This is a genomic window from Brevundimonas sp. (genome assembly GCF_016463295.1).
Classification (GTDB): domain Bacteria; phylum Pseudomonadota; class Alphaproteobacteria; order Caulobacterales; family Caulobacteraceae; genus Brevundimonas.
In genome coordinates this window covers 1-55200 of sequence record NZ_JAEMRO010000009.1, presented here as the reverse complement: position 1 = coordinate 55200, position 55200 = coordinate 1, and the positions used below count along the sequence as shown (strand labels likewise).

Here is a 55200-nt window from a genome sequence, read left to right as displayed (position 1 = left end):
GTGCACAGGTCGTTCAGAAACGCCTGAACCTCCTCACGGGTCTTGAGCGCCAGCAGGGCGTCATAGAGCGCGACCCGGCTCAGGGTCGTGTCGGCGGCGGGGCGGGTCGCGGCGTCGGTCATGGCGTTCCACTATGGTGTAACACTGGAACGGTCAAGGGGCGAAGTTCGGGATGGAAAGGTGTCGCAGGCCTCTCTATCTGAGCCTCATGGACAAGGTTGTGATCATCGGCGCGGGGCATGCGGGCGGTACGGCGGCGGCGCTGCTGCGGCAGTATGGGTTCGAGGGCCAGATCGTGTTGGCCGGGTCTGAGACCGTGCCGCCCTATCAGCGGCCGCCCCTGTCCAAGGCCTGGCTGAAGGGGCATGCGGAGCGGGACGATCTGCTGCTGAGGCCCGACAGCTTCTATGTCGAACAGGACATCGATCTGCGGCTGGGGGTGACGGCGACTGCCATCGAACAGGCGGGGCGAAGCGTGGCCTTTTCGGACGGCACGACCGAGACCTATAACGCCCTGATCCTGGCGACCGGTTCGGTGGCGCGAAAGCTGGCCATTCCCGGCGCGGATCGGCCCGAACTGATCGAATTGCGAACGCTGGAGGATGCCGAACGGCTGAAGGCGGCGCTGGGACCCGGCCGGCGGCTGGCCGTGGTCGGGGGCGGCTATGTCGGGCTGGAGGCCGCGGCGTCGGCCCGTGCCCTGGGGGCCGAGGTCGCGGTGATCGAGCGGATGGACCGGGTGCTGGCGCGCGTGGCGTCGGAGACCCTGTCGACCTTCTTCACCGCCTGGCACCGCGCCCAGGGCGTCGACATTCTGACGGGGGCGGAGGTCACGGCGTTCGAGGCGGACGGCGTGCGGCTGGCGGATGGACGGCTGATCGCGGCGGACGCCATCCTGGTCGGGGTCGGGGCCCTGGCCAATGAGGCGTTGGCGCATCAGGCGGGGCTGGACTGTCTGAACGGCATCGTCGTGGACGAGGCGGCGCGGACCAGCGATCCGGCCATCTGGGCCATCGGCGATGCGACCCACCGCCCGATCCCCGTGCACGGTGCCCTGCGCCACCGGCTGGAAAGCGTGCCCAATGCGCTGGAACAGGCCAAACAGGCCGCCGCCGCCATCACCGGACGCCCTGCGCCCGCGCCTGAGGTGCCGTGGTTCTGGTCCGACCAGTATGAGCTGAAGCTGCAGATCGCGGGCCTGCCCGATGGGGCCGACCGCCAGATCGTGCGGGGCGTGCCGGACATCGATACAGGCCCGGTCGGCTTTGCGGTCTTCCATCTGGCGGGCGCCCGGATCGTGTCGGTCGAGGCCGTCAATGCGCCGGCCGAGTTCATGGCGGGCCGCCAGATGATCGCGCGTGGTACGCCGGTGGATGCGGAGAAGCTGGCGGACACCTCGGTGTCGATGAAGCTGGTGGCCAACTAACCGATCGTCAGGTCCAGCTGGCGCGAGATCAGCAGTCGTCCCGCACCCAGATCCAGCGCGGCGCGACGACCCTCGAAGGCCTCCATGCCGACCAGGCCGTCTGGGAAGTTGGGCAGGGCGGGCTGTTCGAAGACGCCGACCCGGACCCGGCGGTACAGCTGCTCGGCAAAGGTGACGGTGCGGGCCTCGACCGTATCGGCGCGCATCGAGCCGCCCAGGACCAGGCTGACGCCGCTCTCGCTGGGACGCCCGTCCAGCAGGCCGACGCCTGCGGCGGAGCCGCGCGACACCGCCAGCAGGGAGGATGAGCCGGTGTCGACGACGGCGTTCAGTACATTCCCCTCAACAGTGACCTCGGCGACCAGGGCATTGCCGTCGCGCACCACCTCGGCCTCGATCATGTCCTCGGGCGGGACGAAGGCACCCGGCACGATCAGGCGCACATGACGGCGGTCGGCATCCAGCGCCAGGACGACCTGTTCCAGCACATCGCGGCCCAGAATCAGTGGCGTGGCCAGCCCCTCCACGGCCGCCAGCGGACCCAGGTCCAGAATGGCGGCGCGGAGCCCCCCGATGCGAAGCCCCGGCAGGTCGAGGTCCAGCGTCGTGCCGCGCCCGACCTGCGATCCGCCGCCGACGCCATAGGCCAGCAGGGGCATGTCGAACAGCGAGCGTTCGCGCGGGGCCAGGGTCGCGACGAAGCCGCGATCCACCACCGAATACTGGGCCCCGGTATCGATCAGGGCGATGACGTCCCGGCCCTCGATCGTCGCTTGGATCGTCGGGACGTTGGCGCGCCTAGCATAGGGCGACCAGGGCGTGGCATGGCCGTCGGCAAAGATGAGGTCGGGTTTCGGCCAGATCAGATTGTCGCGCGCCCACCAGGCCGCGCCGGCGACGGCGGCCAGTCCTGCGGCGCGGATCAGGAGGTTGCGACGGTTCATGCCGCTTCAACATGGCGGCTGGGGCGGGGCGATGCCAGAGCGCGTTTGTCGCGGGCAACGGCGACCTGATGGATGCCCCCCGACATCCACCAGGCCCCTTGGCCGAACCGGTGTCTCCGACGCCCGGTCGACCGTCCGTGTGCAACCGGACGCGAGCGGGACTGGACCATGCCTCAGGGTCGCCGTCGAACGGCTTCACCCCTCAGGCGAACGGCGTGACTAACGTAGGCCGAAGGGCACGATCCGGTTGGCGGTGTCGTGACCGATGTCGGCGGCCCCGAGATACGGAATCCCCGAGCGCGCGCACCAGTAGCGGACGATCTCTTCCGCCGTCAGGCCGAACGCCGGGTCGTTCTCGACGATGTCCGAGACGCGGCCCAGCCGGATTCCCGCGACACGCCGGATGGAGGCCTGGCCGGTCAGATGAAACATCATCCGGTCGATGCGGTACAGGGGCTCGGCCACATCCTCCAGCATCAGGACGTGGCCCGTCAGATCGGGCTCCAGCGCCGTGCCGACTAGGGCATCCAGAATGCTGAGATTGAAGGCCACGGCGGGTCGCGGATCTGTGTGCAAGGACGGCTCCCACCCCTCGCGGTCGCCCTTGGTCAGCCAGCGCAAAGCGCGATAGGCGGCTGCGTCGTCGCGCACGGCATCCGAGGCCATCGGGCCGTGGGCCAGGTGCGGAAACCCGGCCTTGTAGAGCAGGGCCAGCAGGCTGCCCGCATCCGAATAGCCCAGATAGCGCTTGGTCCGCGCCACATCAGTCAGGCGCGGCAGGACGGCCTCCGCGATCCGGCAGGAGCCATAGCCGCCGCGCGCGAACCAGATCGCATCCAGGCGTGGGTCGTTGGCGAACTCCACAAAGGCATTGGCCCGTGTCGCGTCATCACCGCCGAAATGGCCGTGCTTGAGGAAGCAGGCGGGGTGGAAGACCACCGACACGCTGCCGTCGGGATAGTGGGCCGCCATCCAGGCGTGGACGGCCTCGGCGCGGCTGCGGTCGAAGCGCGAGCTGGCGTTGACGATACCGATCTTCATGAGGCTGTGGTCTCGCGCTTCGCCCGCAAACAAAAATGATCTAGTCAGGCGACCCGACCTTCCCCGGTTTCGCCCCCCGAGATCAAGCGTGCATCAAGACGACTATTTCTTCTGCGGTATCGGTGGCTCGGGCATGCTGCCCCTGGCCCTGATCGTCCAGTCGCGCGGCGGCCATGTCGAGGGCTCGGACCGGTCCAACGATCAGGGGCGGACGCCGGTGAAGTTCGACTGGCTGCGCGGTCGAGGCATCGCCCTGCATCCCCAGGACGGATCGGGTGTCACCCGGGTAGACCAGGTCGTCGTCGCCACCGGCGCGGTAGAGGATACGGTGCCCGATATCGGTGCGGCGCGGCGGGTTGGCGCTCGGATCGTGACCCGGCCGCAGATGCTGTCCCAGCTGTTCAATGCGGCCCCGACCTCCATCGGTATCGCGGGAACCAGCGGCAAGTCCACCATCACCGGCATGGTCGCCTGGATCCTGCATCAGGCCAGGCGTGCGCCGACCGTCATGAACGGTGCGGTGATGAGGAATTTCGTCGATGGCGACCACCCCTTCGCCAGCGCCCTGATCGGCGGTCAGGATCTGTTCGTGTCCGAGGTCGATGAGTCGGACGGTTCCATCGCCGCCTATAACGCGACGGTGGCGGTGGTCTCGAACATCTCGCTTGACCACAAGTCGATGGAGGAGTTGCGCGATCTGTTCGGTGGCTTTGTCGCGCGGGCGGATCGGGCGGTGCTGAACCTGGACAACCCCGAGACGGCGGCTCTCGCGCAGGAGTTGGTCGAGGCGGGTCGGGCCGATGCGGTTCTGACTTTCGCCCTCGGCAACGACGAAGCCGATCTGTCGGCGCACGATCTGGTGCCGCAACCGACAGGGATGACCTTCAAGCTGAGAGATCGCAAAAGCGGCGCGAACCTGCCCGTGACCCTGAACGTGCCCGGGGCCCATAATGTCGCCAATGCCCTGGCGGCCCTGGGCGCGACGACGGCGCTGGGTGTGCCTCTGGCCGAGGCGGTTGCGGCGCTGGAAACCTTTGCCGGCATTCGGCGCCGGATGGAGGTCGTCGGGACGGCCAATGGCGTCACCGTCATCGACGATTTCGCCCACAACCCCGACAAGATTGCCGCCACCCTGAAGACCCTGCACGCCTTCGACGGGCGGCTGCTGATCCTGTTCCAGCCGCACGGCTTTGGGCCGCTGAAGCTGATGAAAGCCGAGTTCATCGCAGGGTTCGCCGGTCTGATGCGACCCGACGACGTCCTGCTGATGCCCGAGCCGGTCTACTATGGCGGGACCACGGATCGCAGTGTCGGAAGCGAGGACATTGCGGCCGGCGTGCGAACCCATGATCGTCGTGCCGAGGCCCTGTCGACGCGCGAGGCCTGTGGCGATCGCCTGATCGAGATGGCGCAGCCCGGCGACCGGATCGTGGTCATGGGGGCGCGGGACGATACGCTTTCGACCTTTGCGGACGGTCTCGTCGAGCGGTTGAAATCGTCCGCTTAAGGACTGTATTTAAACAGAATATCGCGAAAGGTTCACGAACGGCAAAGCTGCCGTTAAAGGTCCCGCGTCTATGGCTCGCTGCCCACAGGAGTAGCGTATGGCCCGGATCGGAGACTTTGCCAGCGTCGCGCCGCCCGTGGGCCCCGACACGCCCGGTGCCGAAGTCTTCGACCGCTTCCAGCGCGAGGCGGATACCCTGGTCATCGCCGTGGTCGATGCGGATCAGCGTCCGCTGGGCCTGATCGAGCGCAATGCCTTCACCCTGAAGATGGCCGCCGAATTCGGTCGCGCCCTCTATGCCCGCCGCCCGGCCTCGACCTTCATGGATGCGAACCCCCGCGTGCTGGACGCCGATGCGGACGCCGAGATCCTGTTCGAGAGCATCGATGCGGCCAATCTGGGCGGGTTGCTGAACGGCTTCGTGGTGACGCGGTCGGGCCGGTATCTGGGCGTGGGGGCCGGTGTCCACGTGCTTCAGGCCGGCAGCGCCATCCACAAACGCCGGGCAGAGGCGATGAGCGAGCTGGCGCAGGATCTGGTCCGCGCCGAGGCCGAGGCCCGCGCCTCCAGCCGCGCCAAGTCCGAGTTTCTGGCGGTGATGAGCCATGAGATTCGTACGCCCCTGAACGGCGTGCTGGGCGTGGCTGCCCTGATGGAGCGGGAGCTGACGCAGGAAGCCATGCGGCCCTATGCACGGACGATCCTGGATTCGGGCCACAGCCTGCTGCGGCTGCTGACCGATGCGCTGGACATGTCGCGGGCCGAGGCGGGGCTGATGAGCTTCGAGACGGCCCCGGTTCATATCGATGCCATCGCCGCCGATCTGATGGCTCTGTGGACGCCGAGGGCGCAGGAGAAGGGGCTGACCCTGACGGTCCGCTGCGACACGACGGGCCATGACTGGGTGGTCGGCGACGAGATGCGGCTGAAGCAGCTGCTCAACAATCTGATCGGCAATGCGCTGAAGTTCACGCCCTCGGGCGAGGTCGCGGTGCATCTGACCAGCGCGTGGGATCAAGGGGCCGTGCGTCTGATCGGGACCGTCGACGACAGCGGTCCGGGCATCGACGAGGCGACGGCGCGCACGATCTTTCAGCCCTTCAATACCGGCAAGGCCGGGCGTGAGGGGGCAGGCGCGGGCCTGGGTCTGGCCATCTGTCGCCAGATCGTGGAGCGGATGCAGGGTGTGCTGGCGGTCGAGCGATCCCCGCAGGGCGGCGCGCGGTTCCGATTCGACCTGGCGCTGCCTTGCGCGGGCCCCGAGATGCGCGGCGCGGTCGAAGGCCTGCCCGAACCGACGCCGCACGAGACCCTGCATGTGCTGGTCGTTGACGACAACGCCACCAATCGCTTCGTCGCCGGCAAGCTGCTGGAAATGTTTGGCTGCACCCACGAGACCGCCGATGATGGCGCGCAGGCGGTGGAGCGCGTCGGTCAGCGGCCCTTCGATCTGATCCTGATGGACGTGAAGATGCCGGTGATGGACGGGGTGGAGGCGACACGCGCCATCCGGGCTTCGGGCCAGCCGCAGGCCTCCATCCCCATCGTGGCCCTGACGGCCAATGCCGATCCGCGCGACGAGATCGAATATCTGGCGGCGGGGATGAACGGCGTGGTGCAGAAGCCGATCCAGCCCGAACTGCTTCTGGCGGCCATCCGGCGGGCCCTGACGCCGTCGGAGCTAGAGGTTTCGCGCGCCGCTTGAGGATCATCACGCCTATGCGGTCGTCAGACGCTCAGGCCGCGCGAATATCCCCGTCCCGGTCCGAAGGATTCTCGATGGCGCGAAGCGTGGATACGAAGTCGTCGCGCCAGACGCTGACATCGGTGTCGCGTACCACCTGCATCAGGGCCTGATACTTCCGCTTGCGCTCCTCCAGCGGCATGGTGAGGGCGCGCTTGATGGCGTCGGCGACCTCCTCGCGGCTGAACGGATTGACCAGCAAAGCCTCGCCCATCTGTTCGGCCGCCCCGGCGAAGCGCGACAGGACCAGAACGCCCGGATCGTCAGGGTTCTGGGCCGCGACATATTCCTTGGCGACCAGGTTCATGCCGTCGCGCAGGGGCGTCACCAAGCCGACGCGCGCCGCACGATAGATGCCCGCCAGCTGGTCCCGGCGATAGGTTCGGTTGATGTAGCGGATCGGCTGCCAGTCCATGTCGGCATATTCGCCGTTGACCCGCCCGGCCAGGGAATCCAGGCGGCCGCGAATGTCCTGATAGGTGTCGACATCGTCCCGGCTGATCGGGGTGACCTGCAAAAGGAAGACCTGCCCGCGCATGTCGGCGTTGTCGTGCAGGAACTGCTCATAGCCCAACAGCCGTTCCTCCAGACCCTTGGAATAGTCCAGACGGTCCACGCCGACCATCATTGAGCGGAAGGCCGAGGACGCCGCCATCCGGTCGTAGGTGCGGCGTCCGAAGGCGGAGTTCCGGGCCTCCAGAAATCCCTCGACGTCGATACCGATGGGAAAGACGCCGGTCTGGACGGTCTTGCCGAAGGCTTCCAGAGCGTCGTTGGGCAACAGCTTGCCGTCCACACTGGGTTCGGAGGCGACGTAGTCGCGGAACAGGTCCAGCCATTCGCGGGTGTGAAAGCCGATCAGGTCGTAGTCGAACATCGACTCCACCAGCCGACGGTGGTGGGGCAGGGTGACCAGAAGCTGGCGCGCGGGCCAGGGCGTGTGCAGGAAGAAGCCGATCCGGTTTCTGATGCCCAGGCGGCGCAGGTCCCGCGCCATCGGGATCATGTGATAGTCATGGACCCAGATGATGTCGTCCGGCTGGATCAGCGGGGCCAGAACCTCGGCGAAGCGGGCATTGGTGCGCTCATAGCCCTCGCCATAGGTGCGCTCATAGGCGGTCAGATCGACCCGGTGGTGAAACAGCGGCCAAAGGGTCTTGTTGGCATAGCCGTTGTAATATTCGTCGACGTCCTGCGCTTCCAGATCGACCAGGGCGACGGTGACGCCGGCGCGATCCTCGATCTTGGCCTCGCCCGTGAACGTCTCGACGGTTTCGCCGGACCAGCCGAACCACAGGCCGTCGTAGGTCTTCAGCGCCGCCGACAGGGCCATGGCCAGACCGCCCGCGGACCCGGCGGACGGGTCCTTGGGGGCCGAGACGCGGTTGGAAACGACGATCAGGCGGCTCATGGGCAAACGCTCATCGCGCGTCCGTCCAGGATCGGCTGAGCAGGACCGCGCAGTTGATGATGCCAACCAGCGAATAGGTCTGCGGATAGTTCCCCCACAGTTCGTTGTCCCCGAGTGAGATATCTTCGCTGAGCAGGCCCGCATGAGTCCGGCGGCTCAGCATCTGTTCGAAGATTTCGCGCGCCTCCTCGGTGCGGCCGTTCTGGTGCAGGGCCTCGATGAACCAGAAGGTGCAGAAGTTGAAGGCCGTCTCCGGTTCGCCGAAATCGTCCGGCTCGACATAGCGGAACAGATAGGGACCTTTCTTCAGGTCGCGCTCGATGGCGTCGAACGTGGCGACCTGGCGGGGGTCCATCGGATCGATGAAGCCGAGGTCGGTCATCTGGAGCAGGGAGGCGTCCAACTCGCGATTGCCGAAACTGGCGGCGAACCGGCCCTCGTCGGGCAGGAAGGTCTCGGCCTCGACCCGCTTGTGGATGACGTCCGCCCGCTCGCGCCAGAAGGTCGCCCGGTCCTCAAGGCCCAGATGCGCCGCCGCCTTGGCCAGACGGTCGCAGGCGGCCCAGCACATGACCGAGGAATAGGTGTGCACCCGCGCGATGGTGCGGAACTCCCACAGGCCGGCATCGACCTGGTCATGCATGGCGAAGGCGCGGTCCCCGACCCTTTCCAGGGCGTGGAAGTCCTCGACCGTGCCGGGACGAAGCAGCCGCTGATCGTAGAAGCTCTGCACCAGCGGAAGGACGATCTGACCATAGACGTCGTGCTGCAGGTGTTCGCGCGCCTGATTGCCGACACGCACCGGCTTCATGCCGCGATAGCCCGCGACGGTCTCGGTGATCCGCTCGTCGATGTCTTCTTCCAGACCGACACCATAGACGGGCTGGACGTGGCCACCCGCGGACTGGTCGACGAGGTTCCTGAGGTAGCCGAGGTAGTTCTCCAGGATGTCCACGGCACCCAGCCGGTTCAGCGCCCGCACGGTATAATAGGCGTCGCGGATCCAGCAGTAGCGATAGTCCCAGTTGCGCCCGCTCTCGGGAAACTCGGGCACCGAGGTGGTCATGGCCGCGACAATGGCCCCCGTCTCCTCATAAGCGCAGAGCTTCAGGGTGATGGCCGCGCGGATCACTGCCTCCTGCCAGTCCAGCGGCAGATAGAGGGTCCGGACCCAGTCCTGCCAGTAGGCCACGGTGCGATCCAGAGCGGCTTCCACGCCCGCGCCGACCTCCTGATCGTAGCCCTCGTCGGGTCCCAGGAAAAAGGCGTGGGGTTTCTCGAGACGGAACGTCCGCTCGTCGAGGATATGCGACACCGGGCAGTCGGTGGTCAGACGGAAGGTGACGTCGGTGCAGACATAGCGGATGTGGTTCGATCCACTGGTACACTCCGCCCGACGCGCGCCCCAGTCGGCCGAGGGGCGTAGGCGCACAGTGATGCGGGGCGATCCGTTCAGAGGGCGCACGATCCGCCCGAAGGCCAGCGGGCGATAGGTCCGGCTGTGCTTCATGTGGCGAGGGGCGAAGTCGACGATTTCGACGGCGGCACCGTCCGAGGCCGTCAGCACGGTGCGCAGCACGGGCGTGTTGCGGATGTAGGCCTGTTCGACCGAGGCCTGCTCCTCCAGCCGGATGTCCCAGAAGCCGTGTTCAGGATCGTTGCCGTCCATCAGGGCCGAGAACACGGGATCGCCGTCGACGCGCGGGGCGCAGGCCCAGACGAACCGTCCCTCGCGGTCGATCAGGGCGCTGATCGAACAGTTGCCAATGGGGGCGAGGTCGAGGTTGGGGGTCATGCGATCTCCTCGATCCGGTCCAGCCAGTCCAGCACAGCGTCCACGTCGGGAAGGCCGAAGCGGGCCGCCGTTCCGCGCGGCGGTCCGACCAGAACGCCGAATCCGCCCAGTGCCTCGGCGGCTTGGAAGCCGTATTCGTCCGTCAGATCGTCGCCCAGCATGACCGGTATGGCACCCCTGAACGGGGCCTCGTTCATGAAGGCCGTCAGCGCGGTCCCCTTGTCCGATCCCGGCGTCTTCAGTTCGATCACCAGATTGCCGGGTTGAAGGCTCAGGCCCGTCTCCTCGGCCAGGCGCTCGGCCAGGGCCTCGGCGGCGGCGGCATGGGTGGGTGCGCCCCGGAAGTGCAGGCCTGCGGCGACCGTCTTGTCCTCGACGATCATGCCGGGTCGAGTGCGGGCAAAGTCGTCGAAGGCCTCGACCGCCTCACGCACGGCCGCGTCGGGCTCGGATCGCAACAGCTGGCCATCGGCCCGGCGGCGTTCGAGCCCATGCACACCCGAGGCCGACGCTACGGCCTCGTCCGCGATCCGGTCGATCTCCTTGATGGTGCGTCCGCTCAGGATCGCGACACGCCCGGCGAGGCGTTGGCCCAGAGATTTCAGGCTGGCCGTTCGGCGAGGGTCAGCAACCACATCGTCCGGGGTTGAGGCCAGAGGGGCCAGGACGCCATCCATGTCCAGAAACAGGGCGGGACGTTGAAGCCGTAGGGGTGGAGGCGGCAATTGCGCGGGGGTATCGGCGCGCGCTGTCGCGGCACCCTGGGTCGTCTCTAGCGTCACCATGGGCCTCCTAACGCATCAACCGCTCTGGGTTTCCCGCAAGCGTCACCTTTTCTTCGCAGGCGCAGCATGCACGGGCCAGGACTCAACATTGTGAAACCGGCGGGGATGGGTCAAATCCCTGTTCATGAGCACGCTCGAGCCCCTATCCGCCGATCCCGCCGCCATGGTCGCCAGGGCGCGGGAGGTGATCGCCCTGAACATCTCTGCGCTCCAGCAGCTGGAGGCGGCGATCGATGACAGCCTGGCCCGGGCGGTCGAGGTCATCCTGTCGCGTCCCGGCTATCTGGTGGTCACCGGCATGGGCAAGTCGGGCCATATCGGGGGCAAGATCGCCGCGACCCTGGCGTCGACCGGCACCAACGCCTTCTTCGTTCACCCGGCGGAGATGAGCCACGGCGACCTGGGCATGCTGCGCAAGGATGTGACCCTGCTGGCCATCTCCAACTCGGGCGAAAGCCGAGAGTTGCGCGATCCGCTGATCTACTGCCAACGCGAAGGCATTCCGGTCATCGGCATCACCCAACGGCCGAACAGCTTCCTGGGCCGGATGTCCGCGATCTGCCTGACCTTGCCGAATGCGCCGGAGGCACATCCCGACGGCCTGGCCCCCACCACCTCGACCCTGATGACCCTGGCCATGGGGGATGCACTGGCTATGGTCCTGACCGAGCGGCGCGGTTTCACCGCCGAGGATTTCGGCCTGCACCATCCCGGCGGCAAGCTGGGCATGAGCCTGCAGAGCGTGCGCGACTGGATGGGCGACCGGCCGCCGGCCCCGGCCACGGTTCCGCTGGATGCCAGCTTCGCCGAGGTCGTCTCGGCCATTACCGAAGGTCGCAAGGGGGCGGCCGCCGTGGTCAATGAGGACGGCACCCTGGCGGGCATCGTCACCGACGGCGACGTGCGCCGGGCCTTTGCGCGGGGCGACCTCAGCGGCCTGACCGCCGCAGACGTCATGAGCCCCCGCCCCAAGGTCATCGACCCCAGCGCCCGCATGAGCGACGCCATTGACCTGATGACCCAGAACAAGATCGCCACCCTGCTGATCGTCGAGGACGACCGCCCGGCCGCCATCGTCCACATTGCCGAGCTGATGCAGGCGGGATATGTCGGCTAGCCGAACTCGGCTGCGCCCCGTTTGACCATGTCCTGGACGATCGGATCCATCAGACAGCCGACCACCTCCAGATCATAGGCGTCTTCCGCCGCCGCCCGATCCGTCAGCCGGGGCAGCTTGGTGGGGCGAAGAGAGCGCAGGCGATATTCCGACTTCAACACCGCGCCGTGCGCGTTTATGCGCTCCAGCAGCTCCAGCCGGACACCGGCCTCGCTTTTCAGAAGAGTGTTCCTGACGGCCATGGTCGCCTCCCCGATGTGGCGAGGATGACACGGCCTTCTGCAAATGTGGAGTCACGGCGTGGTGAGTGGCGATCGCCTCAGCCGTACATGTCGCCCAGATAGACGCGGCGGACCTCGGGGTCGCGGATCACGTCCTCGGCCTTGCCCTCGAACAGGACCGAGCCGCCAGAGATGATCGAGGCGTGGTCGATGATTTCCAAGGTCTCGCGCACATTGTGGTCGGTGATCAGCACGCCGATCCCCCGCCCCGCCAGATAGCGGATAACTTGGCGGATGTCGGCGATGGCCAGGGGGTCGATGCCGGCAAAGGGTTCGTCCAGCAGCATGAAGCTGGGTCGACCCGCCAGGGCCCGCGCGATCTCGCAGCGACGGCGTTCTCCGCCCGACAGGCCGGAGGCCGGGGCATGGCGCAGGTGGTCGATGCGCAGCTCTTCCAGCAGACGGCTGGTCTCGTCGGCGATAGCCTTGGCACCCGTATGATGCAGTTCGACAACCGCTCGCACGTTCTGCTCGACCGTCATGCCGCGAAAGATGGAGGCCTCCTGCGCCAGATAGCCCAGGCCCATGCGCGCCCGCTGGTACATCGGCTGGGCCGTCACATCCTCGCCGTCCAGCCAGATGCTGCCGCTGTCCGGCGGGATCAGGCCGGTGATCATGTAGAAGCAGGTGGTCTTGCCGGCACCGTTGGGTCCCAGCAGGCCGACGACCTCGCCGCGCTGAACGTTCAGGGAGACGTCCTGCACGACCTTCCGCTGACCGAAGGAGCGGGCGATGTTCCGCACGCGCAAGCCCTTGGTCGCTTCGGGCGCAGGCGTGGCGTCCGCCGCAAGCGGCGTCTCCAGCACATTGAGGGCCGACAGTTCCTTGCGCGCCATGCGTCAGGCCGAGCCGCTAGGCTCAGTTCCCCGCGCTGTTGGGATAGAAGACGCCCTGGACCCGACCGTTGGAGCCGCCTTCCAGCCGCGCAGATTCCGTGCGGGTGTTGTAGGTCAGACGCGAGCCCGTCGCGACGTTCTCGCCCTGGGTCAGGATGACGTCGCCGGTGACGACGATGGTGTCATTGGCGGTGGTGTAGGTGGCGCGGTCGCCGCGGATGGTCTCTTTAGGGGTGACGAAAAAGACGTTCCCAGTCGCTTCAATCTCGCTTTCGCCAGCCTGATTTAGACCAGAGATTTGATCTGCACGAAACCGATTCTCGCCTTGTATCAGTTCAGCGCGGCCTCTCAGCGTCACGGTGCCTTTGTCCGCTTCGAACGAGTCACCGCTGTAGGCTATGGGCGCATCGGCGCTGCTGCCCCGCGCGGTCTGGGCATCGCCCAGGCTGGGCAGGGCCAGTGCGACCAGCAGGACGGCGGCGGCGGTGAGGGTCTTGGTCATGCTCATGGATCCGAACGCGACGGGTTGAATGTCCCGCGCACCTTGTTATCGCCCGTGCCGCTGAACACGACCCGGTCACCCTGTTCATAAATGGCATAGGACGAAGCGTTGATGGTTCCAAGAGGGCCCGTGCCCTGAACACCCTTGTTGCCGGTCACAATGCCGGTGGAGGTATCGACCACGGCCTCTGGCGTGACCAGGGTGAAGCCGGAGCCGCCGTCGGCGATCCGCACGTTCGGCCCGATGGTGACGGTCTTGGCGACCTGGTCATAGGTGCCACCGTCGGCGGTCAGTTCGGTGACCTTTCGACCGCCCAGGTTCAGCCTCAGCGCGGGGCCGACCAGGCGGAAACGCCCGGTTTCCGGATCGCGGATCGCGCCCTTGGCCCCGATGACGAAGCTGCGGCCCTCCGCGTCCTGGCCATGGAACATGGGGTTGTCCAGGCGGACCTCGCTGCTGGCCCCGGCCTGGCGTTCGACATCCGACATGACGGTGCGCAGGACGATCCAGCTGATGGTCCCGCCCGCCAGCACCAGGATGACGACCGGCAGCACCCGGCGCAGCAGCCGGACCCGCCGCGAGCGCGCGCGAAAGGCCGCGGCCGTCGCGGCGACGCGGGCCTCGTCATCATGGTCGCGGATGTCGTCGGGCGTGGTCATCAGCTGTGCGCGAAGATGTCCATCTCGTCCCAGCCGGCCAAGTCCAGCGCGGACCGCGTCGGCAGGAAGTCGAAGCATTTGCGGGCCAGATCGGTGCGGCCCTCGCGCGCCAGCATCATGTCCAGCCGCGCCTTGGCGGCGTGCAGATACAGAACGTCAGAGGCGGCGTAGTCGAGCTGGGCCTGCGTCAGCTCCGCATTGCCCCAGTCGCTGGACTGCTGGGCCTTGGACAGGTCGACCCCGACCAGTTCGCGCACGACGTCCTTCAGGCCGTGCCGATCGGTGTAGGTGCGCGCCAGTTTGGAGGCGATCTTGGTGCAATAGACGGGTCGGGTCTCGACCCCCAGGTGCAGCTGGAACATGCCGATGTCGAACCGGCCGAAATGGAAGATCTTGGTCACCGCCGGATCGGCCAGCAGCCGCTTCAGGTTCGGACAGTCATAGGCGGGGCGGTTCAGGCGCACGACATGGGCGTCGCCGTCGCCGGACGACAGCTGGACCACGCACAGGGGGTCGCGGCGAAAACGAAGCCCCATGGTCTCGGAATCGATCGCGACCTCGGGGCCCAGATCCAGGTCGTCGGGCAGGTCGCCCTGATGCAGATAGACGGTCATACCCTCCCGTAAACCAGCCGGGGCCGTGAGGCGATAGGGGCGATGCTGTCGGCGCAGGCCAGAAACGAAAACGGCGCCGCATCTTGTCGATGCGACGCCGTTCGAATGATTGGTGCCCAGGAGAGGACTCGAACCTCCACGACCTTTCGATCACTGGCACCTGAAGCCAGCGCGTCTACCAATTCCGCCACCTGGGCCCGGATGTCACCGCGCCGGGGCGCGTTTCCATCTGGAAGGCGCGGACCCTTAAGGCAGGGTCCAAGTCGGGTCAACAGGGTTTTATCGCCATTGCGTTGCGAGCGGCGGGCGCATCGTCTAATCCCCAGCGCAGCAAGGGTTCGGCCAGCCATGTCCGCCCCGGTTTCGCGTCGTCTTCGGAGCAGTTCGCCATGAACGAAGTCACCCCCGGCCTGGTCACCGTCTTCGGCGGCTCCGGCTTCGTCGGCAGCCAGGTGGTCCGCGCTCTGGCCCGCCGCGGCTGGCGGGTGCGGGTGGCCGTGCGCCGCCCGGACCGCGCCTATGACCTGAAGCCCCAGGGGGACGTGGGCCAGATCGTCGCCGTCCGCTGCGACGCGACCCGCCCGGAGGATGTCGCCGCCGCGCTTAAAGGGGCTGACGCCGTCGTCAATCTGATCGGCATTCTGTACGAAAGCGGCAAGCGGACCTTCGAGGTCATGCACGTCGAGACCTCGCGCGTGATCGCCGAGGCCTGTGCCGCCGCCGGTGTCGATCGCCTGGTGCAGATGTCGGCCATCGGAGCCAATCCGGAAGGCGCGTCCGATTATGCCCGGACCAAGGCCGAGGCCGAGATGGCGGTGCGGGCCGTCAAGCCGGACGCGGTCATCGTGCGTCCGTCCATCGTCTTCGGGGCAGGCGACAACTTCCTGAACCAGTTCGCCCGCATGGCGCAGTTCGCTCCGGCCCTGCCGCTGATCGGTGGCGGCCAGACGAAGTTCCAGCCGGTCTATGTCGGCGACGTAGCCGAGGCCGTGGCGCGTGCCATCTCATTGCGCGAAGCGGCGGGCCGCACATTCGAACTGGGCGGACCGGCGGTCATGACGTTCGAGGATCTGCTGAAACTGGTCCTGCGCGAGACCTATCGTCCGTCGCGGGGCTTGATCCCGCTGCCGTTCTTCGCCGCCAAGATGATCGGCGGCATGGCCCAGCTCAGCACCATGGTCGGCATCCCGCCGGTCCTGACGCGCGATCAGGTCGTTCTGCTGGAAACCGACAATGTCGTCGCCGAGGGGGCCGAGGGTCTGGCCGCACTGGGCATCGAGCCGACGGGCGTGGAGGCGATCGCCGCCTCCTATCTGTGGCGCTATCGCAAGGGCGGCCAGTTCGCCTCTGCGCCGGTGAAGACGACGCCGGTCTGAGGATCAGGCTTCAGGCGATCCCGGCCCACACGAGGCCCAGGCCGATCACGCCGACCACGATCCGCCACCAGGCGAAGGGTGCAAAGCCGTGGCGGGCGACGAAGTCCACCATGGCCTTCACCACGACCCATCCGACCGCGAACGAGACGACGAAGCCGAGCGCAATGATCCAGGCGAAGTCGGCGTCGATGGATGCGCCAGACTGGACGATGTCCCAGCCGGAAGCCGCGACCATGGTCGGGATGGCGAGGAAGAATGAGAATTCCGCCGCCGCCCGCTTGTCCAGGCCCAGCACCAGGGCACCCGAGATGGTTGCTCCGGAGCGCGAGACGCCGGGAATGACGGACAGGCACTGAAACAGGCCGATGCCCAGCGACCGCTTCCATGACACGGTCATGGCATTGTCCTCGGTCGGAGCCGGCGCAAACCGCTCCAGCGCCAGAAGGCCGAAACCGCCGAGGATCAGCGTGGTGCAGATCACGGTGACCGCCAGACTGCCCTCCACGTCGAACAGAACCTCGGTGATGAAGTCGTACAGAAAGACACCGGCGAACACCGAGGGGATGAAGGCGACGGCGATGCTGATGGCGAAGTGACGGGATTGCGGATCGGTTGGCAGGGTGACCAGCACCTTCCACAGGCGCGCGAAATACAGGGCCACCACGGCCAGGATCGCCCCCAGCTGGATCAGCACGACGAAGGAGGCCCAGCGCGGATCGGTCAGGCCGAGCAGCTTCTGCGTCAGAAGCAGGTGGCCGGTAGACGACACAGGAATGAATTCGGTCAGGCCCTCGACGATGCCCAGGATGATCGCTGCGATCCAGTCCGCCATGATGTCCGCTCAAAGCGCGGCACCATCGCCGCGACCCAGCCTTTAGCCAGAGAGCGGACGATAGGCGAGCCTCGGATGCGACGTATCGGCGCGACATCGTTCGCCTTGGCATCGTCTCCGCTTTCCGCGACAAGGCCGTGAATGACATCCGTACCTTCGTCCGACGCCCGCGCGGCCACCCGCGACATCACCCGCCTGGCGGTGGCTGTGGCCGTGGTGCTGATCGTGTTGAAGGCCTTTGCGCTCGGTGCGTCGGGGTCGGTGTCCATCCTGGCGTCTCTGGCGGATTCGGCGCTGGATCTGGTGGCGTCGCTGGCGACCTTCTTTGCCGTGCGCTGGGCCGCCGCGCCGGCCGATGAGGATCATCGGTATGGCCACGGCAAGGGCGAGGCCCTGGCGGCGCTGGTCCAGTCGGGTCTGGTGTTCGCCTCGGCGGTTTTCATCGGCTTTGAGGCCATACAGCGGATGTTCGACCCTCAACCCGTCAGTTCGGGCATGACGGCGGTCGTCGTCGTGGTGTTGTCGATCGGTCTGACCGGCTGGCTGATCTGGATGCAGTCGCGGGCGATGCAGCGCAGTGGCTCGTTGGCCGTGGCGGCCGACCGCGCCCACTACGCCAGCGATCTGGCGGCCAATGGCGTGGTGTTGATTGGCGTCATCTCCGGCACCTTCTTGTCGGCTCCCGGACTGGATGCAGCGGCGGGATTGCTGGTTTCGGTCTGGCTGTTCTGGGGTGCGATTGGCATTTTGAAGAACGCCTCTGATCACCTGCTGGACCGCGCTGCGCCCGAAGAGCAGCGCAAGGCGATCGTCGCAGCCGTCCTGGCCGACCCGCGCATTTCGGGCCTGCATCAGTTGCGGACACGGATGGCGGGGACGGTCCTGATGATCCAGATGCATGTTGATCTGGATCCGGGCCTGACCCTGGTCGCGGCCCATGACATCGTGGTCGAGGCCGAAGATCGTCTGCGCCTCGCCTTTCCGGGCTCCGATATCCTGATCCATGCTGATCCGCGCGGTCGCACCCGCCCGGATGAGGTGGCCGAGGCGGCATCTGCCGATGCGGGGCCGTGGGACTGAAATCGCTGCCCCGTTCAGCCGCATAGCTAACGCGGGCTTAACATCCCCGGTCGCATAAGGGCCGGATGTCGGACCCCGTCCTGTATCATTTCGCCTTCGATCCCGCCTCGCGCAGCGTGCGCCTGGCCCTGGGCGAGGCGAAGCTGACGGTGGTCGAGACGCCCGTTCGTCCGTGGGAGGACGATTGCCCGGTCGGCCCGCTGAATCCGTCGGGCATGCCGCCGGTGCTTCAGGTTACGGAACACGGGCGCCTGCTGACGCTGTGCGAACCGGCGGCCATCCTGGGCTGGCTGGAGGATCGGGCCAAGGGCGACTTCCTCCTGTCCACCGACCCTGCCGAGCGGGCCGAGACGCGCCGCCTGATCGGATGGTTCGACCGCCGCTTCACCGATGACGTCAATGCGGTGCTGCTGCACGAGCGGATGGAGAAGCCGCTGCTGCGGCTCGGCCCGCCCGAGGCCCGGGCCCTGCGCGCCGGGCGCGAATCCTTGCGCACCCATCTGACGATGTTCGAGGACTTGTTGACCCTGCGCGATGCCCTGGCCGGCCGCCGCATGGGCCAGGCCGATCTGGTCGCCGCCGCCCATATCTCGGTCCTCGACTATTTCGGTGAGATCGCCTGGGGCAGCTATCCAGGTTTGAAGACCTGGTACATGAAGCTGAAGTCGCGGCCCTCTTTCAGGTCCCTGCTTGCAGACCGGTTTCCGGGTGTGCATCCATCGATCTGGTATGACGATCTCGATTTCTGACACCGGGGGAAAACCAGATGCTTCATCGGATGGGAACCGCGACGGCGGTAGGACTGGCGCTTGTCTCCGCCGCGGTAGGGGCTTCGCCTGCCATGGCAGCGAACGCTCCGCCTGCGGCTCGCGCTCAAGAGGCTACGCCGGCTGACTTCGACGCCTGGCTGTCGCGCCTGATGGCCTGGAATTCGCAATATATGGTCCTGGTCACACGACGAGGCGACCAGATGCTGGCTTTGCTAGACGTGAGTGAGACGCTGCAAGCTCATCTGCAGCGCGGCGACACACGTGAGGCCAAACGATGGGCGGACGCCTGGGCGACCGAGACTAGAACAGCCTACGCTGAGCTGAACGCCATCTATCCGACGTTGCCCGTCGATCCACCCGCTCCGCCCAGGGTACGGGGATCGGAAGAACAAGGGCGGGCAGCACTAAGGCAACAGGTCGAACTGCGTGACCGGATCGGCACCCTGCTGAGACAAACCACGGACAGCGCCGATCAGTTCATCGACAGCGTCGTGACCGCGTCATCGGGTCGTGAAACGGATCTGCAGGCGTTGGGCAGGGCGCATTTTGCGCTGGGTATGGCGCAACTCAATATCGAGATCCTGATGATCGCCAGCAGTCGCCCGGCCCAAGGCGAACCTGCCTACCATTTCTCGGTCGCTTTGGAGGAGGCCAACCATGCCGCGTTGGCCTGGATGCGCTTCATTCAGGCCGATGCAGAAGGGCAACCGAGTGATCCTGCGGGATCGGCTGCGGCGATCAGGACCCGTGCCGCAGCTGCTGCTGGCGCGGCACAAAATCTGAAGCGCGACATTACGCGGCTTCGCACGGAGATCGAGGCGGAACGGCAGCTGGTCGGCACGCCATTGAAAGACACATTGCTGTTCATCTGCACGAGTATGATGAGTAGTGCCGATATCGAGCTGCGGATCGCGGCGCAGCTTGAGATCGTCGCTTCCGCTGTCGCAGCAGACGATGCCGAGGCGTCCATGGAGGCCTATGATGCGATCGACAAGTTGGTGGTTGAACGTTTGGAAACCGACCGTTTGCGCCGTGCGCGCATCTCTGGCGGCTAGTGACTGACCCTCGCGACCCCATCCGCACCGCCGCCACGTCCATGGGCTTCGACGTCTGCCGGTTCGCCTCGGCGTCTGAGCCGTGGAGTGCTGGTGAGCGGCTGGCGCATTTCGTCGAGGCGGGGCGGCATGGCGACATGGGCTGGATGGAGACGACGCTGGCGCGGCGATCCCATCCGACCGCCATGTGGGATGGGGCGCGCACGGCCATCGTCCTGGGCCTCAACTATGGGCCGGGGCACGACCCCCTGCCCGAGATGGCGGACCCCGGAGCAGGGTACATATCGGTCTATGCGCGCGGCGACGACTATCACGAGGTCATCAAGGGGCGGCTGAAGACCCTGGCCGGTCAGGTCGCCGCGCGGACGGGCCAAGACGTGAAGGTGTTCGTGGACACCGCGCCCCTGATGGAGAAGCCGCTGGCCCAGCGGGCAGGTCTGGGCTGGCAGGGTAAACATACCAATCTGTTGAGCCGGGACCAAGGCAACTGGCTGTTTCTGGGCGTTATCCTGAGCGCGGCCGAGATCGCGCCGGATGAGGCGGAGACAGAACATTGCGGGTCCTGCACCGCTTGTCTGGATGTGTGCCCGACACAGGCTTTCCCCGCCCCGTTCCAGCTGGATGCACGGCGGTGCCTGTCCTATCTGACCATCGAGTTCGCGGGGCCCTGGCCGGTCGAGTTTCGCACGGCGACCGGCAACCGCATCTATGGCTGCGACGACTGCCTGGCCGTCTGTCCGTGGAACAAGTTCGCATCGCAAGCGCATGAGGTGCGGGTGAAGGCGCGGGAGGCGCTGGTGTCGCCGCGGCTGGCCGATCTGGCGGCGCTGGATGACAAGGCGTTCCGGGCGCTGTTCTCCAAGAGCCCGGTCAAGCGCATCGGGCGGGATCGGTTCGTCCGCAATGTTCTTTACGCCATCGGCAACAGTGGTGACGCGGATCTGATCCCATCGGTCGAGCGATTGCTGGGCGACCAAGCACCGGTTGTCCGCGGTGCGGCCGTCTGGGCCTTGTCACGGCTGGCGCAAGTCGAAGACTTCGCCCGATGGCGTGAGCGAGCCTTGCGTGGCGAACAGGATCCGACTGTCGCGGAGGAGTGGGCCCGCCTGGATTGGCAGACCCCCTAATGCTGGCCTGCCGCCCTACAGCGGCCGGCCCACCACGGCATCGACGGAGTTGGTCGTCACCGGGTGATAGCCGGGACGTGCCTCGGCATAGAGACGGGTCGCGATCGGGCGGCCCCAGTCGCCCTGACCCCACAGACTGGTGAACAGGGGCAGAACGAATTTGCGGCGCCCCTGGGTGGTCAGGAACCGCTCCAGCGTCGGCACGGCGGGCTGATAGCGATGCTGGACCGCGATCTGGAGCCAGGCGAAGACCAGTTCGGCATTGCCCTCCTGACGCAGGTTCAGGGTCGTCTCCAGATCGGCCAGCTGGGCGTCGGAGAACCAGCGGCCCGAGGCGGGCGGCACCGGCGGACGCCAGGCCAGGAAGCGCTGACGCTCCTGGGTCGACCAGTTGGCCCAGGGAATGGCCGAGGCCGGACCGCCGTCCGCAAAGGCCAGGGCCGCCGCATCGACGGGGGCAAAGGCGTCCGACACCGGCGGCTGCCAGTTCGACGGCATGCCGGGCTGATAGATCCAGGCATCCATCATCAGCTGCGCCTCCAGTTCCGGCGTCGTGACCAGATGGGTGCGGATGTCCTCCAGGAACAGTTCGGTCGTCATGGGTCGGAAGGCGTTGCGCTCGAAATAGCCCGTCAGCCACGCGTCGAACTTCTCGCGGCCGACGATGCGCTCGATGGTGCGCAGGAAGGCGGCCCCCTTCTCATAGGCGACGTCGGTCAGGCCCTCGTCCGGGTCGCGCCCGGCCAGGTCCAGCTTCAACCGGGTGTCAGCGGGCGGCAGGCTGGCCAGGGTGTCCTGAAGATCCCCCCAGCCCAGGGACTGCAGCATCAGGGCCCTGTCGCGACCCTCGGTCGCCTCCATGATGCGGTTCTCGAAATAGACGGTGAAGCCCTCGTTCAGCCAGAAGTCCGCCCAGGTCGCATTGGTGACCAGATTGCCGGACCAGCTGTGCGCCAGCTCATGCGCCACCAGACTGACCAGCGACCGGTCGCCGGCAATGATGGTGGGCGTGGCAAAGGTCATGCGCGGGTTTTCCATCCCGCCGAACGGGAAGGAGGGCGGCAGGACCAGCAGGTCGTACCGGCCCCAGCGGTAGGGGCCGTACAGCGCCTCGGCCGCATCGACCATTTCGGCGGTCGGGATCAGCTCATCGTGGGCGGCGCGCAGGCGCGACGGCTCGGTCCAGACGCCGGTGCGCTCGTCGATGGCCTGGAAATCGATGTCGCCGACGCCGATGGCGATCAGATAGGGCGGCACCGGATTGGTCATGGCGAAGCGCCAGCGCTTCTGGTTGCTCGGGCCAGGCTCGCCATCGGGCGTCAGGCTTTCGGCGGACATGACCACGGCCAGGTCGGCTGGGACGGTGATGGTCGCGTCCCAGGTCTGGCGAATGCCGGGGCTGTCCTGGGTCGGCACCCATGTCCGGGTCAGGATCGCCTGGCCCTGGCTGAACATATAGGGCTGACGACCGCCCGCGGTCTGGGCCGGGGTCAGCCATTGCAGGGCCGCGGCATCGGGGCGGGTCGCATAGGTGATGACGATCTTGCGCGCTTCACCAATCTGCACCGTCAGAGCGTGACCCAGGATGGGATCGTCGCGACCTTCGGTGAAACGCAGGGCCTGGCCAGTGGTGTCGGTGATCGACCGGATATCCAGATTTCGGGCGTCCAGCACGATCTCGGTCGCACCCGGCTGGGCGGCGATGTCGAGGGTGGCTGTGCCAAACAGGCTTTTGCCCGCAAAGTCGGCGGTCAGGTCGAGGGCGACGTGCGTGACCCGCGCGATATTGGGCTGGGCGTAGGTGTGTATGTCCTGCGGGATGGGGCTCATCGCCTCCGACGCCGCGATGGCCGTGACGGCACCCGGGTCGGTCTTCATCGCGTCAGTCGTCTGGCAGGCGCATAGTGCCGTCGACAGGGCCATCATTGAAACCATCATCAGGGGGCGGACCATCACGCGTCTCCTCGCATCAACTGTGCCGGGACAACGCCTCGCCCGGACGAAAAGATCAAGGGGCGGGCGCGGTCGCAGTTGCGTTTCGTCCCGTGAACAGCCGCCCCTTCTCGGCCACGAGGACCAGCACCAGAGACGCCAGCCCCAGGCCGACGAAACCCAGCGTCATGGGCGTGGCGCTGCCGTTGAACTGCTGGCCGATCAGAAAGCCCAGACTGGCCCCGAAGGTGGTGGAGATAAACCCCTGGGCCGAGGAGGCGGTGCCCGCGATATGGCCCATCTTCTCCATCGCCATCGAACCGAAATTGCCCGCGATGAAGCCGAAGCAGAACATGGTCAGGCCTTGCAGGACGGCGAAGGTCCAGATCGTCTCCAGGCCCATCAGGTTCACCACCGAATGGATCGTGGCCATGACGATGAAGCCGATCAGGGCGGTGTGCGAGATCAGCCGTGACCCCAGCTTCTCCACCAGTCGCGCATTCAGCAGGGACGCTACAGCGATGCCGCCCGCCACCGCGCCGAAGACTGTGGTGAACAGATGCGGGGCCTCGAATACGTCGAAGAAAATCTGCTGGCTGGAGTTGATGAAGCCGAACAGCGCGCCCGTGATGCAGGTCATGGCCAGGGTGTAGCCGATGGACTGGCGCTCGGTCAGAGCCTGGCGAAAGGCCCCGGCGATACGGCTGAACTGGATCGGCATCCGATCGTCGGGGGCCAGGGTTTCCGGCAGGCGGATCGCGGTCCAGATCATATAGGCGCTACCGGCCAGGGCCAGCACGCCGAAGATCCACGGCCAGGGCGCGACCGTCAGGATCAACTGGCCCAGGGTGGGGGCCAGGATCGGAATGCCCAGAAAGACCAGAAAGCTGAGCGACATGACCCGCGCCATCGTTCGTCCGGAGTAGCGGTCGCGCACGATGGACACGGCCAACACCCGCAGGGCGGCCGCCCCGATGCCTGTGCCCACGCGGGCCGCGATCAGCAGTTCGAACGTCGGGGCAAACGCAGCCAGCGCGCTGAAAATCACATAGACGCCGAGCCCGAACATGAGCACTGGTTTCCGGCCGTAGCGGTCGGCCAATGGGCCATAGATGATCTGGGTGATGCCGAAGCCCAGCAGATAAGCCGTGACCACCCACTGCCGACTATTTTCGTTGGCGACGCCCAGCGCCTCGCCGATGGCAGGCAGTGCGGGCAACATGGAGTCGATCGCCAACGCATTCAGCGCCATCATCATGGCGATCAGGGCGACGAACTCGGGAAAGCCGGGGCCTTTGACAGAGGTTTCAGTGCCGGCTTGTGTCATGCCGGGTCAGATGCGCCCCCGGGGCGTGCACCGCAACCTTGCTGCCATGACATTTCGCAACAGCGAAGACTCTCGGCCACTCTAAGGGGTGAACTGGATCGTGCGGGCGAACCGGACATCGCCCTGACCCGGCTCGACGCGGCTATCCTGAACCAGCGCCACAGCAGCTTCTCCAAAACCCAGGCCCGGATGGGTCTCGCCCAGAACGACACAGGCATCGACCTTTCCGCTGGCCCGCGCTGTGCACTCGACCGTCACGGCCACAGCCGCCAGCGCAGGAGCCTCCGCCTTCGTCTCCGTAGTCGCCATCGCGGGACGAAGTTCGACTGACGACTCCTCGCGCCACGTCGAAGGATCGGTCGGACCAGGGGTCAGGGCGATGGCGAACAAAAGGGCGATCATGGGGCTAGCCTCCTGACCCATTAATGTTCGCGAAAGGACTGCGTTCCGTAGGAGACATGACGGCATGAGAATGCGCCAGCTTCGCCATATGAACGATTGCTGACGGCCAAGCTGTCGAGGCGTTCAGCAATGACCTGCCAAACCGTGTCCCGTCGAACCGGGTATGACCCGCACCCTCGAAAGGATACCACGATGGCCAGCGCAGCATTGCAAACCGCTCCAGTCAGCGCCGAAATCCGTGCGCTGATGACCGCGCCCGAAACGCGCACCGATCGCATCGCCCGCCTGCAACGCGAGGCCCGTGCCCTGGCGCTGGACGATGTCGAGGCCCTGGTCCGTCAGATGGCCGAGGTCGTGCGGGCCGCTGATGACATCGCCGACGGTCGAGACGCCTATCCGGTCGGGGTGCGCGAGGCCGCGCAGCGTCTGGCGGTCGATCTGCAGGCGCGTGCCGACACGCTGAAAGCGATATTGGGCCGCGTCCTGATCTGAAGAGATGGTGCCCCGGGTCGGACTCGAACCGACACTCCTTTCGGAACCGGATTTTGAGTCCGGCGCGTCTACCAGTTCCACCACCGGGGCCCGCGTCGCGTCCTTTAGCCGGACTGGACCGTTTGTGCCAATAGGCGGCGACCAGCCGTCCACCCGCAGCACGCAATTCTGCAACCGCCCCTCTTGCGTTTCACTGTGGTGTAACGCATCTGGCGTGCATGAGCGCTGCCGAACTGCCCGACCTTGCCGTCGTCTATGAACATCCGGAGTGGTTCGAGCCGCTGTTCGCGGCGCTGGATCGGCACGGCGTCTCCTATGTGAAGGTGCCGCTGGCGGGGCATGGGTTCGATCCGGCGGCGTCGCCTGCACCGGCGCGGGTGGTGTTCAGCCGCGTGGCCATGTCGTCCTTCCTGCGCGAGCCGGAACATCCGATCTTCTATGCCCAGAGCCTGTTCGATCACTGGCAGGGACAGGGGACGCGGGTGGTCAATGCCTCGGCGTTGAACATCGACACCTCCAAGGCCCGGCAGATGAGCCTGATCACGCGTCTGGGGCTGAAGGGTCCGGCGACGCGGGTCGCACACCGGCAGGCCGACATTCCGGCGGCGGCCGAGGGGCTGCGCTTTCCGGTGCTGGTCAAGGCCGATATCGGCGGGGCCGGCGCCGGCATCACCCGCTATGAGACGCCCGAAAGCCTGGCCGAGGCGGCGGGAGAAAAGTGGTGTCCGGTCGGGGTGAATGGCATCTCCCTGATCCAGGAATATGCGCCGCGTCGGGGCGGCAAGATCACACGGGTCGAGACCTTGGGCGGCAAATACCTGTACGCCATCGACATCGAGAGCCCGGGCGATGCTTTCGACCTGTGCCCCGCCGACGCCTGTCTGGTGCGGCCCGGTGCGCCGACCCTGACCATGACCAAGGCCACGCCGCCGGACGAGATCATCGCGGCGGTCGAACGTCTGGCCGACGCAGGCGAGATCGAGGTCGGGGGCGTCGAATATCTGATCGACGACCGCGACGGGTCGGTCCTGTTCTACGACATCAATGGCCTGTCGAACTTTGTGGCCAATCCGGTCGAGGTCCTGGGCTTCGACCCGCATGACAATCTGGTCGCCTGGCTGGCCGGCATCATCAACGACGAAAAGAGAAAGGCCGCGGCATGAGGTACGGTTACTGGGCCCCGGTCTTCGGTGGCTGGCTGAGGAATGTCGACGACGAGCGCGAGGCGTCATGGGAAAACCTGTCACGGCTGATCCGGCGGTCCGAAGAGATCGGCTGGGACCTGACCCTGATCGCCGAGCTGAACCTGAACGACATCAAGGGGATCGAGGCCCCGGCCCTTGATGCCTGGTCCAGTGCGGCGGCCTTGGCGGCGGTGACCAAGACCATCGAGCTGATGGTGGCGGTGCGGCCTAACTTTCATCAGCCCGCCCTTTTCGCCAAGGCGGCGGCCAATATCGACCGGATATCCGGCGGGCGGCTGGCGCTGAACGTCGTCTCGTCCTGGTGGGCCAAGGAGGCGGAAAGCTATGGTCTGCAGTTCGACCAGCATGACGACCGCTATGCCCGCACCACCGAATGGCTACAGGTCGTGGATCGGCTTTGGACTCAGAAGGGCACGGATTTTGAGGGGCAGTTTTACACGCTGAAGGACGCCATCGTGGAGCCCAAGCCGACGTCAACGCCTGCGCGGCCTCGCCCGGTCATCTATGCGGGCGGCGAGAGCGAGGCGGCCAAGACGCTGATCGCGCGCCACTGCGACGCCTATGTCATGCACGGCGACGCGCCGGAGCATATCGCGGCCAAGATCGCGGACATGAAGGCCCGGCGAGAAAGCTTTGGCCTGCCGCCGATGTCCTTCGGTATGGCGGGCTATGCTGTTGTGCGTGACAGCCAGGCCGAGGCGGATCGGGAGCTGGAGCGGATCACCACCATCCCCGGCCTGGCCGAAGGCAACCCGCCCGCCGGCTTCGCCAATTTCGATCAGTGGCTGAGTGGCACCGAACTGGAGCGCGAGCTGAAGATCCGCGAATACAGCGTCTCCAACCGCGGCCTGCGCCCCGGCTTCGTCGGGACGCCCGAAACCGTACGCGAGCGGATCGCCGAGTATGAAGCTGCCGGGTTGGACCTGCTCCTGCTGCAGATGTCGCCGCAGGAAGAAGAGATGGAGCGGTTCGCGGCCCAGGTGATCAACGGGTACGACGGATCCGGCGGGGCTCCTCCAGTCTGAACTGAGTGCGAAAGGAGACCCGACCGATCGGAACGGCATCGTCCGGAGCGTCGCTGTTCACGATGCGAGCATCTTCAATGGCGCGAAGTGCGGCCCGACCGAACCGTCCGTCGTGCGGATGTTCCATCTCGATTTCGCAATCGGACAATGACCCGTCACTCTGGCTGACACAGGTGGTCACGACGAAACCTGAGCCGTAGCGTCCGTCTGGAAACTCAGGCCTCGGGGCTCTACGCCAGGTCAGGCCTTCCGGAAGTCCGTTGTATCCCAAGGCCTTGAGCATCGCGTCACGCGGGTCCACGAGCGGTTTGCCGCATCGCGTCAGAACCTCGTCAATCGCCGTCGAAGATTGCGGGAGTTCTGCGACGAAGGTGACGTTACGACCGCCTTGGCCAGCACTGGGAAGGGTCAGACGCAGTTCTCCGCCAGCCCTGAACTCGCGCGCGAACGGCGCAGGGAAGTCGCCCACGACTACGGTGGAATCCGTTGTCGTTGTCCAGCCAGATTCATAGGCGGGCCTGCCCCTGAAGGAGACCCGCATCGTGCGTCGACCACCTTCCGCGGGCGGGAGACCTGCGATCACACTGTTGAGCGATCCGTCGATACAGCGGAAGGCGATGCTGACTCCGTTGTCGAACGCTGTGAATGCAAGTGTCGTCCGCGTGCTTTCATCGCGAACGATGTCCCAGTCATCGGCGGGTTGGGCGGCTGGCACAATGTCTTGGGCGGACGCCGGGATGGTCATGCACGCCGAGATGAGACAGACCGATCCCCCGGCGACCAAGGCGAGACCTCTCATGATGCGAACTCCAGATGAGCGTCCCGTTCGCCGTGCTGAATTTTTCGCGTACGAATGAACATCTCGACGCGCTGCATGATGACCAGACCAACCACGAACACCATGAACGCATCGGCCAGTGCCAGGGGGTTGATGTGCCAGGCAGCGGCGTTTGCCTCCAGCCAGCCGCGCAGCAGACTGCGTCCGGCCAGCAGGCCCAAGATCAGGATCAAACCCAGCGGCGAGGCGCGAGATTTCAGCGTGCCGTCGGCTTCGCGGAAGATGGTGGTCATCCTGCCGCGCCACCACCCGACTGCGCCCCCGAGCACGAGCCCGACTGCCAGCATCGCCCATTCAGCCGCTCCGAACGGCGATTGATCGGCCGTAGGCGAATAGGTCATGCCCCACAGACCCAAACCGATCATGACGGTGATGAGCAGCGGCACGACCCACATCCATTGCGGTCGCAGAGTGCGCGGCTTGCGGCCCTTGAGAAGTATGACCAGCAGGGCGATCCCGACGCCGATCAGTGGGCCGTACTGTTCGGGTGACATGGTCATCGCGAGGTACGTCTTGTCGGGACATATCGACGATCATCGCTTGTGGCGCGACGCTCTTCATCCGTCTGATAGCCGTCGACAGTGAAAATCGCCCGGAATACAAAACGCGAGGGCCGGAGCGGCGCACCGGGCTGGGCCAGATTGGTGAGGCGGGCGTTGTTCATGCCATCCAGTGTCGCGCGTCCGAACCGTCCATCATGGGGATGTTCGCTCTCCACGACGCAATCTCTGGCTCTTCCGCTCTGGTCTGCGATGCAACTGACGACCGCAAAGCCGCGGGCATAGTCAGTGCGTGGGAAATCCAGGCGAGGCCGAGTTTCCCAGTTCAGGTTCATGGGCAAACCACCGTCAGCGAGCGCGTTCAGTTCGACATCCCTAGGGTCGGTCAGTGGCTTGCCACAACGCGTCAGGGTTTCGTCGATGGCCACAGACGACTGAGGTAGATCGACGGCATAGGTAACGTCCTGGCCAGCAGAGTTGGCGCGCGGAACCGTAAGCCTCAACGACCCCCCACGCCGGAACATCCTGGCCAGCGGGGCGGGCATGTCCGCGACAGCGACCGAAGGCTCGGTCGTCGTGGTCCAGAACGTGTCATCCGTGTCGTCGTCGCCGAACTTGACCCTCAGCGTCCGACGCTCGGTCTGGCTAGCCGGCAAGCCACTGACCACAGCGGAGAAGTCGCCGTCCATGCAGCGAAAACCCAGCGCCAAGCCATTGGAGAACTCGGTGTAGGCCAAGGTTGTGCGCGCTCGCGCGTCCCTATGAAGATCCCAGTCTTGAGACGCGTCTTGGGCGGACGCAACAGATGCGATAGCCAAGGTGGTCACGGTCAGGATAGGTCCAAACGCGCGTGTGCCCCAAGGCTTGGACTTCGACGTGTTCATGACTCGAGTCTACCTCTTCTTGACAGTCTAATGGCGTGACACAGACGATCACACCGCCTCTACCGTCTGCTCGATCGCGCCGAACAGGGTGTGGTGGTGGTCGTCCAGCATTTCGATACGGACGGTGTCGCCGGGTTTCAGGAAGGGCGTTTCGGGCTTGCCGCGCAGCAGCGTCTCGACCGTGCGGACCTCGGCTATGCAGGAATAGCCCAGGCCGCCTTCGCTGACGGGCTTGCCGGGGCCGCCGTCAGCGTCGCGGTTCGACACGGTGCCCGAGCCGATGATCGTGCCGGCCCCCAGGCTGCGGGTCTTGGCCAGGTGCGCGATCAGGGTGCCGAAGTCGAAGGTCATGTCGGTGCCGGCGTCCGCCTGACCGAAGTCCTGACCATTCAGCTGGACCGACAGGGTGCCGTGCAGCTTGCCATCCTTCCAGCGATCGCCCAGCGCGTCGGGCGTGACGAAGACGGGCGACAAAGCACTGGCGGGCTTGGACTGGACGAAGCCGAAGCCCTTGCCCAGTTCGGCGGGGATCAGGTTGCGCAGGGATACGTCATTGACCAGGCCGACCAGCCGGATAGCCTCCAGCGCCTGCTCACGCGTCGCGCCCTGCGGCACGTCGCCGGTGACGACCACGACCTCAGCCTCCAGGTCGCAGCCCCAGGCCTCGTCGGCCAGCGGGATGGGATCGCGCGGGGCCAGGAAGCCGTCGGATCCGCCCTGATACATCAGCGGATCGGTCCAGAAGCTGTCAGGCATTTCGGCACCCCGCGCCTTACGCACCAGTTCGACGTGGTTCACATAGGCCGAGCCGTCGGCCCACTGATAGGCGCGGGGCAGGGGGGCGGCGGCATCGCGTTCATGGAAGCGCCCGCGCGGTACGCCGCCATGCTCCAGGCTTTCGGCCAGGGCGCGTAGATCGGGCTCCAGCCGGTCCCAGTCGTCCAGCGCCGCCTGCAGGGTCGGCGCGATCAGGAAGGCGTCGGTGAACCAGTTCAGATCACTGGAGACGAGGACGAGGCGACCGTCGCGGCCGTGCTTGAGCGAGGCGAGTTTCATGCCTCAAGGCCTAAACGGTTTTTCCGCAAAGGGAAGCCGGTGGTTATGCGGGTGGGGTGATCAGGGCCTTGGCCTCGGCCCCCGTGCGGGCCCCCATGTCGCGCACCTCGACCTCTACGGCGACGGCCCCCTCGAGCTGATGCGCCCACAGATAGCGCCGCTCGACCTCGACCTCACGGCCCGAGGGGGCAAAGCCGGTGAAGATGTCGCCCCACGGGGTCACTGCCTTCAGATCCGACCAGGGCATGGCGCAGGCGGCGTCCAGCTCCTCGATCGCCATGGCGGAGAGTTCGTCGTCGCTCATCGCGGCGGCTCATTGGCATAGATGCCGACCCTGGCCGGTTCGGTCGACGACACCGCGCCGCGATACATGCCCGAGGTGTTCATGTGCAGCCAGGCATCACCGCTGCGGGTCATCACGATCACCCCGCCGCTCCCGCCCAGAGCCTCCACCTGGGCTAGCTCTCGGTCGATGACGACGAAGTCCGGATTGCGAGGGTGTGACAGGCAGATTTCATCCGCCGCGCAGGCCGAGGCGCGTCGCTGACTTGCACGGACATCGGGAGACATCGCGGCTTCGGCCGCGATTCCGGCACAGATATCCCGCGCCACTGTCGCCCGGATGAAATACTCGCCGTCGCCCGTGGCCGAGACGGCGCAGCCGTCGGCGTTGGAGGCATAGGTGCCCGCGCCGATCACCGGCACATCGCCGACGCGGCCCCACTGTTTCGCGGTCATGCCGCCGGTCGAGGTGCCGGCGGCCAGGTTGCCGGACTGGTCCAGCGCGACCGCGCCGACCGTACCGAACTTGCGCTCGTTCAGGGGCGGGGCCTGGCTCTCGTCGATGGCGGCTTGCGGGCCGGGCGCGCCGGCAGGCCGGGCAGGGATGGGCAGGTTGCGCGCCCGCAGCGCCGTCTCAAGCCCCTGCCAGCGGCGCTCGGTGAAGAAGAAGCTGGGCTCGACCTGCTCCAGACCGACCGAGGCGGCGAAGGCGTCTGCGCCTGAGCCGATCAGCATGACGTGCGGGCTCTGCTCCATCACGGCGCGGGCGGCGGCTATGGGGTGACGGGTGGTGGTCAGGCCGGCGACCGATCCGGCGGCCAGGTTCGAGCCGTCCATGACGGCGGCGTCCAGCTCATTGCGGCCCTCTGCGGTGAAGACCGCGCCGCGACCGGCGTTGAACAGCGGGTTGTCCTCCATGATCTGGATGGCCGCCTGGACCGCGTCCATGGCCGTACCGCCGCGTGACAGGATGGCCTGACCCGCCTCCAGCGCGCGGGTCAGGGCGGCGCGGTAGGCCGCGTCCTGCTCGGGCGAAAGGCTGTCGCGCTCGATCACGCCTGCGCCGCCGTGGATGGCGAAGGACCAGCGCGGGGCCTCGGGCTGGGCGGACTGGGCGACGGCTGACGTGGCCATCAGGGCCAGGGCGACAGCGGCGGGGATCAGGCGGGTGAGGGTCATGGCGAGCAGCGTCGGTGATCGCGTCGCCGAACTCAAGCCTCAGGTCGTGATCGCCTGACCGCAACAGGGGCAGGTGGCGTGGGCGATGCCGAACAGGGCGGTCAGGGCGGCGGGTGCCAGCATCCGTTCTGGTGTCCCGGTCTCGACCCAGTCCGGACCCAGGGCCATCACCTGATCGGCGCGTGCGGCAAAGGGCAGGTGGTGGGTCGAGGCGATGACGGTGCGGCCCTCGGCGGCCAGGCTGCGGATCGCCGCCTCGACAGCCTGGGCATGGGCGAGGTCCAGCATGGCCAGGGGTTCGTCCAGGATACAGACGGCGGCGTCCTGGACGAACAGGCGGGCGATCAGGACCAGCTGTTGCTGGCCGCTGGACAGGCGGTCGAAGGCGCGGCCGGCCAGATCGGCGATGTCCAGCCGCTCCATCGCCGCCTCCGCCGCCTTCAGATCGGCCGGGCCCAGACCCGTCGCCCAGCGGCGTTTGCCGGCCCGGCCCAGGGCGACCAGATGCAGAGACGAGAAACCCGCGCTGACTTCGCCCGGAGGCGGCAGCCAGGCGGCGGCACCGTCGCGCGAGACGATCCCTTCCAGCGGTGGCAACAGGCCCGCCAAAGTCTTCAGTAGCGTCGTCTTGCCCGCGCCGTTTGGCCCGATCAGAGCGATGACCTGACCGGCGTCAAAGGTCTGGTCCAGCACAGGCAGGCGAAAGCCCGCGCGGCCGGCGACCATACGATGCAGGGTCAGGCCGCTCATGACCGCCGCGCCGTGACGATGAACAGGGCCAGAAAGGCGGGCGCTCCGACCAGCGCGGCCAGCAGGCCGACGGGCAGTTCCGCCGGGCCAAAGGCGGTCGCCAGCCGGTCGATGGCCAGGGCCGCAAGGGCACCTATAGCCATGGAGGCGGGGATCAGACGACCGGCCTGCTCACCCACCAGACGTCGCGCGGCATGAGGGGCCAGCAGGCCGATCCAGCCAACCACGCCTGCGACGGCGACGGCGGCAGAGGTCATCAGGGCCGCCGCCGCGAGGGCGATCACGCGCAGGGCACCGGCGGGCAGCCCCAGCGATCGCGCCTGCTCCTGCCCCAGCGACAGGACATCCAGCCGAAAGCCGAGCCAGATCAGCGCAACCGCACCGACGATCATCGGCGCGAGACTGGACAGCACTTCAGCCATGTCGGCTCGGGTGAATGATCCCAGCAGCCAGTAGGTGATCGACGGCAGTTGCGAATAGGGCTCGGCCGCGATGACGACCAGGCCCAGCCCGGCTGTGGCCAGCGCCCCCGCGACGATGCCGCACAGGATCAGGGCCAGTCGCCCGTCGGCGTTGTGCGCCCTGCTGCCTGCCAGGCCAGCGCAGATCAGCGCTAGCGCGCCGGTTGCCAGCCCGCCCGCAAAGGCCGCGCTCTGCACCATCCAGGCCCCCGCTCCCAGCAGCAGGGCCGTAGCCGCGCCCAACCCCGCGCCCGAGGTCACGCCCAGCAGATCGGGCGACGCCAGTGGATTGCGGAACAGGATCTGAAACGCCGCCCCCGCACCCGCCAGTGCCGCCCCGCACGACAGGGCCGCGAGCAGGCGGGGAAGCCTCAACGACAGAGCCAGTTCGGCCTGCACCGACCCCGCGCCAGCCATCGCCCGCAAAAGGTCGGCAGGCCCCACGCCCAGCGGTCCTGTCGCCATGACCAAAAACCCGAGCGCGAGGATCAGCGCGGCCAGAAGCGCGGTGGTCAGGGATGCGGGTGCTGGCCTCACCGGATCCAGCGCGGGCGGGCGATCTCGACCGGTGCCATGCCGTAGAGACGGCGCGTCAGCGAGCCGATGGCCAGGGCGCTGCCTTCCGGGTCGGCCAGCCAGAGGCATCCCAGAAGCCGGTTCACCGAGGGCGGTCGGTCGACCCAGCCGAACGGCACGTCTGGCATAAGCAGAAGGCGGCGGCGCGTATTGTCTCGCCGCCAGGCCCAGACCGGGTCGCTGCGCATGGTCTCGGCGAAACCGGGGCTGAGGGTCACGATCGCCTCCGGGTCCCAGGCGGCGACCTGTTCGCGCGTGACCCGCCCGATGTCCTGGCTGCCGACCGCCACATTGGCCCAGCCGGCCCCTTCCAGCACCTCGGTGGCGAGCGCGCCCTTGAACCCTGTCTCCAGCCCGTCACTGCCACGGGCATAGTAGAAGCTGGGGCCCGCCGGGGCCTTGGCCCATGCCGCGAGCGTTTCAGCGGCCTGGACAGCGAGCGGTTCAACCGCCGACGCCGTCCCCAGCAGGCGCGCCGCCTGCCGCAGGGCCTCCGGAATGTTGCGCAGCGCCCCGTCGATCAGGGTCCAGTCGACGCCCAGTCGCGATCTCATCCGTTCGGCCAGAGCCTGAAAGTTCGGATCCATGTCGCCGTAGTCGATCACCCGGCTGGGTGACAGGGCGGCGATGGCTTCCAGATTGGCGGCGGGTCCTGTTCCGGAAAGGCTGCCCAGCTGGGGTAAGGCCGCGGCGGTCGCCGGCAGGGTCGCCAGGCAGTCGTCCGCCGGGCGACGCGGCCATCCCGCCAGCCGCTCGCGCGCCACAGCCCAGATCAGCAGGGCGGCAGGCTGCCCTGCGGCGACCACGTCGCCCCGCACTGTCGCCGCCTGGCGGGGCGAACACCCTGCAAGGGCCGCCAGGCCACCCAGTCCAGCCAGAGCCGATCGCCGTGTCGTCTTCATGCCGTCCGCTCGTCCGTTCCGGGGTCGTCGATATTGTGCCGTCTGAACCCAGCGGATGCCAGCGAGGAGCGAATTTACCCTTAACCCTTGTCCGGACATGGTCCGTGTGCTGGTTATGCCCCCTTCGCGCGTCAGGTGGGGCGCAGCATCATAGGGAGTGAGCCGTTGATCACGACGGACTTGAGGGGCGCGCTTAGAAGGCCCCGTTACGCCGGGTTTCGATTTGGCGGAGGGGCAACAATATGAACATCGTCATCGCCCTTGGGCTGATCATCACCTTCGCCACCGGCGTGCCGGTGTTGATGCAGATCCTCAAGAACCATCCGCGCGGCCTGATCATCCTGTTCTTCGCCGAGATGTGGGAGCGGTTCTCCTACTACGGGATGCGCGGCATCCTGATCTTCTTCCTGACGCAGCATTTCCTGTTCGATGATGCCGAGGCGGGCTCGATCTACGGCTCCTACACGTCGCTGGTCTATCTGCTGCCCCTGCTGGGTGGCATCCTGGCCGACCGGTTCCTGGGGACACGCAAGGCGGTCGCCTTCGGAGCCCTGCTTCTGGTGGCCGGTCACGGCATGATGGCCTTCGAGGGCCGTCCGGCGACAGAGACCTTGACCTATGCAGGTACGACCTACGAAATCTCTTCGGAGGGTCGCGGCGCAGGGCGCGAGGTCGGCATTGTCATCGACGGCCAGACCTATGCCTTCGAACCGGCCGAGAACGGCCTGTCGATCCAGGGCCTGCCGGCGACTTCGACCCTGCCGGCCGTTATCCCGACCAGCGAATACACGATCGAGAAGTCGCGCGACCTGATGGGCGTCAACGTCTTCTATCTGGCCGTGTCGCTGATCATCATGGGCGTGGGCTTCCTGAAGCCGAACATCTCGACCATCGTCGGGCAACTCTATCCGCAAGGCGACCCGCGTCGGGATTCCGGCTTCACCCTATATTATTACGGCATCAATCTGGGGGCGTTCTGGGCAGCCGTGCTGTGTGGTCTGCTGGGCCAGACGGTCGGCTGGTGGGCCGGCTTCGGCCTGGCCGGTATCGGCATGGCCCTGGGCTGGGTCGTCTTCATGTGGGGCAAGCCTCTGCTCGAGGGCAATGGCGAGCCGCCTGCGACCGCCAACCTTGACAAGAAGATGCTGGGCCCGATCAATCGCGAGTGGTCGATCTATCTGATCAGTACCGTGGTCGGCGTCCTGGCCGTCTGGGGTCTGGTCCGCAGCAATGCGCTGGTGGGCTGGGTGCTGGGCATTGCGACGATCGCATCGCTACTGTTCGTGCTTTACGTCATCATCAAGGTGTGCGAGACCAAGGCCCAGCGCGAGCGGATGATGCTGGCCATGGTCCTGATCTTCGGCTCGGTGGTCTTCTTCACCCTGTTCGAACAGGCGGGCACCTCGCTGAACCTGTTCGCCGACCGGAACGTGGACCTCAGCCTGACCCCGACGGCCGTCCAGTTCCTGGGCATCACCGTGGGCACTCCGGCACAACTGGCGGCGGCGGGCATTCCGACGCCGTCCGGCTTCTGGATCGACGCCACCGTCACGGCGGCGCAGACCCAGTCGTTCAACGCCGGCTTTATCCTGATCTTCGCCCCCATCATGGCGGCGCTGTGGGCCTTCCTGGCCAGACGCAACATGGACCCCAATCCGACGATGAAGTTCGGCCTCGGCCTGCTGCAGGTCGGGCTGGGCTTTATGGTGATCGTCTGGGGCGCGGGGATGGCTGACTCGGCCTTCCAGATGCCGATCCTGCTGCTGGGCCTGCTCTACATGTTCCACACCTTGGGCGAGCTGTTCCTGTCGCCGGTGGGCCTGTCGGAGATCACCAAGCTGTCGGTCGCCAAGGTGGTCAGCTTCATGATGGCCGTCTGGTTCCTGGCCAGCTCGATCGCCCAGTATGTCGGCGGCTGGATCGCGGGCTTGGCGGGCACGGAGACGGTCGGGGGTCAGGTTCTGGACCCCGGTGCAGCCCTGCGCACCTCGCTGGAGGTGTTCGAGATGCTGGGCCTGTGGGGCATGGGCATCGGCGTCGCCTTCATCGTGATCAGCTTCTTCATCAAGGGCTGGTCGCATGGAGCCAATGACGCCGGGAACCACCCCGGACCCGAGCTGACCGACCGCGGTCAGGAGGACCAGAACGTCGCCAAGCCGCTGAACCCCTGATCGGGTAAGGCGCACAAGAAGAAGGGCGGGGCCTTGCGGCTCCGCCCTTTTTTCGTTGCCGCGTGCCGTGCTCTCAAAACGTCTTGCGCACCGTCAGGCTCAGGAAGGTCCGGGGGTCGATGTCGCGGGTCTCGGTGATCCGGATCGGGCGGGGTTCTGTGCGGTCGGCGAAGACCGTACGGTTGACCTGGAAGTCGTCCCAGACGTTCAGCTTGGCCCGCAGGCTCCAGCCGGGGGCAGGTTTGTATTCGATCTCGGCCTCGTAATAGTCCTTGCCCTCGAAGCCCGAGATCTGGTCGGGACCATAGACGTACTGCTCCAGCGACGTCAGTACGGTCAGCCGGTAGTTGATCTTCCAGCTGGGAATGTCTTGGGTAAAGGTGATGTTCGGCTGGCTGGGGCGCAGGCCGGAGATCGCACGGATGCGGCCGGTAGTCGGATCGGTGACCTCGGTGTGGTTCCAGTCGTTGCGGAAGGACAATTTCCCGCCCGAGACGCCCAGTTTGGACAAGGGCACCACGACGTTGAGCGACAACTGATCCAGCGTTCCGTCGCCGATATTGCCGACGGCGGACAGGCCGTCTTCCAGCGGGATGCGGTCGATGGCGTTGGTGATCTCGTCATGGCGATAGCCGATGGAGACCACGCCCTCGCCCCAGAAGCGGCGTTCGTAGACGATCTCGCCGATCCAGCGCTCTTCCGGCGACAGATTGACGTTGCCGCCCAGGACTTCCTCGTCGCTGAGGTCGGCGCTGGCCGCGAAGTCGCCGAAGTCCAGCTGACCCACCTCGCGCTCGACGCGGGCGCGGACCTGATGGTTGGCCCAGGGGGTCCATGTCAGCTGCAGGCGGGGTTTGACGAACTCGAAGGTGCGTTCGGAATCCGCGCCGCCCGACTGGCTGATGGTCGAGCGTTCCAGGCGCAGGCCGCCGTCCAGCGACAGTTTGGGCGTGATGCGCCAGGTCGATTTGCCGAACAGTTCGCCCCGCGTCTCCTCGACCTTGACCGAGGCGGACGGCAGGGGCACGGGCGTGCCGCCGACCGACAGGGCCTGGGTCGTATCCAGCATATTGTAGGCTACCTCGCCGCCCGCTTCGAAGGTCAGGGTCGGCGACCGCTCCCAGCGCAGCAGGCCGCGCAGGATCGATTCCGAGGCATCGCCTTTCGAGGCGAAGTCGACCGTGGGTTCGGCCACGCCGCCCATGGTTTCGTCGAAGGTGGCGACATTGTCGAAGGTGGTCTGTTCATGGATCAGCCGGGTTTCCAGACTGAGGTTGGCACGTAGCGGTCGGGTGTAGGTGACACCCATCTCGAAGCTCTCGTCCTCGCTGTCGAAGGTTTCCAGACGGCGGCTGTCCGCTGAGGTGAACAGGTCGAATCCCTGGAAGTCGCCGATGCCGTATCGCGTCGTGGCGTCGATCTTGCCGCCCAGGAAGGGCGAGGCATAGTTCAGTCGCGCCGCCGTGCCGCCACCGTACTGGTCGTTGACATAGGCCTCGTCGGACAGGATGGCACCGGTACCGTCCCGGACAACCGTGCGGCCAGGTCCATTGGCGTCGCTGGTGCCGATGCCGTCGGACACGACCAGGCTCCAGACCTTCTCACCGGCACGCGAGGTGTATTGATAGCGGAAGCCGTAGACGTCCCGCCCCGACCCCTCGAAAAGGACGGCGTCGGACTGCAGCACATGTTCGCTGCTGGTCGTCGTCTTCAGGATCACGTTCACGACGACCGGATAGCCCTGCATGTCGATGCCGGGTGCGCCGCCGCGGATCAGCTCGATCCGCTCGACCTGGGCGGCCTGGACGCGGTTCAGGGCGCTGGAGCCGCTGTCGTTCTTGGAGGCCGGACGCGACCCGTTGATCAGGGCGTTGCCGACAGCCCCTTCGAAGCCGCGCCCGCCGTCGCCGTCGTCCAGATCGAACCCGGGAACGCGCTCGACCATGTCCAGGGCGGTGTTGGGGCGGGAGTCGGCGAAGAAGTCGGGCTTGAAGATCAGCACGCCCTGCTGACCGGCTTCGGCCTGCGGAGCCGGGGTGCCCTGTACCGGAGCCTGAGCGGAAGCGGCACCGGCGCTCAGCAGGATGGCCGTGGTGGCCAGCAGGATGGTCTTGGTCATGTCAGGATTCCCCTCGTGTGTTGGCGAGAGGTGTGGCTGGATGTCGCGGCCGTCTCCAGTTACAAGCTGGACAGGTGGATTAAATCGACGACATCATTACACGGATTTCATCTTCGTGTTCTTGATAAGACAGTTATTGCATGCGTTCTATTGATCGAAACAAGGACAGACGATGAAACATAGTCTTGCAGGCTTTGCCGCTGCCGCCCTGATGTCGGTCGCGACCGTCAGCCTGGCCCAGACGGCACCCCAGACTACCTATTCCGCCGATCCTCAGGAGGAAGCGGCCACCTTGGACGATGTCGTCGTTATGGCGCGGCGGTCGGGCGCCCCGATGTGGACGGTGACGCAGGGTGACAGCACGCTGATCCTGGTCGGGGCCATAGGGCGAATCCCGCGCGACGTGACCTGGCGACCCGACGATCTGGAGGCGGCGGCCGCGCGGTCGGACCTGATCCTGACGCCCGCTGTGGGACAGGCGTCCCTGTCGGATGTGTTTCGCGTGATCTGGCGGGCCCGCACCATCGGCCAGATGCCGCGCGGGACAACGACCGCCGACTATCTGACCCCGGAGTATCAGTCACGGCTGGAGACCCTCATGGCTGGCGAGCGCAATCAGGGCTGGCGGAGCAAAAGCCTGCTGTTCCTCAGCCTGGACCTGATGAAGGACAAGGCCGGATACGGTCAGGGGCGCGAGGGCGAGGACGCCGTCGATGTCATCAAGCGGGCGGCTCGACGCGGGCGGGTGGAAACCCGTCCGGTCGGCACCGTTCGCGGCGACGAGATCGTCGACAGCCTGATCACGGCTCCTCAGGGCGAACACGTCGCCTGCACTCAGGCCGCGATCGCCGCCGCCGAATACGGACCAACGGCCGGACGTGACCGTGCCGAAGACTGGCGCGCCTTGCGCGTGCCCGATGTCGTGGCCTCGCCGATCGACCAAGCCCTGAACGTCTGCTGGCCCTGGGCCGACCCGGAGATCGGCTCGCAACTGCATCAGCAGTGGGCCGCGGCCATCGAAACGGCCATGACGGGTTCCGGTGTCACCATGGGCGTGGCCCCCATCCGCCTGCTGGCCGAAGAGGGCGGTGTTCTGGACGGGCTGGAAGCGCGCGGCTTCGACGTGGTCGGGCCGGCATGGAAATAACGAACGCCTAGGCACCAGATACGACAAAGGCCCGCCGTTTCCGGCAGGCCTTGTGCGTTTCGACTGGAGCGGGCGAAGAGATTCGAACGCTCGGCCCCAACCCTGGCAAACTTACGCTTCCCGGTGCGCGGACAGCAAAAAGGCCCGATCTTGCGACCGGGCCTCTTGGTTTCGACTGGAGCGGGCGAAGAGATTCGAACTCTCGACCCCAACCTTGGCAAGGTTGTGCTCTACCACTGAGCTACGCCCGCAATCAGTCGGAGGCGGGCCTATAGCGGACCCTTCCGGTTTCTCGCAAGCCCAAAAGCGCATAATTCTGCGCTCGGGCGACAAGGACCGCGTCTTGGGGGTTCACGCCTGCGGCGGGCCTCAGCGCGGGGCGAGCCGGATGGCTCCGTCCAGGCGGATGCACTCGCCGTTGATGTAGACGTTGCGGGCCAGTTCCAGCACCAGGGACGCATAGTCCGACGGCTTGCCCAGTCGGCTGGGGAAGGGGATGGCGGCGGCCAGACTGTCCTGAACCTTCTGGTCCATGCCGGCCATCATCGGCGTCCACATGATGCCGGGCAGGATGGTGTTCACGCGGATACCCTCCTGGGCCAGGTCGCGGGCCACGGGCAGGGTCATGGCATAGACGCCGCCCTTGGACGCCGAATAGGCCGCCTGGCCGATCTGGCCGTCCTGGGCCGCCACCGAGGCGGTATTGACGATCAAGCCGCGTTCGCCGTCCTCCATGGGCTCCAGGTCGACCATGCCCAGGGCCGACTGGCTCAGCACGCGGAAGGTGCCGAACAGGTTGATGCGGACCGTGCGCTCGAAGCTGGCCATGTCATGGGCGCGGGTCTCGCCCGTGTCGCGTTTGCGGCTGACGGTCTTCTGGCCCGTGGCGATGCCGGCGCAGTTGACGGTCAGGCGCTCCTGGCCGTGGGCGGCGCGGGCCTTGGCGAAGGCGGCGGCCACTTCCTCGTCGGAGGTGACGTCGACCTGGCAGAAGACGCCGCCGATCTCGGCGGCGATGGCCTCGCCCTTTTCGGCATTCATGTCGAACAGGGCGACCTTGGCACCGGTGGCGGCGATGGCGCGCGCGGTGCCTTCACCCAGGCCCGAGGCCCCGCCCGTGACGACCGCTGCGATTGACCCGTCGAGTTTCATGGCCTCTGTTCCTATATGGGATTGAACGAATGACGATTGCGGGGCTTTAGCCGCCATGACCACGAATACCAAGCCGATGACGCCCGACGAGGCCCTGGACCCTAAACGTGCCCTGGTGCCCTCGGTGCTGGCCACCAACGAGGTCCGGGTTCAGAAGGGCTTCTGGCCCAAAATCCGGCGTACGGCTGCCCGCATCCCCTTTGCGGGACAGGCGCTGAGCGTGTGGTTCGCCGCACGTGACCCCGAGACGCCTCTGGCGGCCAAGGGGCTGATCATGGGCGGGCTTGCCTATTTCGTCCTGCCGGTGGATGCCATCCCGGACATCTTCGCCGGCATCGGCTTCACCGACGACGCGGCTGTCATCGCCGCCCTGATCGCGACGCTGGGGGCCAATATCCGGCCGAGGCACAAGAAGCAGGCCGATGCGGCGCTGGAGCAGTTGAAGCAGGACTGATCGCTTGCGGGCTTTTCCCGCGACCCTCGCATCGCGCACGGCCAACCCCACAGAATCAGGCGGACAGGCAGACCACCTGGGCCACATTCAGGTCGCGGCGCAGGTCGTCTGCGACCTCGCCATAGTTCTCGACGGTGATGGCCCGGTCGCGCAGGCGCTCGCTGGTGGTCTGGATGCCGCGCACGGCCGGTCCGAAGGTTTCGGGCGATGTGGTGTAGATGCGGCCCCGGCGCGGGCTTTCGGCAATGGTGACGCCGACGGCCCGGCCCTGGCGGTCCAGCACCGGCGCGCCCGAAAGGCCGGCCAGGGTCCCGCCCAGGCCGTCTGTTCGCCCGACCTCGGCCCAGGCCAGCACCGGCTCGTCGCGCTGTCCGCGTCCGCGCACCCGCAAGGTTTCGCGGCCCAGCAGGCGAGACGTCGCCTCGCCGGGACGCGCCTGGGGATAGCCGGGATGATAGCCCCGCTGGCCTGATCGCAGGTCGCGTTCGGGGCTGACCGGAAGGGCGGCTGTACCGCCGTCGGTGATCAGGAGCGCGATGTCGGCCCGCGAGGCCAGACGCACATCTGCGGCGACGGCTCGGCCGCCCCCGACCATGATGGCCGGTTGGCGACACCCTTCGACGACGTGGCGGGCGGTGATCCAGCGTCCCTTGCGGGCGACCGAAAAGGCGGTGCCGGATGAGGGTTGAAACGGGATGTCGGGTGCATTGACCGTCACGGCTGGGTCGAACGGCGTGACGGGTCCCAGTAGCGGCCCTTCGGCCTCTGCGGGCACCTCAGCGACCGGTGCGTCCGCATTCTCGCGCTTGCTCAGCGAAAACAGCAGCAGGCCACAGGCGACAGCCAGATAGATCAGCCAGTCGGGCGGGCGCGGCATCGTCCCGCCTCAGCCCGTCAGGGCGGCCGCGAGGATCAGCGCTGTCGACAGCTTGGCCCCGACCAGCAGGATGGCGGCGGCGATCTCGCCCTGGCGGATGCGCTGCGGCAGACCCGTCAGCAGCATGTCGACCAGCCGGAAGGCCAGCAGTTGCAGCGCCACCGTTGCCACGCCCCAGATCAGGATGTCGCGCACCGAGGTCGAGACGTTCAGGCTGACCGCCAGCGGAATGGCCAGGCCGACCAGCACCCCGGCCAAGGCCAGCGCTGCGGCGGCATTGCCCTGACGAATCAGGGCCACTTCTTTCCACGGCGTCATCCAGACATAGACCAGCGCGCCACCCAGCATCAGCCCCAGTGTCACCGCCAGATGAGCGATCATGGTCGGAAAGCCGGTGGCGAACGCCTGGAACTCGGCGCTGTCCAGCACGGGAGGGAGGGTCGAGGCGTCCATGGCGTCCGGTCGATCAGAGGTTGCAGACGCTTGCCCACTTTTCGCCGTAATCCGCAAGCGTTGCGGAGACACAGTATGCAGGAAAATGTCGCAACGTTAGATCGGCGGCCTTACGCGGCCTCGCCATCGTGGAGCGATTTTGCCAGGTCCAGCAGGCGACGGCGAGGACGCTCGTCCAGTTGATAATAGGCCTGGATCAGGTCGAGGGTTTCCTTGCGGGAAAACATCTCGCCGCCCTGACCGGCGCTGCCTCCCCGTTCCATCGCCTCTTCCAGACCGTCGTAGAAATAGCTCACCGGCGATTCCAGCGCCTCGGCCAGTTGCCACAGGCGGGCGGCGGAGATGCGGTTGGCCCCGCACTCGTATTTCTGGATCTGCTGAAAGCGGATGCCGACCTGATGAGCCAGCTGTTGCTGGGTCAGGCCCAGCAGGCGACGCCGACGACGAAGACGGCGGCCGAGATGAAGATCGATGTCCGTAGCCATGTGCCCATTCCCTGCAACTGTCCCGATGCGGGACAACTCGCCTGTCACGGCGCAAGGGACATGCCGGGCTCGCGCGCAGAGGGAATGCAGTGAAAATCTGAGCTGGCAGACGGTGGAGTTTGGGCACCCACGCAACCTGATTGTCGCAGGCGCATTTACTGCGCGAGCTTCGCTTTGGAAGAGAGGGACTACATTATGGGTATCATTGGATGGATCATCATCGGCATCGTCGCCGGCTGGCTGGCTGAAAAGGTCATGGGTCGTAGCCACGGCCTGATCACCAACCTGATCGTCGGCATCGTCGGTGCTATTCTGGGTGGCTGGATTTCGGGCACCTTCCTTGGGGTCGACATCGGTGGCTTCAACATCGTCACCTTGATCGTCGCGTTCCTGGGTGCCTGCCTGCTGCTGTTCCTGCTGGGCCTGGTCAAGCGCCGCGCCTGATCTTTGGATCAGTAAACTAGAAGAAGGCGGCTCGAACCGGAGCCGCCTTTTTTTGTGCTCGGACAGTCAAATGTCATTGGCTCAGCCAGTTGCAATCAGCGCCCTCCGCCAAGACGTCTTGCGACGAAAGGCAGTCGTTGAGGCCGGACCCGAAGCTGCTCGGATCTTTGCGCTCGCGAGCTTTCGATCTAGAGGAGCGGTGTTTGCCTCGCGGACGGATGTGCATCGGACAGCAAAAAGGGCGGCCCCGAAGGACCGCCCTCTTCATGTCAACGAGACGAACTTACTCGGGAGACGTCGTATCGTCGTCACCATCCGTAGTCGGCGGCGAAGCCGGGTCGGTAGGCTCGGTCGGCAGCGTGGGCTCGCTGGCGGCCGGAGGCGTCATCGGCTCCGACGTCGGGGCCGGCGGTGCGGTCTCGGATGCTGCCGGGGCAGCGCCTTCGATCGCCGGAGCGGCGCGGAACTGTTCGGCATTCCAGCCGACGGTCACGCCGGATCCATTCTGCTCGACGCCACCCGAGACGGGCACGCCACGCAGTTGGCCGTCGCTGCCGCGGACGGTCAGTTCCTGACCGGCAGGCGTGGACCGAGCGCCTTCAAGGGTGCCCAGCGGCGTGCCGTCGACACCAGCTACGGGTGCGCCGGGCGTCAGAGTCAGAGTTTGCGGCTGAGCCGGTGCGGGAGCCGGAGCGGCCGGGGCCATCGGCTCCTGCGGCGCGGTCGCCGGGGCGGGGGGAGCGGGAGGCGTCTGCGGGGCCGTGCTGTCCTGGGCGAACGCGGGAGCGCTCATCAGAAGCAGGCCGGCGACACCAGAGAGAAGCGCGGTCTTACGCATGATATCCACCTTGATTACGCGAGCGGGAGGAGGCTCGCCACGACATAGAAACACGGATCATTGCGGATTGTTTCGTGCGCCCCGAAATGACCTTTTCCTTGCCGGGTTTGGCCGATTCCGGGTCTAAGTCGGCCATGACTGTGGCCCGTCCCGTTCGCTGGAGACTGTTCAGGCGTCTGGGGGCTCTCGCGTTCGAGGCCTCGCCACAGGTTTTTGCCATTCTCAGCTTTCTGGCAGGGCTGGTCCTGCTGGGCTCGGTAGCAACACCGGCGATCGGGGGGCGGCTGGAGGCGCTCCTCAGCGTTGCGCCGCCTTTCCTGATCGACCTGTCCCATTTCGCGGCCAGTCTGGCGGGATTTGCACTGATCCTGCTGTCGGCCGGCCTCTGGCGACGCCGTCGCGGGGCGTGGTGGGCGGCCGTCATCGTCCTGCTGGCGGGCGTGGCCTTTTCCCTGCTGAAGGGTCTGGAGTGGGAAGAGGCGATCGAACTGGCCTTGATCGCGGCCTTTCTGATCCCGGCCCGAAAGGCCTTCGATCGTCGCTCGCGGCTGGACGAGCCGCTGTCACCCTTCTGGCTGTTGATGCTGGTCGTGGCCGTGGCGGCGACCCTGTGGCTGGGCTTTTTCGTCTATCGCGACGTGACCTATTCGGACGAGCTGTGGTGGACCTTCCTGACGGATCGCCAGGCGTCGGGCTTTCTGCGCGGGGGTCTGGCCGTGGCGCTGCTGACCGTTCTGGTCGTGGGTCGCTCCCTGATCAGCGCGCCCGGTGCCCGCAGTCATGGTCCGGCCTCGGCTGCCGACGTCGCGCGCGTGGCGGCGCTGATCGAGAGGGCGGATCACGCCGCGCCCGAGGCCTGGCTTTCCACCCTCGGCGACAAGGCCTTGTTCTTCAGCACGAGCGGCGACAGCGTCCTGGCCTATCGCGTCATCGGTCGCCGCTGGATCGCCATGGGCGAGCCGACCGGTCGGCGGGACGAGCGGGTCGGACTGTTGTGGGACTTCGCCGCCCTGGCCGATGCCTACGGCGGCGCGCCGGTCTTCTACTCCGTGGGCGAGGGCCTGCTGGGCGATCTGGCGACGCTGGGACTGGCGGTGCGCAAGGTGGGAGAGAGCGCGGTCATTGACCTCGCCACCTTCTCGCTGGAGGGCAAGGCGCGCCAGAACCTGCGCACCGCCGTCAGTCGGGCCGAGCGGGAAGGGGCCCGTTTCGAGCTGCTGCCGCCGGGTTCGGCGACGGGGCTGGCGGGTCAACTCCGCGCCGTGTCGGACGCCTGGCTGGCCGCGCACGAGGGCGCCGAAAAGGCATTTTCGCTGGGCCGGTTCGACGTCGGCTATCTTGATCGCACGCCTCTCGCCGTGGTGCAGCAGGCCGGGCGGATCGTTGCCTTCGCAAACCTTCTGCCCGGTCGCGGACCGGCTCCAGTCATCGCCGTTGATCTGATGCGGCATGTGGAGGACGCACCGCCCGGGGTGATGGACTATCTGTTCGTGCGCGCAATCCAGTGGGCGAAAAGCGAAGGTTTTGCCGCCTTCGATCTGGGCATGGCCCCGCTGTCGGGGCTTGAGGATCGTCGCCTCGCGCCGATTTTTGCTCGCGTCGGAGCCCTGGTCTTCGAGGAAGGCGGGGCCCTGTACGGCTTTCAGGGCTTGCGGGCCTTCAAGGCCAAGTTCGGCCCGGTCTGGACGCCCCGCTTCATCGCTGCGCCGCCTTCCACCCCGCTGGCCTTCGCCCTGCTGGACGTGGCCCTGCTGACCAGCGGTGGCTGGCGCGGAATGCTCGGATTGAAGAGATAGGGCGAGCGCCGTTGCCTCTCCCTCCCTCTTCGAGGGAGGGTGGCTGAGCCGCAGGCGAAGCCGGGTGGGCGGGGCTCGGCGATACAAGCGCAGGTGCTGCCTTGCCTCAGCCCTCCCCACCCGGTCGCTATGCGACCACCCTCCCCCCGAGGGGGAGGGAAAACGTCGTAACCAGCCTTAGTCTTCGCGCGAGCGCTTCTTGCGGAAGCTGGGGTTCAGGACCTGTTTGCGCAGGCGGATCGACTTGGGCGTGACCTCGACCAGTTCGTCTTCCTCGATATAGGCGATGGCCTGTTCCAGCGAAGGACGGCGCGGCGGGGTCAGGCGTACCGCCTCGTCCTTGCCGGCGGCGCGGATGTTGTTCAGCTGCTTGGCCTTCATCGGATTGACGTCCAGGTCGTCCCAGCGCGCGTTCTCGCCGATGATCATGCCCTGATAGGTCTTTTCGCCGGCGCCGACGAACATCACGCCACGATCCTCGAGGTTCCACAGGGCGAAGGCGGCGGTCTCGCCGTCCGAGTTGGAGATCAGCACACCCTTCAGACGGCCTTCGATCTTGCCCTTGTGCGGCTCATAGTGGCTGAACACGCGGTTCAGCACGCCCGAACCGCGCGTGTCGGTCAGGAACTCGCCCTGATAGCCGATCAGCGAGCGCGACGGCGCCTTCAGGCTGATGCGGGTCTTGCCGGCGCCCGAGGGGCCCATGTCGGTCATCTCGGCCTTGCGGGCCGACAGCTTCTCGATGACCACGCCCGAGAATTCGTCGTCGACGTCGATCATGACGTCCTCGATCGGCTCCAGCTTCTCGCCGTTCTCGCCGGTCTGATAGACCACGCGCGGGCGCGAGATGCTGAGTTCGAAGCCCTCGCGGCGCATGTTCTCGATCAGCACGCCCAGCTGCAGTTCGCCGCGACCGGCGACTTCGAAGGCGTCCTTGCCGCCCGTCTCCGTGACGCGAATGGCGACATTGGCCTCGGCCTCCTTCAGCAGGCGGTCGCGGATCACGCGCGACTGGACCTTGTCGCCTTCGCGGCCGGCCAGGGGGCTGTCGTTGACCGAGACGGTCATGGAGATGGTGGGCGGATCGATCGGTTGTGCGGGCAGGGCCTCGGTGACTTCCAGGGCGCAAAGCGTGTCGGCCACGGTGGCCTTGGACATGCCGGCGATGGCGACGATGTCACCAGCCTCGGCGCCCTCTTCGACCGGCTGGCGCTTCAGGCCGCGGAAGGCCAGCACCTTGGTGATCCGGCCCTGTTCGATGGTCTTGCCGTCGCGATCCAGCGCCTTGATGGCCAGACCAGGGTAGGCCTTGCCGCTCTCGATACGGCCTGTCAACAGGCGGCCCAGGAAGGGATCGCTTTCGATCAGGACGTTCAGGATCTGGAACGGCTTGTCCTTGTTCTCGACCTGTTTGGGCGGCGGCACGTGGCGCACGATCAGGTCGAACAGCGGGCCCAGATTGTCGGACGGCTGGTTCAGGTCCAGCGTCGCCCAGCCGGCGCGGCCCGAGGCATAGATGTGGGGGAAGTCCAGCTGCTCGTCCGTCGCGCCGATGGCGGCGAACAGGTCGAAGGCGGCGTTGTGGACGCGGTCCGGATCGGCGTGGGCGCGATCGACCTTGTTGATGCACAGGATCGGTTTCAGGCCCATCTTCAGCGCCTTGGTCAGCACGAACTTGGTCTGGGGCATGACGCCCTCTTCGGCGTCGACCAGGATGACGCAGCCGTCCACCATGCCGAGGATCCGCTCGACCTCGCCGCCGAAGTCGGCGTGGCCGGGGGTGTCGATGATGTTGATGCGGGTCTCGCCCGCCTCGCCGTTCCACAGCACCGATGTGGCCTTGGCCAGGATGGTGATGCCGCGCTCGCGCTCCTGATCGTTGGAGTCCATGGCGCGCTCGGTCGTCGCCTCATTGGCTCGGAAGACGCCGGACTGGGCCAGAAGCTGGTCCACCAGCGTGGTCTTGCCGTGGTCGACGTGGGCGATGATGGCGACGTTGCGCAGGTTCATTTGAGTATCACGAATGGGCGGCCGGAACGGAGGGGCCGCTGGGCAGGGGCATAATTGCGGGAAAGCGCGCGCCTCTTACCGAAGCGCGCGCCGAAAAGCCACCCTATAGCCCGGTTGGGGCGGATTGAAGGCTTCAGACCTTGGCCGACTGTCTGCGGACCCAGGCATAGAGGGCAAAGGCCAGACCGGCGAAGACCACCAAGCCGGCGATCATGGCGGGCCAGGTCGAGTCCTCGGGGATCATGGCGAACGGTGCGTCATTGCCGGTGCCGACGATGACGCCTGCGGTCATGACCAGGAACAGGCTCTCGCCCACGATCAGGCCGCTGGCCAGCAGCACGCCCATGCGACGACCGACGTCGGCGAAGCGGGTCGTCTTGATCGCCTTGTCGTAGATCCAGCCGCACACCGCCCCGATGACCAGCATCGTCGTCACCGCAGCCGGCAGGTAGAAGCCGATGCCGACCGCCAGGGGCGGCAGCTTCATCCGGCCCTTGGTGGCGCTGCTCAGGACGATGTCCAGCACGATGATGACCGCGCCGATCACGGCACCAAGCCCGATCAGGTCCCAGCGCAGGTCGCCGCCGATGACGCCGCGCGCCAAGGCCGAGATCAGCGTCGCCTGGGGAGCAGCCAGCGGCTCGTCCGCGATACCCCGGGGCCCGCCCTCGAAGCCGAAGGCCGCGTTCAGGAGGTTCAGGATCAGTGGAATGACGATGGCCCCCGCGATCACGCCGACGATCAGGGCCGCCTGCTGACGCCAGGGTGTGGCCCCGACCAGCTGGCCGGTCTTCAGATCCTGAAGATTGTCATTGGCGATGACCGCCACGGCAAAGACGATGGCCGTCACGATCAGGGCGAAGGCCACCACCGACGGATCGGCGGGCAGGCCGGCGATGGCCAGCACGCCCAGCATCAGCAGCGATGCAATGACGATGGCCAGGATGCCCACCCCCGACACGGGGCTGTTGGATGACCCGATCAGCCCGGCCATGTAGCCGCAGATGGCGGCGACCGCGAAGCCGATCAGGATTACATAGATCAGCCCGCCCCCGACCAGCAGCCAGGTCGAGCCCGCCAGCGTCGGATTGCCCTGGGCGAAGAAGGCCAGGATGAAGCCGATGCCGATCAGGCAGGCGACCGACAGACCGGCCACAATGTTGATCGGAATGTCCTGCTCGGTCCGGTCCAGAACCTCGCCGCCCTGACGACGGCGATTGGCCGCCAGCGCCGAGGTCAGCCCGCCGATCAGCGGTCCGGCCAGCTTGATCAGGGTCCAGATGGCGGCCACGCCGATGACGCCCGCGCCCATGAAGCGCACTTCGCGGCTCCAGACGGTCATGGCCAGTTCTTCGGCCGGGGCACCCGGCGGCAGGGTCGTGGCGATGGACGGAATGCCGTTGGCGGTCAGCCAGGCGATGGTGTCCGGGCTGGTCAGGATCGGCACTGCGACGCACCAGGCCAGGATCAGACCGAACAGCTGCGCCAGCCCGACGCTGAGCCCGATCAGATGGCCCGCCCCCAGAAGCGCGAACTGCATGCCGAAGCCGACGCCGGTCGCTCCGCCACCCAGCGCCGCCGGCAGTTTGAGGAACCGCGCCGTCTCGCCGGCAAAAACCCGCCCCGCGACCAGCAGGGCATAGCCCGCCGACACGATCGCGCCGGTCACCACAACCCACAGGCCGGCGGCATTCTCGCGCACCGCGCTCTCGGTCTGTTCGGCCCCGCGTGAGCCGACGGTCAGCACCTCGGCCGCCGCGACTCCCTCGGGGTAGGGCAGGCCCGCCTCGACGACGAGCGCGCGGCGCAGCGGGATGGAGAAGGTCACGCCCAGCACCCCGCCGAAGACGCAGATCAGCACTGATTCCCAGAACGGAAACTCCAGCCACCAGCCGACCATGACCAGGCCCGGTAGCACGAAGATGATCGAGCTCATGGCCCCGCCGACCGAGGCCACGGTCTGGACGGTCATGTTTTCCCAGATGGTCGAGGTCTTGAACATCCGCAGGATGGCCATCGAAATGACCGCCGCCGGAATGGCCGAGGCGAAGGTTAACCCCACCTTCAGGCCTAGATAGGTGTTGGCGGCGGTGAACACGACGGCCAGCAGACAGCCCAGAACCAGGGCGCGCAGGGTCAGTTCGATGCGTTTGGCACCCTTCACGGGTGCGCTCGCGGGTGTGTCAGTCATGGTCGTCGTCCCTCTCCGGACGGCGACGTAAACCGGAAAACCGGCCAATGGCTAGAGGTTAGTGCTCAGCTCGCGCCACGTCCGCCCGACACGGCTGCGCGTGTCAGACCGCTGTGCCGCCCACGGTCAGGCCGCCGATCTTGAGCGAGGGCTGGCCGATGCCGACGGGGACGCCCTGGCCGGCCTTGCCGCAGACGCCGACGCCGGGGTCGAAGGCGAAGTCGTCGCCGATCATCTGGATGTGGGTCAGGGCCGTGGCCCCGTCGCCGATCAGGGTCGCCCCGCGCACCGGGGCGGTGATCTTTCCGTCCTCGATCAGATAGGCCTCGGTGCACTGGAAGACGAACTTGCCGTTGGTGATGTCCACCTGACCGCCGCCGAAGTTGGCGGCATAGAGACCGCGCCTGGTCGAGGCGATCATGTCGGCCTTCGAGTCCTTGCCCCCTTCCATGAAGGTATTGGTCATGCGCGGCATGGGCATGTGGGCGAAGGACTGGCGACGACCGTTGCCGGTCGCCTGGGCCCCCAGCTGACGGGCCGACAGCCGGTCGTGCATCAGCCCGACCATGATGCCGTCCTCGATCAGGACGGTACGCGACGTCGGCGTGCCCTCGTCGTCGATGGTCAGGGAGCCGCGACGGCCTGAGATGGATCCGTCATCGACGACGGTCACGCCCGGTGCCGCCACCCGCTGGCCCATCTTGCCGGAGAAGACGGAGGAGCCCTTGCGGTGGAAGTCGCCCTCGAAGCCGTGGCCGATGGCTTCGTGCAGCAGGACGCCGGGCCAGCCTGCGCCCAGGACGACGTCCATCTCGCCGGCTGGACAGTCGACGGCGTCCAGGTTGATCAGGGCCTGCCGTAAGGCTTCATCGACCTGCCATTGCCAGCGATCGGGCGCGATCCAGGTCTCGAACCCGGCACGGCCGCCTGCGCCTGAGGACGCGCTTTCGCGGCGACCGTCGCGCTCGACGGTGACGGAAACGTTCAGCCGTACCAGCGGACGGAGATCCTGCATGCGCAGGCCGTCGCCGCGCAGGATCTCGATCTGGCGACGCTCGCCCGTCAGGCTGGCCGAGACCTGGACGACGCGCGGATCGCGGGCGCGGGCCCAGGCATCGATCTCGGCCAGCAGAGCGATCTTGTCGGAAAAAGCGGGCGAGGCGAGGGGATCGACGGCGTCATAGAGCTTCTGATTGGTGGCGCGGGGGCCTTCGCCGACGATGGCGGCATGTCCGGCCTTGGCCAGGGCTGCACTGTCGGCAGCGCGGCGCAGGGCCGGGCCGGTGACCTCGTTGGCGTGGGCATAGCCGGCAGTCTCGCCCGCCACGACCCGCAGACCGAATCCTTCGGAGGCGTCATAGGCGGCCGACTTCAGTCGCCCGTCGTCGAAGACCAGCGATTCGCTTTCAGAGCGTTCGAAATAAAGCTCCCCGTCGTCGGCCCCGGCCAGAGCGCTCTGCAAGATCGACAGAGCTTCGTCGGCTGCGACATCGACGCTGTCGAGAAGGGCGGGCGGGGAAACATGCAGGGTCATGCAGGCTAGATAGGGTGTCGCGATTGCGGCGTCACCCCGGGCGGACAAAAGGCCCCCACCCGTGCAGGTAGGGGCCTCCTGGCTTTGTCGCAATCTGCTCAGTCCTGATTCAGCGAACCGTTGCCGCTGATGGTCTGTTCCAGGCGGGCCGGCCGGCGGGTCAGGGTGACGTCGCCATTGCCGGAAAGATCGACCGTGGCCTGGCCGGTCGGGCCCAGATGGGCGTCGCCATTGCCGCTGACGGTGACGGTGGCGTCGGTCATGGCGACCGCCTCCAGGTCCGCATCGCCGTCGCCGGAGATGTCGAGGGTGACCATTTGGGTGCGACCCTGCACATCGACATCGGAGTTGCCGGACAGGGTCAGGTTGAGCGCGGGCTGATCATAGGCGCGCACGCTCAGTTCGCTGGATCCGGCCACGTCGAAGGTGGTGACCGAGGGGGCGGTGACGGTGATCTTCAGCGCCTCGGTTTCGCTCCAGCCCTGGATGCCTGTACGGCTCCAGCGGATGTAGGCCCGCTCGCCCTCCTCGCCGTTCAGCAGGGTCAGGCGGCCGTCGGTGAAGCGGACGCGATCCACGACGGTGCTCGGGCCGGTGATCGAGATGCCGGCTTCGGTGCCCTGGACGTAGGTCACGTCGGCGGGCAGGTCGATGGCCAGAGTGTCTGTACCGGTCCATTCGATGGTGCGGGTCGTCTGGGGCGAGACCTCGCCGCGTTCGACGCGGAAGCTTTCGTCGCCGGCCTCGTCGTCGGTAATGACCCAGGTCCAGCCGGGACCGGCCAGGTCGCGACCACCCAGGGCCGCAGCCCCGCCGATACCGACCACGGCCAGGACAAAACCCACGCCGGTGATGATGAGAAGATTGCGGATCATGAAGGTCTCTCCTCAGACTTGATAGGTTGCGGGGGCGGATGTCCCCAGGGCGGGTTTCAGAACGCGATAGTGCAGGCGGGCGTACCAGACGGTGGCATCGACCAGCCATTTGGTCAGCAGAGCACCGAGGCCCGTCATGAACATGCCGATCCCCATGATGCCGATGCCCAGCAGGACGGCGGCAAACGCTCCACCCGGTCCACCCAGGAAAGGCCCGACGACCAGGGCGATGGCCCCGCCGACGAAGACGAACACGCCCATGAACAGGACCGTCAGTACCGTGCCGAAGACTGGCAGGACGATCGGCAGCAGGATCAGGATGTCCAGAGCCCCCAGGCCGATCAGGCCGAAGATGGCCCCGACCGCGGCCGACGGGTTCTGTTCCTGGGTCCAGCGCTGGGCGGTGGATTCCGCGCGCAGCTCGCGGGCCAGACGATCGGGATCGCCGAGGGCCGCGGCCACTTCGGCCTCCGACCGGCCGGCGGCGACGCCGTCACGGAAATGGCTGTCGTAGTCCGAGATGATGTCCTGAGCCGCGGCGATGGGCAGGCCCACCAGTCCGCGCCGCAGACGGCCCATGAATTCCTCGCGTGTCATTGTTTCGGCTCCCCTTGATCGGTGGTGGCGACGGCGCTGGCCTCGGGGGCGGCGGGGGCGTTCATGACGCCTTCCACGGCCCGGACGAAAGCGTGCCATTCGCGGGTCTGTTGTTCGAGCGCGGCGCGCCCCGCCTCGGTCAGGCGATAGTATTTGCGCGACGGGCCGGACGGCGATTCGACCAGATAGGTCTCGACCTGGCCTTCGGACTGCATGCGCCGCATCAGCGGATAGATGGTGCCCTCGCCCATATCGATGGCGTCGGACAGGGTGGCGGCAATCTCGTAGGCGTAGCTCTCGCGTCGGTTCAGCAGGGCCAGGACGCACAGCGTCAGGACCCCCTTCTTCAGTTGTATCTCAATGGTTTCGGGCACCGTGGCGTCCTCCTGTGATGAAGAAGGTGTATCGCAAGGTATCTGGCGTCACAAGGTAGCATGCGAAACATGACACCGATTTAATCGACGCATGGATTTCGCATGCGGCGTCCAGACGCTTGGCAAGCGGGGGACGGGGCGATATGGACCGCGCAACGACCGCTGCGAGCTTTCGGGCTTGCGGCGACTGTTTGCGATTCACTCGCAAACGTTTGCGGCAGAACGGTTTTTATGAGGAAGTCTCGTATGGGGATGGGCACGCGGGCCCGGGGTCTGATCGGCGGCGGTTTCGCCGGTCTCTGCCTGGCCATCTTTGCCGCTGCGCCGGCCTGGGCGCAGGACCTGATGGGTCAGCCGACGCCGGGTGGCATCGGCCTGCAGCCATCGGCTTCGCCACTGAAGGAAGAAGCGCACTTCTTCCACGACGTCGTCCTGATGCCGATCATCACCTTCATTACCCTGCTGGTGTTGGGCCTGATCCTGTGGGTCGTGTTCCGCTACAACAAAAAAGCTAATCCGACGCCGGCACGCTGGAGCCACAACACGCTCGTCGAGGTGATCTGGACGGTGCTGCCTGTGCTGATCCTGGTGTTCATCGCCTTGTTCTCGTTCCGCCTGCTGTTCTCGTATCACAACATGCCGACGCCGGACCTGACGGTGAAGGCGACTGGCAATCAGTGGAACTGGTCCTACGAATATCCGGACCAGGGCATCGCCGAATACGTTTCCAACATGCTGTCGGAAGAGGAGATCGCTCAGCGGGGGATGGATCACGGCCTTTACCGCCTGGCCGCCGACGAGCCGATCGTGGTGCCAGTCGGCAAGACCGTACGTGTTCTGGTCACCGCCGCCGACGTCATCCACGCCTTCGCCCTGCCGGCCTTCGGTCTGAAAACGGACGCCATCCCGGGCCGCGTCAACGAAACCTGGTTCAAGGCCGACCGCGTCGGTACCTTCTATGGCCAGTGCT

General features: G+C 66.6%; 54 protein-coding genes and 3 tRNA genes (1 of these 57 only partly in view). 18 read left to right on the top strand and 39 right to left on the bottom strand.

Annotation, left to right across the window (positions count from 1 at the left end):
* Nucleotides 1–122: the beginning of a YerC/YecD family TrpR-related protein gene (locus JHC81_RS04420; protein WP_292171173.1), read on the bottom strand. Its footprint begins 190 nt before the window's first position; 122 of the gene's 312 nt are visible here — the first part of the coding sequence; it begins with the start codon at nt 120–122; its stop codon lies off the left edge, out of view.
* Nucleotides 123–208: 86 nt separating this feature from the next.
* Between JHC81_RS04420 and JHC81_RS04415 the strand changes: the two genes are divergently transcribed.
* A complete protein-coding gene (locus JHC81_RS04415) occupies nt 209–1426 on the top strand; it encodes an FAD-dependent oxidoreductase (protein WP_292171170.1) in 1218 nt (405 codons plus the stop codon).
* Here the strand turns inward: JHC81_RS04415 and JHC81_RS04410 are convergent.
* Entirely contained in the window at nt 1423–2370 is a 948-nt protein-coding gene (locus JHC81_RS04410; protein ID WP_292171167.1) for an aspartyl protease family protein, read from the bottom strand. The genes JHC81_RS04415 and JHC81_RS04410 overlap by 4 nt on opposite strands.
* 219 nt (nt 2371–2589) lie before the next feature.
* Nucleotides 2590–3411, bottom strand: coding sequence for an LD-carboxypeptidase (locus JHC81_RS04405; protein ID WP_292171164.1), 822 nt, complete (start codon nt 3409–3411; stop codon nt 2590–2592).
* 88 nt (nt 3412–3499) lie between these two features.
* Between JHC81_RS04405 and JHC81_RS04400 the strand changes: the two genes are divergently transcribed.
* A complete protein-coding gene (locus JHC81_RS04400; RefSeq protein WP_292171161.1) occupies nt 3500–4918 on the top strand; it encodes a Mur ligase family protein in 1419 nt (472 codons plus the stop codon).
* A gap of 97 nt (nt 4919–5015) precedes the next feature.
* Nucleotides 5016–6623 carry a response regulator gene (locus JHC81_RS04395; protein WP_292171159.1) on the top strand — a complete coding sequence of 536 codons (1608 nt, stop codon included), beginning with the start codon at nt 5016–5018 and terminating at the stop codon, nt 6621–6623.
* Nucleotides 6624–6654: 31 nt separating this feature from the next.
* Here the strand turns inward: JHC81_RS04395 and JHC81_RS04390 are convergent, their stop codons facing one another.
* From JHC81_RS04390 to otsB, 3 genes are read right to left on the bottom strand one after another with little or no spacing between them, the layout of a single operon-like run.
* The gene (locus JHC81_RS04390; protein ID WP_292171157.1) at nt 6655–8073 is read right to left on the bottom strand and encodes a trehalose-6-phosphate synthase; all 1419 of its coding nucleotides are present in this window, start codon (nt 8071–8073) and stop codon (nt 6655–6657) included.
* A 10-nt stretch (nt 8074–8083) separates the two neighbouring features.
* Entirely contained in the window at nt 8084–9868 is a 1785-nt protein-coding gene (locus tag JHC81_RS04385; protein ID WP_292171154.1) for a glycoside hydrolase family 15 protein, read from the bottom strand.
* Nucleotides 9865–10653 (bottom strand): trehalose-phosphatase, encoded by a 789-nt coding sequence (otsB, locus tag JHC81_RS04380; protein WP_292171151.1) that lies wholly within the window; start codon nt 10651–10653, stop codon nt 9865–9867. The genes JHC81_RS04385 and otsB overlap by 4 nt, the downstream gene beginning before the upstream one ends.
* A gap of 124 nt (nt 10654–10777) precedes the next feature.
* Here otsB and JHC81_RS04375 point away from each other — a divergent pair, with 124 nt between their 5' ends.
* Nucleotides 10778–11770, top strand: a complete 993-nt coding sequence (locus tag JHC81_RS04375; protein WP_292171148.1) for a KpsF/GutQ family sugar-phosphate isomerase — start codon at nt 10778–10780, stop codon at nt 11768–11770.
* Here the strand turns inward: JHC81_RS04375 and JHC81_RS04370 are convergent.
* The 6 genes from JHC81_RS04370 to JHC81_RS04345 all read right to left on the bottom strand — a co-directional run bounded on the left by JHC81_RS04370 (nt 11767) and on the right by JHC81_RS04345 (nt 14859).
* Complete coding sequence (locus JHC81_RS04370; RefSeq protein WP_292171145.1) at nt 11767–12012, bottom strand: hypothetical protein; 246 nt, start codon at nt 12010–12012, stop codon at nt 11767–11769. The genes JHC81_RS04375 and JHC81_RS04370 overlap by 4 nt on opposite strands.
* A 77-nt stretch (nt 12013–12089) precedes the next feature.
* Nucleotides 12090–12887: an LPS export ABC transporter ATP-binding protein gene (gene lptB, locus JHC81_RS04365; RefSeq protein ID WP_292171141.1), complete on the bottom strand. Its 798-nt coding sequence runs from the start codon at nt 12885–12887 to the stop codon at nt 12090–12092.
* Between the two features lie 22 nt (nt 12888–12909).
* Nucleotides 12910–13389, bottom strand: coding sequence for an LptA/OstA family protein (locus tag JHC81_RS04360; protein WP_292171140.1), 480 nt, complete (start codon nt 13387–13389; stop codon nt 12910–12912).
* Between the two features lie 2 nt (nt 13390–13391).
* Complete coding sequence (lptC, locus tag JHC81_RS04355) at nt 13392–14048, bottom strand: LPS export ABC transporter periplasmic protein LptC (protein WP_292171138.1); 657 nt, start codon at nt 14046–14048, stop codon at nt 13392–13394.
* Nucleotides 14048–14662 (bottom strand): ribonuclease D, encoded by a 615-nt coding sequence (locus tag JHC81_RS04350; protein WP_292171136.1) that lies wholly within the window; start codon nt 14660–14662, stop codon nt 14048–14050. The genes lptC and JHC81_RS04350 overlap by 1 nt, the downstream gene beginning before the upstream one ends.
* A gap of 110 nt (nt 14663–14772) precedes the next feature.
* Nucleotides 14773–14859: transfer RNA gene (locus JHC81_RS04345), tRNA-Leu, on the bottom strand.
* A gap of 192 nt (nt 14860–15051) precedes the next feature.
* Between JHC81_RS04345 and JHC81_RS04340 the strand changes: the two genes are divergently transcribed.
* Nucleotides 15052–16038 (top strand): complex I NDUFA9 subunit family protein, encoded by a 987-nt coding sequence (locus tag JHC81_RS04340; protein WP_292171133.1) that lies wholly within the window; start codon nt 15052–15054, stop codon nt 16036–16038.
* A gap of 10 nt (nt 16039–16048) precedes the next feature.
* On the opposite strand, the gene JHC81_RS04335 is transcribed toward JHC81_RS04340, so the two are convergent.
* Nucleotides 16049–16870: an undecaprenyl-diphosphate phosphatase gene (locus tag JHC81_RS04335; protein WP_292171131.1), complete on the bottom strand. Its 822-nt coding sequence runs from the start codon at nt 16868–16870 to the stop codon at nt 16049–16051.
* Nucleotides 16871–17011: 141 nt separating this feature from the next.
* Between JHC81_RS04335 and JHC81_RS04330 the strand changes: the two genes are divergently transcribed.
* The 4 genes from JHC81_RS04330 to queG all read left to right on the top strand — a co-directional run bounded on the left by JHC81_RS04330 (nt 17012) and on the right by queG (nt 20902).
* Entirely contained in the window at nt 17012–17950 is a 939-nt protein-coding gene (locus JHC81_RS04330) for a cation diffusion facilitator family transporter (RefSeq protein WP_292171128.1), read from the top strand.
* 65 nt (nt 17951–18015) lie between these two features.
* Nucleotides 18016–18699, top strand: a complete 684-nt coding sequence (locus JHC81_RS04325; RefSeq protein ID WP_292171125.1) for a glutathione S-transferase family protein — start codon at nt 18016–18018, stop codon at nt 18697–18699.
* A gap of 92 nt (nt 18700–18791) precedes the next feature.
* A complete protein-coding gene (locus tag JHC81_RS04320) occupies nt 18792–19775 on the top strand; it encodes a hypothetical protein (protein WP_292171123.1) in 984 nt (327 codons plus the stop codon).
* Nucleotides 19775–20902, top strand: a complete 1128-nt coding sequence (gene queG, locus JHC81_RS04315; RefSeq protein ID WP_292171121.1) for a tRNA epoxyqueuosine(34) reductase QueG — start codon at nt 19775–19777, stop codon at nt 20900–20902. The genes JHC81_RS04320 and queG overlap by 1 nt, the downstream gene beginning before the upstream one ends.
* 15 nt (nt 20903–20917) lie before the next feature.
* Here queG and JHC81_RS04310 read toward each other — a convergent pair whose 3' ends face one another.
* The 3 genes from JHC81_RS04310 to JHC81_RS04300 form a co-directional block, all read right to left on the bottom strand.
* Nucleotides 20918–22855 (bottom strand): leukotriene A4 hydrolase C-terminal domain-containing protein, encoded by a 1938-nt coding sequence (locus tag JHC81_RS04310; protein WP_292171118.1) that lies wholly within the window; start codon nt 22853–22855, stop codon nt 20918–20920.
* Nucleotides 22856–22910: 55 nt separating this feature from the next.
* Nucleotides 22911–24161: a multidrug effflux MFS transporter gene (locus tag JHC81_RS04305; RefSeq protein WP_292171115.1), complete on the bottom strand. Its 1251-nt coding sequence runs from the start codon at nt 24159–24161 to the stop codon at nt 22911–22913.
* An 81-nt stretch (nt 24162–24242) separates the two neighbouring features.
* Nucleotides 24243–24563 carry a hypothetical protein gene (locus tag JHC81_RS04300; RefSeq protein WP_292171112.1) on the bottom strand — a complete coding sequence of 107 codons (321 nt, stop codon included), beginning with the start codon at nt 24561–24563 and terminating at the stop codon, nt 24243–24245.
* 192 nt (nt 24564–24755) lie between these two features.
* Between JHC81_RS04300 and JHC81_RS04295 the strand changes: the two genes are divergently transcribed.
* On the top strand, nt 24756–25055 hold the full coding sequence (locus tag JHC81_RS04295; RefSeq protein ID WP_292171108.1) for a hypothetical protein: 300 nt from the start codon (nt 24756–24758) through the stop codon (nt 25053–25055).
* A gap of 5 nt (nt 25056–25060) precedes the next feature.
* Here the strand turns inward: JHC81_RS04295 and JHC81_RS04290 are convergent.
* A tRNA-Leu gene (locus JHC81_RS04290) sits at nt 25061–25145 on the bottom strand.
* 128 nt (nt 25146–25273) lie between these two features.
* Between JHC81_RS04290 and JHC81_RS04285 the strand changes: the two genes are divergently transcribed.
* A complete protein-coding gene (locus tag JHC81_RS04285) occupies nt 25274–26218 on the top strand; it encodes an alpha-L-glutamate ligase (RefSeq protein ID WP_292171106.1) in 945 nt (314 codons plus the stop codon).
* Nucleotides 26215–27285 (top strand): LLM class flavin-dependent oxidoreductase, encoded by a 1071-nt coding sequence (locus tag JHC81_RS04280; RefSeq protein WP_292171103.1) that lies wholly within the window; start codon nt 26215–26217, stop codon nt 27283–27285. The genes JHC81_RS04285 and JHC81_RS04280 overlap by 4 nt, the downstream gene beginning before the upstream one ends.
* Here the strand turns inward: JHC81_RS04280 and JHC81_RS04275 are convergent.
* The 9 genes from JHC81_RS04275 to JHC81_RS04235 form a co-directional block, all read right to left on the bottom strand.
* Entirely contained in the window at nt 27245–28084 is an 840-nt protein-coding gene (locus JHC81_RS04275; protein WP_292171102.1) for a hypothetical protein, read from the bottom strand. The two genes, JHC81_RS04280 and JHC81_RS04275, sit on opposite strands and share 41 nt — an antisense overlap.
* Complete coding sequence (locus JHC81_RS04270; RefSeq protein WP_292171099.1) at nt 28081–28623, bottom strand: CcdC protein domain-containing protein; 543 nt, start codon at nt 28621–28623, stop codon at nt 28081–28083. Before JHC81_RS04270 ends, JHC81_RS04275 begins: the two co-directional genes overlap by 4 nt.
* Nucleotides 28620–29360: a hypothetical protein gene (locus JHC81_RS04265; RefSeq protein ID WP_292171097.1), complete on the bottom strand. Its 741-nt coding sequence runs from the start codon at nt 29358–29360 to the stop codon at nt 28620–28622. The genes JHC81_RS04270 and JHC81_RS04265 overlap by 4 nt, the downstream gene beginning before the upstream one ends.
* Nucleotides 29361–29555: 195 nt before the next feature.
* Nucleotides 29556–30563 (bottom strand): fumarylacetoacetate hydrolase family protein, encoded by a 1008-nt coding sequence (locus tag JHC81_RS04260; protein WP_292171094.1) that lies wholly within the window; start codon nt 30561–30563, stop codon nt 29556–29558.
* A 43-nt stretch (nt 30564–30606) separates the two neighbouring features.
* Entirely contained in the window at nt 30607–30867 is a 261-nt protein-coding gene (locus tag JHC81_RS04255; protein WP_292171090.1) for a hypothetical protein, read from the bottom strand.
* Nucleotides 30864–32024, bottom strand: a complete 1161-nt coding sequence (locus JHC81_RS04250) for an isoaspartyl peptidase/L-asparaginase (RefSeq protein ID WP_292171088.1) — start codon at nt 32022–32024, stop codon at nt 30864–30866. The genes JHC81_RS04255 and JHC81_RS04250 overlap by 4 nt, the downstream gene beginning before the upstream one ends.
* 39 nt (nt 32025–32063) lie before the next feature.
* Nucleotides 32064–32774 (bottom strand): ABC transporter ATP-binding protein, encoded by a 711-nt coding sequence (locus JHC81_RS04245; protein WP_292171083.1) that lies wholly within the window; start codon nt 32772–32774, stop codon nt 32064–32066.
* Nucleotides 32771–33880: an iron ABC transporter permease gene (locus JHC81_RS04240; RefSeq protein ID WP_292171080.1), complete on the bottom strand. Its 1110-nt coding sequence runs from the start codon at nt 33878–33880 to the stop codon at nt 32771–32773. Before JHC81_RS04240 ends, JHC81_RS04245 begins: the two co-directional genes overlap by 4 nt.
* Nucleotides 33769–34713: a hypothetical protein gene (locus tag JHC81_RS04235; RefSeq protein ID WP_292171077.1), complete on the bottom strand. Its 945-nt coding sequence runs from the start codon at nt 34711–34713 to the stop codon at nt 33769–33771. The genes JHC81_RS04240 and JHC81_RS04235 overlap by 112 nt, the downstream gene beginning before the upstream one ends.
* A 242-nt stretch (nt 34714–34955) precedes the next feature.
* On the opposite strand from JHC81_RS04235, the gene JHC81_RS04230 reads away from it, so the two are divergent.
* Nucleotides 34956–36884, top strand: a complete 1929-nt coding sequence (locus tag JHC81_RS04230) for an oligopeptide:H+ symporter (protein WP_292171075.1) — start codon at nt 34956–34958, stop codon at nt 36882–36884.
* A 73-nt stretch (nt 36885–36957) separates the two neighbouring features.
* Here JHC81_RS04230 and JHC81_RS04225 read toward each other — a convergent pair whose 3' ends face one another.
* The gene (locus tag JHC81_RS04225) at nt 36958–39003 is read right to left on the bottom strand and encodes a TonB-dependent receptor (RefSeq protein WP_292171072.1); all 2046 of its coding nucleotides are present in this window, start codon (nt 39001–39003) and stop codon (nt 36958–36960) included.
* A gap of 172 nt (nt 39004–39175) precedes the next feature.
* On the opposite strand from JHC81_RS04225, the gene JHC81_RS04220 reads away from it, so the two are divergent.
* Nucleotides 39176–40150: a TraB/GumN family protein gene (locus JHC81_RS04220; RefSeq protein ID WP_292171069.1), complete on the top strand. Its 975-nt coding sequence runs from the start codon at nt 39176–39178 to the stop codon at nt 40148–40150.
* A 176-nt stretch (nt 40151–40326) separates the two neighbouring features.
* Here JHC81_RS04220 and JHC81_RS04215 read toward each other — a convergent pair.
* A tRNA-Gly gene (locus tag JHC81_RS04215) sits at nt 40327–40401 on the bottom strand.
* 118 nt (nt 40402–40519) lie between these two features.
* On the bottom strand, nt 40520–41302 hold the full coding sequence (locus tag JHC81_RS04210) for an SDR family NAD(P)-dependent oxidoreductase (RefSeq protein WP_292171068.1): 783 nt from the start codon (nt 41300–41302) through the stop codon (nt 40520–40522).
* A gap of 55 nt (nt 41303–41357) precedes the next feature.
* On the opposite strand from JHC81_RS04210, the gene JHC81_RS04205 reads away from it, so the two are divergent.
* Complete coding sequence (locus tag JHC81_RS04205) at nt 41358–41756, top strand: YkvA family protein (protein WP_292171065.1); 399 nt, start codon at nt 41358–41360, stop codon at nt 41754–41756.
* A 55-nt stretch (nt 41757–41811) separates the two neighbouring features.
* Here JHC81_RS04205 and JHC81_RS04200 read toward each other — a convergent pair whose 3' ends face one another.
* The 3 genes from JHC81_RS04200 to JHC81_RS04190 all read right to left on the bottom strand — a co-directional run bounded on the left by JHC81_RS04200 (nt 41812) and on the right by JHC81_RS04190 (nt 43571).
* On the bottom strand, nt 41812–42633 hold the full coding sequence (locus JHC81_RS04200; protein ID WP_292171063.1) for a serine protease: 822 nt from the start codon (nt 42631–42633) through the stop codon (nt 41812–41814).
* 9 nt (nt 42634–42642) lie between these two features.
* Nucleotides 42643–43086: a DUF350 domain-containing protein gene (locus tag JHC81_RS04195; protein ID WP_292171060.1), complete on the bottom strand. Its 444-nt coding sequence runs from the start codon at nt 43084–43086 to the stop codon at nt 42643–42645.
* A gap of 110 nt (nt 43087–43196) precedes the next feature.
* Complete coding sequence (locus tag JHC81_RS04190; protein WP_292171057.1) at nt 43197–43571, bottom strand: helix-turn-helix domain-containing protein; 375 nt, start codon at nt 43569–43571, stop codon at nt 43197–43199.
* 195 nt (nt 43572–43766) lie between these two features.
* Here JHC81_RS04190 and JHC81_RS04185 point away from each other — a divergent pair, with 195 nt between their 5' ends.
* Nucleotides 43767–44015, top strand: a complete 249-nt coding sequence (locus JHC81_RS04185) for a GlsB/YeaQ/YmgE family stress response membrane protein (protein ID WP_292171054.1) — start codon at nt 43767–43769, stop codon at nt 44013–44015.
* Between the two features lie 283 nt (nt 44016–44298).
* On the opposite strand, the gene JHC81_RS04180 is transcribed toward JHC81_RS04185, so the two are convergent.
* Nucleotides 44299–44853 (bottom strand): superoxide dismutase, encoded by a 555-nt coding sequence (locus JHC81_RS04180; RefSeq protein WP_292171050.1) that lies wholly within the window; start codon nt 44851–44853, stop codon nt 44299–44301.
* Nucleotides 44854–44987: 134 nt separating this feature from the next.
* On the opposite strand from JHC81_RS04180, the gene JHC81_RS04175 reads away from it, so the two are divergent.
* Entirely contained in the window at nt 44988–46649 is a 1662-nt protein-coding gene (locus JHC81_RS04175; protein ID WP_292171047.1) for a phosphatidylglycerol lysyltransferase domain-containing protein, read from the top strand.
* A gap of 177 nt (nt 46650–46826) precedes the next feature.
* On the opposite strand, the gene typA is transcribed toward JHC81_RS04175, so the two are convergent.
* The 6 genes from typA to JHC81_RS04145 all read right to left on the bottom strand — a co-directional run bounded on the left by typA (nt 46827) and on the right by JHC81_RS04145 (nt 54230).
* Nucleotides 46827–48659 (bottom strand): translational GTPase TypA, encoded by a 1833-nt coding sequence (gene typA, locus JHC81_RS04170; RefSeq protein WP_292171044.1) that lies wholly within the window; start codon nt 48657–48659, stop codon nt 46827–46829.
* Between the two features lie 133 nt (nt 48660–48792).
* Nucleotides 48793–50850 (bottom strand): oligopeptide transporter, OPT family, encoded by a 2058-nt coding sequence (locus JHC81_RS04165; RefSeq protein ID WP_292171042.1) that lies wholly within the window; start codon nt 50848–50850, stop codon nt 48793–48795.
* Nucleotides 50851–50953: 103 nt separating this feature from the next.
* Nucleotides 50954–52384: a metalloprotease TldD gene (gene tldD / locus JHC81_RS04160; protein WP_292171039.1), complete on the bottom strand. Its 1431-nt coding sequence runs from the start codon at nt 52382–52384 to the stop codon at nt 50954–50956.
* Nucleotides 52385–52482: 98 nt separating this feature from the next.
* Nucleotides 52483–53259, bottom strand: a complete 777-nt coding sequence (locus JHC81_RS04155) for a DUF2807 domain-containing protein (RefSeq protein WP_292171038.1) — start codon at nt 53257–53259, stop codon at nt 52483–52485.
* Between the two features lie 12 nt (nt 53260–53271).
* The gene (locus JHC81_RS04150; RefSeq protein WP_292171035.1) at nt 53272–53856 is read right to left on the bottom strand and encodes a DUF1700 domain-containing protein; all 585 of its coding nucleotides are present in this window, start codon (nt 53854–53856) and stop codon (nt 53272–53274) included.
* Nucleotides 53853–54230, bottom strand: a complete 378-nt coding sequence (locus tag JHC81_RS04145) for a PadR family transcriptional regulator (protein ID WP_292171032.1) — start codon at nt 54228–54230, stop codon at nt 53853–53855. The genes JHC81_RS04150 and JHC81_RS04145 overlap by 4 nt, the downstream gene beginning before the upstream one ends.
* Nucleotides 54231–54476: 246 nt before the next feature.
* On the opposite strand from JHC81_RS04145, the gene coxB reads away from it, so the two are divergent.
* On the top strand, nt 54477–55200 hold a 724-nt coding region (coxB, locus tag JHC81_RS04140), incomplete at its 3' end, for a cytochrome c oxidase subunit II (RefSeq protein WP_292171183.1).

Excerpts from the sequence above, each read along its gene's own strand:
- JHC81_RS04415 (WP_292171170.1), top strand. The coding sequence starts at position 209 with ATGGACAAGGTTGTGATCATCGGCGCGGGGCATGCGGGCGGTACGGCG.
- JHC81_RS04410 (WP_292171167.1), bottom strand. The coding sequence starts at position 2,370 with ATGAACCGTCGCAACCTCCTGATCCGCGCCGCAGGACTGGCCGCCGTC.
- JHC81_RS04405 (WP_292171164.1), bottom strand. The coding sequence starts at position 3,411 with ATGAAGATCGGTATCGTCAACGCCAGCTCGCGCTTCGACCGCAGCCGC.
- JHC81_RS04395 (WP_292171159.1), top strand. The coding sequence starts at position 5,016 with ATGGCCCGGATCGGAGACTTTGCCAGCGTCGCGCCGCCCGTGGGCCCC.
- JHC81_RS04390 (WP_292171157.1), bottom strand. The coding sequence starts at position 8,073 with ATGAGCCGCCTGATCGTCGTTTCCAACCGCGTCTCGGCCCCCAAGGAC.
- JHC81_RS04385 (WP_292171154.1), bottom strand. The coding sequence starts at position 9,868 with ATGACCCCCAACCTCGACCTCGCCCCCATTGGCAACTGTTCGATCAGC.
- otsB (WP_292171151.1), bottom strand. The coding sequence starts at position 10,653 with ATGGTGACGCTAGAGACGACCCAGGGTGCCGCGACAGCGCGCGCCGAT.
- JHC81_RS04375 (WP_292171148.1), top strand. The coding sequence starts at position 10,778 with ATGAGCACGCTCGAGCCCCTATCCGCCGATCCCGCCGCCATGGTCGCC.
- JHC81_RS04370 (WP_292171145.1), bottom strand. The coding sequence starts at position 12,012 with ATGGCCGTCAGGAACACTCTTCTGAAAAGCGAGGCCGGTGTCCGGCTG.
- lptB (WP_292171141.1), bottom strand. The coding sequence starts at position 12,887 with ATGGCGCGCAAGGAACTGTCGGCCCTCAATGTGCTGGAGACGCCGCTT.
- JHC81_RS04360 (WP_292171140.1), bottom strand. The coding sequence starts at position 13,389 with ATGACCAAGACCCTCACCGCCGCCGCCGTCCTGCTGGTCGCACTGGCC.
- lptC (WP_292171138.1), bottom strand. The coding sequence starts at position 14,048 with ATGACCACGCCCGACGACATCCGCGACCATGATGACGAGGCCCGCGTC.
- JHC81_RS04350 (WP_292171136.1), bottom strand. The coding sequence starts at position 14,662 with ATGACCGTCTATCTGCATCAGGGCGACCTGCCCGACGACCTGGATCTG.
- JHC81_RS04340 (WP_292171133.1), top strand. The coding sequence starts at position 15,052 with ATGAACGAAGTCACCCCCGGCCTGGTCACCGTCTTCGGCGGCTCCGGC.
- JHC81_RS04335 (WP_292171131.1), bottom strand. The coding sequence starts at position 16,870 with ATGGCGGACTGGATCGCAGCGATCATCCTGGGCATCGTCGAGGGCCTG.
- JHC81_RS04330 (WP_292171128.1), top strand. The coding sequence starts at position 17,012 with ATGACATCCGTACCTTCGTCCGACGCCCGCGCGGCCACCCGCGACATC.
- JHC81_RS04325 (WP_292171125.1), top strand. The coding sequence starts at position 18,016 with ATGTCGGACCCCGTCCTGTATCATTTCGCCTTCGATCCCGCCTCGCGC.
- JHC81_RS04320 (WP_292171123.1), top strand. The coding sequence starts at position 18,792 with ATGGCAGCGAACGCTCCGCCTGCGGCTCGCGCTCAAGAGGCTACGCCG.
- JHC81_RS04310 (WP_292171118.1), bottom strand. The coding sequence starts at position 22,855 with ATGGTCCGCCCCCTGATGATGGTTTCAATGATGGCCCTGTCGACGGCA.
- JHC81_RS04305 (WP_292171115.1), bottom strand. The coding sequence starts at position 24,161 with ATGACACAAGCCGGCACTGAAACCTCTGTCAAAGGCCCCGGCTTTCCC.
- JHC81_RS04300 (WP_292171112.1), bottom strand. The coding sequence starts at position 24,563 with ATGATCGCCCTTTTGTTCGCCATCGCCCTGACCCCTGGTCCGACCGAT.
- JHC81_RS04295 (WP_292171108.1), top strand. The coding sequence starts at position 24,756 with ATGGCCAGCGCAGCATTGCAAACCGCTCCAGTCAGCGCCGAAATCCGT.
- JHC81_RS04285 (WP_292171106.1), top strand. The coding sequence starts at position 25,274 with ATGAGCGCTGCCGAACTGCCCGACCTTGCCGTCGTCTATGAACATCCG.
- JHC81_RS04280 (WP_292171103.1), top strand. The coding sequence starts at position 26,215 with ATGAGGTACGGTTACTGGGCCCCGGTCTTCGGTGGCTGGCTGAGGAAT.
- JHC81_RS04275 (WP_292171102.1), bottom strand. The coding sequence starts at position 28,084 with ATGAGAGGTCTCGCCTTGGTCGCCGGGGGATCGGTCTGTCTCATCTCG.
- JHC81_RS04270 (WP_292171099.1), bottom strand. The coding sequence starts at position 28,623 with ATGACCATGTCACCCGAACAGTACGGCCCACTGATCGGCGTCGGGATC.
- JHC81_RS04260 (WP_292171094.1), bottom strand. The coding sequence starts at position 30,563 with ATGAAACTCGCCTCGCTCAAGCACGGCCGCGACGGTCGCCTCGTCCTC.
- JHC81_RS04255 (WP_292171090.1), bottom strand. The coding sequence starts at position 30,867 with ATGAGCGACGACGAACTCTCCGCCATGGCGATCGAGGAGCTGGACGCC.
- JHC81_RS04250 (WP_292171088.1), bottom strand. The coding sequence starts at position 32,024 with ATGACCCTCACCCGCCTGATCCCCGCCGCTGTCGCCCTGGCCCTGATG.
- JHC81_RS04245 (WP_292171083.1), bottom strand. The coding sequence starts at position 32,774 with ATGAGCGGCCTGACCCTGCATCGTATGGTCGCCGGCCGCGCGGGCTTT.
- JHC81_RS04240 (WP_292171080.1), bottom strand. The coding sequence starts at position 33,880 with ATGCCTCTGGCTGGCCGACCCGGAAGGCAGCGCCCTGGCCATCGGCTC.
- JHC81_RS04235 (WP_292171077.1), bottom strand. The coding sequence starts at position 34,713 with ATGAAGACGACACGGCGATCGGCTCTGGCTGGACTGGGTGGCCTGGCG.
- JHC81_RS04230 (WP_292171075.1), top strand. The coding sequence starts at position 34,956 with ATGAACATCGTCATCGCCCTTGGGCTGATCATCACCTTCGCCACCGGC.
- JHC81_RS04225 (WP_292171072.1), bottom strand. The coding sequence starts at position 39,003 with ATGACCAAGACCATCCTGCTGGCCACCACGGCCATCCTGCTGAGCGCC.
- JHC81_RS04220 (WP_292171069.1), top strand. The coding sequence starts at position 39,176 with ATGAAACATAGTCTTGCAGGCTTTGCCGCTGCCGCCCTGATGTCGGTC.
- JHC81_RS04210 (WP_292171068.1), bottom strand. The coding sequence starts at position 41,302 with ATGAAACTCGACGGGTCAATCGCAGCGGTCGTCACGGGCGGGGCCTCG.
- JHC81_RS04205 (WP_292171065.1), top strand. The coding sequence starts at position 41,358 with ATGACCACGAATACCAAGCCGATGACGCCCGACGAGGCCCTGGACCCT.
- JHC81_RS04200 (WP_292171063.1), bottom strand. The coding sequence starts at position 42,633 with ATGCCGCGCCCGCCCGACTGGCTGATCTATCTGGCTGTCGCCTGTGGC.
- JHC81_RS04195 (WP_292171060.1), bottom strand. The coding sequence starts at position 43,086 with ATGGACGCCTCGACCCTCCCTCCCGTGCTGGACAGCGCCGAGTTCCAG.
- JHC81_RS04190 (WP_292171057.1), bottom strand. The coding sequence starts at position 43,571 with ATGGCTACGGACATCGATCTTCATCTCGGCCGCCGTCTTCGTCGTCGG.
- JHC81_RS04185 (WP_292171054.1), top strand. The coding sequence starts at position 43,767 with ATGGGTATCATTGGATGGATCATCATCGGCATCGTCGCCGGCTGGCTG.
- JHC81_RS04180 (WP_292171050.1), bottom strand. The coding sequence starts at position 44,853 with ATGCGTAAGACCGCGCTTCTCTCTGGTGTCGCCGGCCTGCTTCTGATG.
- JHC81_RS04175 (WP_292171047.1), top strand. The coding sequence starts at position 44,988 with ATGACTGTGGCCCGTCCCGTTCGCTGGAGACTGTTCAGGCGTCTGGGG.
- typA (WP_292171044.1), bottom strand. The coding sequence starts at position 48,659 with ATGAACCTGCGCAACGTCGCCATCATCGCCCACGTCGACCACGGCAAG.
- JHC81_RS04165 (WP_292171042.1), bottom strand. The coding sequence starts at position 50,850 with ATGACTGACACACCCGCGAGCGCACCCGTGAAGGGTGCCAAACGCATC.
- tldD (WP_292171039.1), bottom strand. The coding sequence starts at position 52,384 with ATGACCCTGCATGTTTCCCCGCCCGCCCTTCTCGACAGCGTCGATGTC.
- JHC81_RS04155 (WP_292171038.1), bottom strand. The coding sequence starts at position 53,259 with ATGATCCGCAATCTTCTCATCATCACCGGCGTGGGTTTTGTCCTGGCC.
- JHC81_RS04150 (WP_292171035.1), bottom strand. The coding sequence starts at position 53,856 with ATGACACGCGAGGAATTCATGGGCCGTCTGCGGCGCGGACTGGTGGGC.